The sequence below is a fragment of the Streptomyces glaucosporus genome, assembly GCF_039533345.1.
Taxonomy (GTDB): Bacteria; Actinomycetota; Actinomycetes; order Streptomycetales; family Streptomycetaceae; genus Streptomyces; species Streptomyces glaucosporus.
Map to the genome: position 1 here is coordinate 1 of NZ_BAAATJ010000040.1, position 46468 is coordinate 46468.

Annotated in this window: 33 protein-coding genes and 3 pseudogenes; 18 read left to right on the plus strand and 18 right to left on the minus strand. The window is 73.0% G+C overall.

Going from position 1 to position 46468, the window contains the following annotated elements:
- Positions 1–112 precede the first annotated feature (112 nt).
- The 4 genes from ABD358_RS27250 to ABD358_RS27265 all read left to right on the plus strand — a co-directional run bounded on the left by ABD358_RS27250 (position 113) and on the right by ABD358_RS27265 (position 6021).
- Positions 113–1177, plus strand: a complete 1065-nt coding sequence (locus tag ABD358_RS27250; protein ID WP_344633826.1) for an NAD-dependent epimerase/dehydratase family protein — start codon at positions 113–115, stop codon at positions 1175–1177.
- Positions 1174–2010: a UbiA family prenyltransferase gene (locus ABD358_RS27255; RefSeq protein ID WP_344633827.1), complete on the plus strand. Its 837-nt coding sequence runs from the start codon at positions 1174–1176 to the stop codon at positions 2008–2010. Before ABD358_RS27250 ends, ABD358_RS27255 begins: the two co-directional genes overlap by 4 nt.
- Entirely contained in the window at positions 2010–3176 is a 1167-nt protein-coding gene (locus ABD358_RS27260) for an NAD(P)/FAD-dependent oxidoreductase (protein WP_344633828.1), read from the plus strand. The genes ABD358_RS27255 and ABD358_RS27260 overlap by 1 nt, the downstream gene beginning before the upstream one ends.
- A 742-nt stretch (positions 3177–3918) precedes the next feature.
- Complete coding sequence (locus ABD358_RS27265) at positions 3919–6021, plus strand: transglycosylase domain-containing protein (protein ID WP_344633829.1); 2103 nt, start codon at positions 3919–3921, stop codon at positions 6019–6021.
- Positions 6022–6073: 52 nt separating this feature from the next.
- Here the strand turns inward: ABD358_RS27265 and ABD358_RS27270 are convergent, their stop codons facing one another.
- The gene (locus ABD358_RS27270) at positions 6074–7384 is read right to left on the minus strand and encodes a polysaccharide deacetylase family protein (protein ID WP_344633830.1); all 1311 of its coding nucleotides are present in this window, start codon (positions 7382–7384) and stop codon (positions 6074–6076) included.
- A 355-nt stretch (positions 7385–7739) separates the two neighbouring features.
- On the opposite strand from ABD358_RS27270, the gene ABD358_RS27275 reads away from it, so the two are divergent.
- A complete protein-coding gene (locus ABD358_RS27275) occupies positions 7740–8678 on the plus strand; it encodes a permease (protein ID WP_425576439.1) in 939 nt (312 codons plus the stop codon).
- Entirely contained in the window at positions 8675–9457 is a 783-nt protein-coding gene (locus ABD358_RS27280) for a TIGR03943 family putative permease subunit (RefSeq protein WP_344633832.1), read from the plus strand. The genes ABD358_RS27275 and ABD358_RS27280 overlap by 4 nt, the downstream gene beginning before the upstream one ends.
- A gap of 142 nt (positions 9458–9599) precedes the next feature.
- Here ABD358_RS27280 and ABD358_RS27285 read toward each other — a convergent pair whose 3' ends face one another.
- The gene (locus tag ABD358_RS27285) at positions 9600–9929 is read right to left on the minus strand and encodes an SCO4225 family membrane protein (RefSeq protein WP_344633833.1); all 330 of its coding nucleotides are present in this window, start codon (positions 9927–9929) and stop codon (positions 9600–9602) included.
- Between the two features lie 313 nt (positions 9930–10242).
- Between ABD358_RS27285 and ABD358_RS27290 the strand changes: the two genes are divergently transcribed.
- Positions 10243–10977: an SCO4225 family membrane protein gene (locus ABD358_RS27290; protein WP_344633834.1), complete on the plus strand. Its 735-nt coding sequence runs from the start codon at positions 10243–10245 to the stop codon at positions 10975–10977.
- A gap of 21 nt (positions 10978–10998) precedes the next feature.
- Here the strand turns inward: ABD358_RS27290 and ABD358_RS27295 are convergent, their stop codons facing one another.
- Positions 10999–13197 (minus strand): sensor histidine kinase, encoded by a 2199-nt coding sequence (locus ABD358_RS27295; protein WP_344633835.1) that lies wholly within the window; start codon positions 13195–13197, stop codon positions 10999–11001.
- A 375-nt stretch (positions 13198–13572) separates the two neighbouring features.
- Between ABD358_RS27295 and ABD358_RS27300 the strand changes: the two genes are divergently transcribed.
- Positions 13573–14757 (plus strand): DUF418 domain-containing protein, encoded by a 1185-nt coding sequence (locus ABD358_RS27300; protein ID WP_344633836.1) that lies wholly within the window; start codon positions 13573–13575, stop codon positions 14755–14757.
- 46 nt (positions 14758–14803) lie between these two features.
- Here ABD358_RS27300 and ABD358_RS27305 read toward each other — a convergent pair whose 3' ends face one another.
- The 4 genes from ABD358_RS27305 to ABD358_RS27320 are packed head-to-tail and all read right to left on the minus strand — an operon-like array spanning position 14804 to position 18630.
- Positions 14804–16237 carry an NAD(P)/FAD-dependent oxidoreductase gene (locus ABD358_RS27305; RefSeq protein ID WP_344633837.1) on the minus strand — a complete coding sequence of 478 codons (1434 nt, stop codon included), beginning with the start codon at positions 16235–16237 and terminating at the stop codon, positions 14804–14806.
- Positions 16237–17442, minus strand: coding sequence for a DUF6545 domain-containing protein (locus tag ABD358_RS27310; protein WP_344633838.1), 1206 nt, complete (start codon positions 17440–17442; stop codon positions 16237–16239). Before ABD358_RS27310 ends, ABD358_RS27305 begins: the two co-directional genes overlap by 1 nt.
- A 1-nt stretch (position 17443) precedes the next feature.
- A complete protein-coding gene (locus tag ABD358_RS27315) occupies positions 17444–18001 on the minus strand; it encodes a toxin-antitoxin system, toxin component (RefSeq protein WP_344633839.1) in 558 nt (185 codons plus the stop codon).
- Positions 17998–18630, minus strand: coding sequence for a helix-turn-helix domain-containing protein (locus ABD358_RS27320; RefSeq protein WP_344633840.1), 633 nt, complete (start codon positions 18628–18630; stop codon positions 17998–18000). Before ABD358_RS27320 ends, ABD358_RS27315 begins: the two co-directional genes overlap by 4 nt.
- A gap of 372 nt (positions 18631–19002) precedes the next feature.
- On the opposite strand from ABD358_RS27320, the pseudogene fdh reads away from it, so the two are divergent.
- The 3 genes and pseudogenes from fdh to nrfD form a co-directional block, all read left to right on the plus strand.
- A pseudogene (gene fdh / locus ABD358_RS27325) lies at positions 19003–22242 on the plus strand (formate dehydrogenase); the annotation flags it as partial.
- 83 nt (positions 22243–22325) lie between these two features.
- Positions 22326–23345 carry a 4Fe-4S dicluster domain-containing protein gene (locus ABD358_RS27330; RefSeq protein WP_344633842.1) on the plus strand — a complete coding sequence of 340 codons (1020 nt, stop codon included), beginning with the start codon at positions 22326–22328 and terminating at the stop codon, positions 23343–23345.
- Positions 23342–24439 (plus strand): NrfD/PsrC family molybdoenzyme membrane anchor subunit, encoded by a 1098-nt coding sequence (gene nrfD / locus ABD358_RS27335; RefSeq protein WP_344633843.1) that lies wholly within the window; start codon positions 23342–23344, stop codon positions 24437–24439. Before ABD358_RS27330 ends, nrfD begins: the two co-directional genes overlap by 4 nt.
- A gap of 295 nt (positions 24440–24734) precedes the next feature.
- On the opposite strand, the gene ABD358_RS27340 is transcribed toward nrfD, so the two are convergent.
- The 5 genes from ABD358_RS27340 to ABD358_RS27360 all read right to left on the minus strand — a co-directional run bounded on the left by ABD358_RS27340 (position 24735) and on the right by ABD358_RS27360 (position 31178).
- Entirely contained in the window at positions 24735–25835 is a 1101-nt protein-coding gene (locus ABD358_RS27340; RefSeq protein ID WP_344633844.1) for a PP2C family protein-serine/threonine phosphatase, read from the minus strand.
- Positions 25836–26079: 244 nt separating this feature from the next.
- The gene (locus ABD358_RS27345; protein WP_344633845.1) at positions 26080–28509 is read right to left on the minus strand and encodes an ATP-binding cassette domain-containing protein; all 2430 of its coding nucleotides are present in this window, start codon (positions 28507–28509) and stop codon (positions 26080–26082) included.
- A 295-nt stretch (positions 28510–28804) separates the two neighbouring features.
- Complete coding sequence (locus tag ABD358_RS27350; RefSeq protein ID WP_344633846.1) at positions 28805–29221, minus strand: VOC family protein; 417 nt, start codon at positions 29219–29221, stop codon at positions 28805–28807.
- A gap of 5 nt (positions 29222–29226) precedes the next feature.
- The gene (locus ABD358_RS27355; RefSeq protein ID WP_344633847.1) at positions 29227–29652 is read right to left on the minus strand and encodes a helix-turn-helix domain-containing protein; all 426 of its coding nucleotides are present in this window, start codon (positions 29650–29652) and stop codon (positions 29227–29229) included.
- A gap of 368 nt (positions 29653–30020) precedes the next feature.
- Positions 30021–31178, minus strand: coding sequence for an AI-2E family transporter (locus ABD358_RS27360; RefSeq protein ID WP_344633848.1), 1158 nt, complete (start codon positions 31176–31178; stop codon positions 30021–30023).
- Between the two features lie 466 nt (positions 31179–31644).
- On the opposite strand from ABD358_RS27360, the gene ABD358_RS27365 reads away from it, so the two are divergent.
- Positions 31645–33129 carry a hypothetical protein gene (locus ABD358_RS27365; protein WP_344633849.1) on the plus strand — a complete coding sequence of 495 codons (1485 nt, stop codon included), beginning with the start codon at positions 31645–31647 and terminating at the stop codon, positions 33127–33129.
- A 232-nt stretch (positions 33130–33361) separates the two neighbouring features.
- Here ABD358_RS27365 and ABD358_RS27370 read toward each other — a convergent pair whose 3' ends face one another.
- Positions 33362–33634 carry a hypothetical protein gene (locus ABD358_RS27370; protein WP_344633850.1) on the minus strand — a complete coding sequence of 91 codons (273 nt, stop codon included), beginning with the start codon at positions 33632–33634 and terminating at the stop codon, positions 33362–33364.
- Positions 33635–34441: 807 nt separating this feature from the next.
- Between ABD358_RS27370 and ABD358_RS27375 the strand changes: the two genes are divergently transcribed.
- The 5 genes from ABD358_RS27375 (at position 34442) to ABD358_RS27395 (ending at position 37733) form a co-directional block, all read left to right on the plus strand.
- Positions 34442–34723: a helix-turn-helix domain-containing protein gene (locus ABD358_RS27375; protein WP_344633858.1), complete on the plus strand. Its 282-nt coding sequence runs from the start codon at positions 34442–34444 to the stop codon at positions 34721–34723.
- Between the two features lie 362 nt (positions 34724–35085).
- The gene (locus ABD358_RS27380; RefSeq protein ID WP_205037810.1) at positions 35086–35289 is read left to right on the plus strand and encodes a cold-shock protein; all 204 of its coding nucleotides are present in this window, start codon (positions 35086–35088) and stop codon (positions 35287–35289) included.
- Positions 35290–35518: 229 nt separating this feature from the next.
- On the plus strand, positions 35519–36994 hold the full coding sequence (locus ABD358_RS27385; RefSeq protein WP_344633851.1) for a DEAD/DEAH box helicase: 1476 nt from the start codon (positions 35519–35521) through the stop codon (positions 36992–36994).
- A gap of 110 nt (positions 36995–37104) precedes the next feature.
- Entirely contained in the window at positions 37105–37377 is a 273-nt protein-coding gene (locus ABD358_RS27390; RefSeq protein WP_344633852.1) for a CBS domain-containing protein, read from the plus strand.
- 41 nt (positions 37378–37418) lie between these two features.
- Entirely contained in the window at positions 37419–37733 is a 315-nt protein-coding gene (locus ABD358_RS27395) for an SCO5918 family protein (protein ID WP_344633853.1), read from the plus strand.
- Between the two features lie 890 nt (positions 37734–38623).
- Here the strand turns inward: ABD358_RS27395 and ABD358_RS28530 are convergent.
- Positions 38624–39643, minus strand: a pseudogene (locus tag ABD358_RS28530) (IS630 family transposase).
- A 226-nt stretch (positions 39644–39869) separates the two neighbouring features.
- Between ABD358_RS28530 and ABD358_RS27410 the strand changes: the two are divergent.
- Positions 39870–40517, plus strand: a complete 648-nt coding sequence (locus ABD358_RS27410) for a dihydrofolate reductase family protein (protein ID WP_344633854.1) — start codon at positions 39870–39872, stop codon at positions 40515–40517.
- Between the two features lie 83 nt (positions 40518–40600).
- On the opposite strand, the pseudogene ABD358_RS27415 reads toward ABD358_RS27410, so the two are convergent.
- The 4 genes and pseudogenes from ABD358_RS27415 to ABD358_RS27430 form a co-directional block, all read right to left on the minus strand.
- A pseudogene (locus ABD358_RS27415) lies at positions 40601–41072 on the minus strand (ATP-binding protein); the annotation flags it as partial.
- Between the two features lie 218 nt (positions 41073–41290).
- Positions 41291–41701, minus strand: a complete 411-nt coding sequence (locus tag ABD358_RS27420; RefSeq protein WP_344633855.1) for a hypothetical protein — start codon at positions 41699–41701, stop codon at positions 41291–41293.
- 41 nt (positions 41702–41742) lie between these two features.
- Positions 41743–41949 (minus strand): hypothetical protein, encoded by a 207-nt coding sequence (locus ABD358_RS27425; RefSeq protein ID WP_344633856.1) that lies wholly within the window; start codon positions 41947–41949, stop codon positions 41743–41745.
- A 361-nt stretch (positions 41950–42310) separates the two neighbouring features.
- The gene (locus tag ABD358_RS27430) at positions 42311–45358 is read right to left on the minus strand and encodes a helicase associated domain-containing protein (RefSeq protein WP_425576438.1); all 3048 of its coding nucleotides are present in this window, start codon (positions 45356–45358) and stop codon (positions 42311–42313) included.
- Positions 45359–46468 lie beyond the last annotated feature (1110 nt).

Consider the following 46468-nt stretch of genomic DNA (forward strand, 5'->3'; position numbering starts at 1 on the left):
TCCGGTCGGCGTACCGCGCGGCCGCGCGGTACGCCGACCGGACGCCCGCGGCGTCCACCGGATGCCGGAGCGCCCCGTGTGAGCGCGCGGGCGACGGGGCACCGATCCCCGCATGCGCATCGTGGTCACCGGGGCGACCGGGAACATCGGCTCCGCCCTCGTACGACGCCTGCGGGCCGAGGGCACGCACGACCTCGTCGGCCTGGCCCGGCGTCCGCCGAGCGGCCCCGAGAGCCGCGGCGTCGACTGGCGCCCGGCCGACCTCAGCACCGGGGCCTGCCACGAGACGCTCATCGAGGCGTTCGACGGCGCGGACGCGGTCGTCCACCTGGCGTGGGGCTTCCAGCCCTCCCACAACCTCGCCTACCTCGCCGAACTCGGCATCGGCGGCACCCGCCGCGTGCTCCGGGCCGTCACCGTCACCGGCGTCCCGCACCTGGTCCACATGTCCTCGGTCGGCGCCTACGCGCCGAAGAAGGACGACCGCCCGGTGGACGAGTCCTGGCCCACCCGGGGCGTCCCCAGCTCGCGGTACAGCAGGCACAAGGCGGCGGCCGAGCGCCTCCTCGACAGCCACGAGGCCTCCGGAGCCGGCACGCTCGTCACCCGCCTCCGGCCGGGGATCGTCGGCCGGCGCGCCGCCGGCAGCTCCCTGCTCCGGTACGGCGTGCCCGCCCTCGTCCCCGCCAGGGCGCTCGGCCTGCTGCCCGTCCTGCCGATGGACCGGAGGCTGACCATCCCGATGGTCCACACCGACGACGTCGCCGAGGCGATCGTCGCGGTACTCCGCCGCCGCGCGGGCGGCCCGTTCAACCTCGCCGCCGACACGCCCGTGACCGCGGCGGTCATCGCGGACACGCTCGGCGCCCGCCTGGTGCACGTGCCCTCCGCGGTGGTCCGCGCCGCCATGTCGGCCGCCTGGCACGCACACCTCCAGCAGGTCGACACCGGGTGGCTCGACATGGGCCTCGCGCTCCCGACGCTGGACACGACCCGAGCCCGCGCCGAACTCGGCTGGGCCCCCACCAAGGACGGCCCGGAGGTGCTCGCCGAGGTGATCGAGGGCATGAGGGAGGCCGCGTCCGACGGGACACCCGTGCTGCGCCCCCGCACGGTGACCGGCGCGCTCGGCGACGCGGTCCGCCGCGGACCGGTCGCGGTGCGGCGACTCCCATGACCACCGGCACGGCCCCGGCGCGCCCCGGCCCGTCCCCCGTGCTCGCGCTGCTCGCCGCCGCCCACGGCGGCCCCGCCCTGGCGGTCACCGCCGTCGCGAGCCTGCTCGCGCTCCGCGGCGGCCTCCGCCCGCCCGACGCCGCCGTCGTCACCGCGGCGGTGCTCACCGGCCAGCTCACGATCGGCTGGGGCAACGACCTGCGCGACCTGCCCCGCGACCGTGCCGCCGACCGCACCGACAAGCCGCTGGCCACCGGGGCCCTTCCGGCCGGCCGGGTGGTGGGCGCCCTGACCGTGGCCGCGCTCGCCTGCCTGGTGCTGTCCGCGCTCGCGGGCGCGCGCAGCGCCCTGGTCAACGTCGTCCTCGTCACCGGCGCGGGCCACGCCTACAACCTCGGCCTCAAGGCGACCCGCTGGTCCTGGGCGCCGTACGCCGCCGCCTTCGGCGCGCTGCCCTCGGCCGTCACCCTCGCCGGCCCCGACCCGGCCTGGGCGCCCCTGTGGACGACCGGCGCCGGGGCCGCCCTCGGGGTCGGGGCGCACCTGCTCAACGCGCTGCCCGACCTCGCCGACGACGAACGCACCGGCGTCCGCGGCCTGCCGCACCGGATCGGCGAGCGCCGCTCACGCGTCCTGGCCTCCGTGCTGCTGTCCGCCGCCTCGCTGCTCGCCGTGCTCGGTCCCGCCGGGGACCCCCCGGCGTGGGCGTGGGCGGCCCTCGTGCCGGTGGCCGTTCTCGCGGTGCTCACACCGGCCGCCCGCGGCCGTACGCCGTTCCGGGCCGCCATGGCCGTCGCCCTGCTCGACGTCGTACTGCTCGTGGCGGTCGGCTGATGGCGGCCACCCCCTGGGACCTGGCGGTCGTCGGGGCCGGACCGGCCGGCGCCGCCACCGCCCTGGGCGCGCTGCGCGCCGACCCGGGTCTGCGCGTCGTCCTCCTGGACCGGGCGGACTTCCCGCGGGACAAGGCCTGCGGCGACGGGGTGGCCCCCCACGTCCTCGACCTCCTCGCCGGGGTGGGCGTCACCGGCCTCGTCGACGACCGGGTCCCGGTCGGCCGGCTCCGCCTCGGCCGCGGCGGTCTGACCGCCGAGCGGCGGACGGCCCGCCCGTCGTGGGTGGTGCCGCGCCGGATCCTCGACGCCCGGCTGGTCGACGCGGCGGTCGCCGCCGGCGCCCGGCTCCTCCGGCACCGGGTCCGCGGCCTGCGGCAGCACGCCGGCGCGGTGGTCCTGGACGACGAGATCCCCGCCGCGGTCGTCGTCGGCGCCGACGGCGCCCACTCGGCCGTCCGGCGCGCGCTCGGCCGGCCCCGCGGCCCGGCGGCCCTGGCGCTGCGCGGCTACGCCCCGGTCGCACCCGGGCGGCGCGGCGCGCAGGTCATCGAGTTCGGCACCCGGCACCAGCCGTCGTACGCCTGGTCCTTCGACTGCGGCGACGGCCGTGCGAACGTCGGGTACGGCGAAACCCTCCGCGAGGGCCGTCCGGCGCCGAACCGCGCCCGGCTCCTGGAACGCCTCGACGCGCTCCTGCCCGGCGCGGCCGAGGGCGGGGAGGACTGGGTCGGGCACCACCTGCCGCTCTCGACGGCGCGGTGGCGTCCTCCGGCCGGCCGTGTGCTGCTGGCGGGCGACGCCGCCGGCCTGGTGAATCCGCTGAGCGGCGAGGGCATCCACTACGCCGTGGCCACCGGCATCGCGGCCGGCCGGGCCGCCGCCGCGGCCCTGCGGGAGGGACGGCCCGAGCGGGCGGGGGAGCGGTACGCCCGCGCCACCCGCCGGATCCTGCTGCCCCACCTGCGCCACACCGCCCTGGCCGCCCGGCTCGCCCGCAGCCCCCGCGCCGTCGGGGCGGCGCTGCGCGCGTCGGCCGCCGACCAGCGCGTCTTCGACGATTTCGTGGAGCTCGGCCTCGCCCGGGGCCGGCTCACCCCCGCCGTCGTGCTCGGCCTGGGCCGGGCCCTCGTCGCGCCCGCCCGCCCGAGCCGGCCGACCCCATGAGCCCTGCGGCATCCATGCGCCCTGCGCCGCAACCGGTCCGGCCGCACGGTCGTGCGCTCCCGCCTCCCGCCCCCGGAGCCCGGAGCGGGGCCCGCGCACAGCCGCCCCCGGCACCGTCGGCGGGAACGCCTCGCGGCGGAACGGCACGCTGCCGGCGGTGACCTCCGGGGGAAGGGCGGAGGAGAACCGGGAAGGCAACGGGGAAGGGGGCTGCCCTTGGACGGCCGCCCGTCCGGGGAGGACCTCCGCGAGCAGTGCCCGGGGGCCCCGGCAGTCCACACCCTCGAGTGCCCGGCCGTCCGGGAGGGCGCGCACCGGCGGCGCGGTCGGCGATCCGCCCACCGGTCCGGTGCGCACGCCGGACGGGACGGCACCGGCGCGGTGGCGGGCGGAGCGGAGAGGACCCGGACGGACCCCGCGGGGACACCGGACGCAGCGGGCCGGGCCGTTCCCGTCCCGTTCGCTCCCTGTTTCCGTCCCGTTCCCGGTGATCGCCCGGACAACCGCTCCACGGCCCCGCGAACCTCCGCCCGGCACCCGCCCGATCACCAACACCCCACCCGGGCAGGCGGAATGCAGGGGCCATGGACTTCCGCCGCACACTTTAGGCTGGGAGGCCGCCGGGGGGTCCGGGAGCGACGGCCCCCGGTTTCGTGTGCCTCTTGGGGAGGGGAGCCGATGCCGCAGACAGCGGTTCAGCACGCCGTGACGCCCGCGATATCCGCGTCCGGGGCGGTCCTCCATGGGTAAGCGCGGCAAGCCCGCGGCCCATGGCAGGCGGCCGGTCCACGCCACCGGGGCCCGGCGCGCCCGGCGCCGCCGTTCCCGGGGCTCCCTGCCGTCCTGGCCGCCGCTGCGGCGGGCGCTGGAGCGCGCGACGCCCCTGCTGCGGCGCGCGAGGCCCGCCTATCCGCGGCCGGACCGGACCGGATACCGGCGCTGGATCCCCTCCCGGCGGCAGACCCTGGGCGGTTTCCTGGGATGTGCCGGACTGCTCGCCCTCCTGGTCGCGGTGGCGTACTGGCAGACGGACATCCCCGAGAACCCCAACTCCTTCGCCACCCAGCAGGACAACGTCTTCTACTGGGCCGACGGCACCAAGATGGCCAGGACCGGATGGGTCAGCCGGCAGGAGATGCCGCTGGAGAAGGTCCCGGAGGACGTCCGCTGGGCCGTGCTCGCCGCCGAGAACGCCGGCTTCTACTCCGACCCCGGCATCTCGCCCTCCGGCATCCTGCGCGCGCTGTCGCGGATGGTCGGCGGCGGCGACACCCAGGGCGGCTCCACCATCACCCAGCAGTACGTCAAGAACGTCTACCTGAGCCAGGACCAGACGGTCTCCCGGAAGTTCCAGGAGATGCTGCTGGCCCTGAAGATGGACAACACCCTCAGCAAGGACGAGATCCTCGAGGGGTACCTCAACACCAGCTGGTTCGGCCGCGGCACCTACGGCATCCAGCGGGCCGCCCAGGCGTACTACGGCAAGGAGGTCTCCGAACTCGACGTGAGCGAGGCCGCCTTCCTGGCGTCCCTGCTGAAGGGCGCGGGACTGTACGACCCGACGCTCGGCCCGGAGAACCGCGAGCGCGCCGTCGAGCGCTGGGAGTGGGTCCTCGACCGCATGGTCGAGATCGGGAAACTCACCCCGGCCGAACGGGCGAAGTACACCGAGTTCCCCGACCCCCTGGAGGCCACCGGCGGCCGCATCGACCTCGGCGGCCAGCGGGGCTACCTCGCCGAACTCGCCAAGTCGTACGTCATCCGCTACGGCAAGGTCTCCGAGAAGGACTTCGACCTCGGCGGCTACCAGATCTACACGACCTTCGACAGGGAGAAGACCGAGGCCCTGGACAGGGCGGTGCGCGAGGCCCGCCGGAAGCTCGACCCCGAGAGGCGGAAGGCGGACCGGTACGTGCGGACGGGCGCCGCCACCGTGGCCGCCGACGGGCGCATCCTCGCCCTCTACGGCGGACCGGGCTTCCTCAAACAGGGGTTCAACGAGTCCAACGCGGTCACCGTGCCCGCGGGGTCCGCTTTCGCGCCCCTGGTGTACGCCTCCGCCCTCACCGACGGCGTCGTGCGCGAACGGGACGCCCCCCGCACCCCGGTCACCCCCCTCACCCGGTACAACGGGCAGCACAACGCTCCCGTGATGACCCCCGAGGGCCCCTACTGGGACCGCAACGGCAAGGTGGTGAGGGGCAGGAACGACGGCGGACGGGACTGGGGGACGAGCATCTCCCTGCGCGACGCCATGGTGAACTCCGTCAACTCCACGTTCCTCCAGCTCGGCATGGACGTGGGCCTGGACCGGGTGCGCAGGCACGCCGCGGCCGCCGGCCTGCTGCCGTCCAGCCTCGGGCCGCAGGTGCCGGCCCTCGCCCTCGGCAACTCGACCCCCAGCGCCATCCGGATGGCGACGGCGTACGGCACGTTCGCCGCGGGGGGCGTGCGCTCGGAGCCGTACTCGGTGATCCGCGCCACCCGCAACGGATCGGAGGTCGAACTGCCCCGGCACCGCCCCCGGCGCGCCTTCTCCGCCGAGGTGTCCGCCCAGGTGACCGATGCCCTCCGGGGAGTGATGGAGGAGGGGACCGGCCGGGAGGCGCGGGTGCCCGGGATCCGGCCTGCAGGGAAGACCGGGACCACCGAGGACAACAAGGCCGCCTGGTTCGTCGGGTACACCGGGAAGGAGGCCACGGCGGTCGTGCTGTACCGGATGGACCTGCGGAAGCTGGACCTGCTGCCCCTGGACGGCGTCGCCGGACACAGGGACGAGGCGCCCGGCAGTCCCCTTCCGGGGATGATCTGGAAGGACTACATGACGGCGGCGGCACGTCCCTGAGGGAGCCCTCGGGGGGCGCGCCGCCGCGGCCCTCACACCGGCGCGTGCCCCGTCACTTGACGACGGCCTTCCAGTCCGGGGCCTGTCCGGGGTCGAGGGAGCGGAGCTGCTCCAGCACTTCCGGGTCCTGTGCGTCCAGCCAGTCGGCCAGCTCCCGGAAGGACACGCACTCCACGTCCTCGCGCGGGCAGACCTCCCGCATGACGTCCTCTACGGCCTCCATGTAGATGCCGCCGTTCCACTGCTCGAAGTGGTTGCCGATGAACAGCGGCGCCCGGCTGCCGTGGTAGACGCGGTTGAAACCGTTCATGTACGCCTTGCGGGTGATCTCCCGCCACTCGGGGTAGCGCGCGGGGTCGCCCTCGGTCTCCCCGCCGGACTGGTTGTAGAGGAAGTTGAAGTCCATGGAGAGGACCTGTATCTCCTTGCCCGGGTAGGGCAGCATCTGGAGCGGGAAGTCCCAGACGCCGTTCCTCTTCGTCGGCCATATCTGGAAGTCCCCCGGGGAACTGGCGTCGTAGCGCCACCCGAAGTACTCGATGGCCCGCATGAGGTTCTCCTGCCCTTCCAGGCACGGCGCGCGCCCGCCGACGAACTCGCGGTCCGGATCGAAGGGAAGTGGAGGCAGGTCCGTGAACCCGGTGTTGGTCTTCCACTTCTTGACCATGTCGTAGGTCTGCCGGATCTCGCTCTTCCACTCCTCGACGCTCCAGGAGCCGCCGCCCTTCTCGCCGCAGAAGTGCCCGTTGAAGTGGGAGCCGATCTCGTGGCCCTCCTTCCACGCCTTGCCGAGCTGCTCCAGGGTCGTCCTGATGTGCTCGTCGGTCGGGTAGGAGATGGCGGCGGCCCCCCGCTCGTGCCGCGGCGGGTCGTACAGGCCCTTCTTGGCCGAGGGAAGCAGGTAGATGCCCGTCAGGAAGAACGTCATACGGGCGTCGCTCTCCTTCGCCACCTGACGGAAGTGCGAGAAGAGGCGGTCGTCGCCCTCCAGCGCGCCGTCCCAGGAGAACACCACGAACTGCGGCGGTTTCTCACCCGGCTTGAGGCGCTTCGGTTCGAGCAGCCCCCGCTGGGGGCCGGTGTACGAGGTGGAGCCGTCGCCCAGGACCCTCACCCTGCCGTCCCACGGCTCGTCCTCCTTCCAACGGCCCGTTCCCGCGTGCCGGTTCGCCCGCTCCCCGGCCGCCCGGTCGTTGTTCGAACCGTCGTCGTTCGCCACCGAGCTCTCCTCCCCGATCAGGATCCTGCCGAGCGAGAAGAGGATCGACGCGAGGACCAGCGCGGACACGGTCAGCAGAGCGGTGCGTGTACGGGCTTGACGGCGTGCGCGTCGTCGAGCACGTCTCCGGGAGCTTCGAGGCATCGGCGTGCGCTTCTTTCACAAAACCATCACGTATGGAGGATCGAATATAGAACGAGGATCTGTCGTCCGGGTCTTCAAGGGATGAAGACGCGCCATATGCGATCCGACGGATCCCGCGTCCGCCGCCGTCCCCGACCGGGGCCGCGCGCCGCGTCGTTCAACCCCGTCCGGCCGTCGCCCGGAGCCGCCGGAGCGGGCGGTGGGACAGGGGCCCGGCATCCGCTATGTTCGGTCCGGCCCCCGACACCCGACGCCCGGAGCCGACATGCAGACGACGGAAGAGCCGGCCGAGGAGGCGGAGGCGGTCGCCGAGGAGACCGGCGACGCTCCCGTACGCGACCGGTTCTGGCTGTGGATGCTCCTGCTGTGGGGAGCGATCGCCGTCTCCGGTACGGCGCTCCTCGTCGCAGGCGGATGGGTGGACGGGCAGGCCGTGCAGGCCTGGCGGACCGTCTGCCTCGCCATCACCGTCCAGGCGATGCCGTTCCTGCTGATCGGAACGGCCCTTTCCGGCGCGATCAACGCGTTCGTGCCGGAGAGGACGTTCAGCCGGCTGCTGCCGAAGCGGCCCGCGCTCGCCGTTCCGGTCGCCGGAGCCGCCGGCGTGGTCCTGCCGGGCTGCGAGTGCGCGTCGGTGCCGGTCGCCGACAGCCTGATCCGCCGGGGAGTCACCCCGGCCGCCGCCTTCGCGTTCCTGCTGTCGGCCCCGGCGGTCAACCCGGTGGTGCTGACCGCCACGGCCATCGCCTTCCCCGGAAACCCCGCCATGGTGCTGGCCCGGCTCCTCGCCTCGCTCGCCACCGCCGCCGTGATGGGCTGGCTGTGGCTGTTCCTGGGCCGGGCGGAGTGGCTCCGTCCGGCCGTACGGCACACCGGGCACCGGCCGGGACGCAGCCGCTGGACGGAGTTCCGGCTCGGCTTCCGGCACGACTTCCTGCACGCCGGCGGCTTCCTGGTCCTCGGGGCCATGGCGGCGGCCACCTTCAACGTGGCGGTTCCGCGCGGCGTTCTCGAGGCGTTCTCCGACTCGCCCTGGCTGTCGGTGCTCTTCCTGGCCGCCCTCGCGATCGTGCTCGCGGTGTGCTCCGAGGCCGACGCGTTCGTCGCGGCCTCGCTCACCGGCTTCTCGCCCCTGGCGAGGCTGACGTTCATGGTGGTCGGACCGATGGTCGACCTGAAGCTGTTCGCCCTCCAGGCGGGCACGTTCGGCCGGGCCTTCGCGATCCGCTTCTCCGCCGCCACGGTGGTCGTGGCGGTCCTGTGCAGCGTGCTGATCGGAGGAGTACTGCTGTGAGACGACCCTTCCCGGCGATCCTGCTCCTCCTCAGCGGCCTCGGACTGCTGCACGCCTCGCTCCTCACCGACCTGTACCTCAGGTACGTCAAGGAGGGGATGCGCCCGGCGCTGATCGCGTCGGGAGCGCTCCTGCTCCTGCTGGGAGCGGCGGAGGCGCTGTCGTACCGGAGAAGGCCGGGGAGGCCGGAGGAAAGCACCGGACAGGGCGGACACGAGGACCACGACGGCCACGGCCACGACCACTCCACCGTGCCCCGCGTCGCCTGGCTGCTCCTCCTCCCCGCGCTGAGCCTGCTCCTCCACGCCCCGCCGGCGCTCGGCTCGTACACCGCCTCCCGCGAGACCCCCGAGACCTCCGGCGACTCCGGGACCGCGGCGGAAGGAATGGACTTCGGTCCGCTGCCCGCGGCCTCGCCGGTCCCGATGACCCTCACCGAATTCACCCTCCGCGTCCGGCAGGACCGCGGACAGGCCGTCAGGGGACGCAGTGTCCGGATGACCGGCTTCGTCACGCCCGACGAGGGCGGCGGGGGCTGGCACCTGACGCGGATCGTCTTCACGTGCTGCGCGGCGGACGCCCGGTCCGTCAAGGTGCGGATCCACGGCGCTCCGGCCCCGCCCGCCAACACCTGGGTGTCCGTGACGGGGACCTGGCACCCCGGAGGGATCCTGGGCACGCGGTCCGCGGCGGTCGCGCTCGACGCCCGGACCGTCGAGGAGGTCCCCCGGCCGGCGAACGCCCACACGGACGCCCTCCCGCCGCCGTCCACGAGGTGAGACGCCGCCGCGGCACGCGCCCACCCGGGGCGCGCGTGCCGCGGACCGCCACGGAGCCGTCCCCCTCGGGGATCCGGGGTTCCCCGGAGACCCTTTCCCGGGCACCGGGCCGGACCGGATCCGGCCCGCCGGCGAGGAGGGGTCAGGCGTGGACGGTCCGGCCGCGCCACCGGCGCAGCACCGCGCTCAGCAGCCAGGCGTTGACCACCGCGGCCGCCGGGACCAGTACGAAGTAGGACGCCACCGCGGCCGCCCCTTCCTCGGGGCCGGCGAGGACGGCCAACCCGGCCGGGAAGGTGGCCACCACCGGCCAGACCCCCGCGAGCGAGGCGTCCTCGTGCTGGACGAAGGCCGTGTCGAAGGCCACCCACAGCAGCAGGGCGGCGCACAGCGCCAGATACCCCCGGGCGATCCAGTTGTCCGCGACGCCGTCGGCGATCCGCCGCAGGGATCCGGGCTTGTTGTCGTTCATGTCCGTCTGCCTCTCGTGTTCCCGTGTCGTTCCGCTGCCGCACCGCTGTGCGGCCGTGCTCTCGTGCCGATGTGCCGATGTGCCGATGTGTCGGTTCGTCGTCTTCCGGAGTCGCCGTGCCGCTCCGGACCCGGGACGCCGGGCGGCGCCGGCGGTGTGGGGATGCCCCGGTGGGCCGCGGAAACGTCATGCCCCAAGCATCACGTCTGCCCCCGCCCCTTTCCTCGGCCGACGGCACGAAAGACCTCTCCACCCAGGGTTAGAGGCCTCCCGTACCGGCGGAGGGCCAGCCGCCCCGCCCCCCCATGGGCTCGTGGCCGGCACCGGAGAGAACACCCCCGCCGCGCGGCGGACGCTGCGGGCCGCGTACGGACGGCTGGTCGGGGAGTGGTGCGACCTGTACGCCCACCGGCTCGTCGCGGTCGTCGCGGCCGTGGTGAGCGCCGACACAGCGGGGCGGACGGGCGGGGACGGGCCGGAGCCGGCGGAGGGCGCCCGGAGACTCGCGGCGCACACCGCCCGCGGGCCGCTGACCGCGCTGCGGCGGCCCGCCTGCGGGGCGTCCCGCGCGGGACCGGGGCCTCCCGCGGGACCGGGGCCTTCCGCGGAACCGAGCCGTCCCGCACGGCCGCCTCCCGCCCGCCTCCCGGCGCGGCGGGAGGGGCCGTACGGCCCCGGTAGCCTGTACGGCACCGCGACGAGCGGGGGAGCGGGCGGTGCGGGAGGGCGCATGAACGTCGTACGGCGGATCACGACGGCGGTGGCCGGGACGTGGACGGCACGCGGCTACCTCGCGCTGTGCGCCGCCCTGCTGCTGTGGGTGGCCTTCGACACGGCCTTCGTCCAGCACGAGGACGCCTCGTTCGCCGGGGTCCTCCCCGTCCTGGCCACGGCCCCGGCGAGCATGCTGCTCATGCTCGTGCTGCCGCTGGAGGGCATGGCCTTCCACCTGTCGGCCTGCGCGGTCTCCGCGCTGGTCAACGCCGCCGTGCTCAACTGGTGCGTGCGGGCGGCGGGGCGGTCCCGGAGCACCATCGGGGCCCGATGACGCCGCGCCGCCGTCCGCCGTTCACCGCCGTGCGGCCCGCGCCTCCCGCGCCGCGGCCCCGGCGTCCCGGTCCGCACCGCCCCCGTCCGGCTCGTGCAGGGTGGCCAGCAGCTCCCGCATGGCGGCCAGCGCCGCGCGGGCCTCGGCCGCCACGTCCTCCAGCCGTCCCTCCTCGGCGTGGCGCACCACCCGGTCCGCCCGCTCCATGACGGCCTCGCGCAACCCGGTGGCGATGTGCTCCCGCTGGGCCCGCGCCGCCCGGGCCGCATCCCGCAGCGCCGCCGCGGTCTCCGCCCGCTCCCGGGCCGCGGTACGGGACCGGCGGCGGCGCGCGGCGCCCCCCGTCCACCAGACCGATGCGAACACCGCGGTGGCGCCCGCCGCCGCCACCGCGGTCAGCAGCAGGTACGCCACCGGCCCGGACCGGTCCGGCAGCATTTCCCCGGCGGCCGCGGTCGCGCCGACCACCGGGCCCAGGACGCAGCCGGCCGCCGGTACGGCCCACCGCGCCCGCCGGCCGTGCCGCCCGTGGGCCGCCACGGTGTACACCAGCACGGCCTCCACCGCCGCGCCCGCCCACAGCGCGGGCAGCAGCGGCGCGGGCAGCGTCCCGTGGAGGGCGGCGGCCGGCCACAGCAGCGCCGACGCCAGGGCGGCCGCCAGCGCGGCCAGCGGAGCGCGCCGCCGCCACAGCAGCGGCAGGGCGTGCACGGACAGCAGCAGCAGGTACAGCGTGTCGGCCTGCGGACCGTAGGGGTCCCCCTCCACCGGATCGCTCGTCATCGCGGGCACCAGCGGGTTGAAGAAGACCATCAGCGCGACGGCCACCTGCGCCACCCGCCGGCCGGCGGGGGGACGCAGACGCCGGCGGCCCGGCGCGGGCGCACCGGGGGCGGGCAGCTCGGCACGCACCCGCCACCCGCCGCCGGGCCGCGGCCCGGCCTCCAGGCGGCCGCCGACCGCCTCCGCACGCCGGCGCATCCCCGCCAGACCGCGTCCGGACCCCAGACCGCGCACCGCGCCGCCGTCGCCCCCCTCGGGAGCGCTGTTGTCGACGACCACCTCCAGCACGCCCCGGCGGTGACGCACCCCGACCCGGACATCGCTGCCGGGCGCGTGGCGCAGCGTGTTCGTCAGCGCCTCGCGCACGACACCGAAGACCGTCTCGCCCAACGGCCCCGGCAGGTCCGCCGACAGCTCCACCCGCACCGGCCTGCCCAGCCTGGCGAAACCGGCGGCCAGCTCCTCGATCCTGCGCTGCCACACCCGCGACGGCTCCCGCCGGAGGGTGTCCATCACCGCCACCAGCTCGCGCAGCGCCGACAGCGTCGCACGGCCGTCGTCGGCCGCGCTCCGCAGCGCCTCGGCGGCCAGTTCGGGCCGGGAGCCGCCGAGCCGCCGCGCCGCCTCCGCCGAGACCACCACCGAGGTCAGGTGGTGGGCGCCGACGTCGTGCAGCTCGCGGGCCAGCCGGTGGCGCTCGTCGTCGGCCGCCCGCAGCCGGGCCTGCTCGGCCTCGGCCAGCCGCGCCGCGGCGGCGCGCCGCGCCACCAGATGACGGCGCCGGCTCAGCCCGGCGCCGAGAGCGGCCAGCTGCGGCACCACGATCAGCAGGAAGCCGTGGCCCCCGCCGGTGCCGTGCAGACCGGCGATCCACGCCAGTTGCCAGCACAGCTGGGTCAGCCCGGTGATCACGGTGGTGGTCGCGTCGTGCCGCACCGCCACCGCGTACAGGGCGACGGCCGTCCCGGCGCCGGCGAACACGTCCAGCGCGCCGGGAAAGGACACGGTCGGCGCGACGGCCGCCACGGCGGTGACCCCGGCCAGCACGTGGACCGGCGCCCGCCGCCGCCAGGCCAGCAGGACCACCGCCAGCGCCATGGCCAGCAGCCCCGCGCCCACCGGAACGGGACCGGCCGCCCCGGGGTGCCGCAGCGCGTCCAGCGGCCACCACAGCAGCTGCGCGGCGGCCAGCGCCGCCGGCGGCAGCCAGTCGCGGGCGGCCGGGGACCGCACGGCGGCCCCCGGCCGCACCGGCCGCGGCCCCCCGGCCCGTGCGGTGTGCGGCTCCTCCGCCCCCTCCACCCTGGAGGCGCTGTCGAGGCGGAAGCGCCTGGCGGCGGTGGCGGCCGGGAGCGGTTCGTCGCAGGGGATCTCGGCCGGTTCGCCGGGTGCGGACGGCGCCGCCGTCCGCACCCGCCTGGTGTCACGTTCGCTCATGTCCGTCCGGGGTGTGGCCTGTCGAATGCACAGGGAGTGTGGGGAGGGTGGGGATTTCCCCGGCTTGTACGACGGCGGCGGGGAGCCGCGGGTTCACCTTTGCACCGGCGGATGCCGATCGGCCCGGGCCTCGCGCCGCGGACACCGGGCATGTCCGCGCGGCAGGCACCCGCGCGGCAGGACAGGGCTTCGACGTCGCCGGTCCGATCCTACGGCGGGTGACGCGGGGCCCCGGGACGGGGCCCGGCCGCCGGGCGGCCCGCGGTGTCCGCCGCAGGAGGGAAGTGGCCGCACCGGCCGCTGCATCCTTCGGCGTACGGCGATCTCGCTCCCGCTCACGAGGATTCCGCCCGGCGCCGACGTGACGATGGGAGCATGACGCAGACAGGCACACAGACCCCGCGGGCACCGGTGTCCCCGCCCACCGGACGACGACTCGTCCTGCTCGACGTACTGCGCGGGACGGCCATCCTCGGCACGCTCATGACCAACGTGTGGATCTTCACCGCCCCGGGCGCCGAGTGGGGAGTCCTGGAGTCCGGCAAGGCCGGGGCCTCCTTCGGATCGGTCCCCGAGGCCGCCGAGAGCGTGTTCGTCCTGCTCGCCAACGGCAAGTTCCTGGCACTGCTGACGATCCTGTTCGGAGTCGGGCTGGCCATCCAGTACGGCTCGGCGGCGCGGCGCGGGCAGCCGTGGCCGGGCCGCTACCGGTGGCGGGCGCTGTTCCTGTTCGGCGAGGGCACGCTGCACTTCGTGCTGGTCTTCGCCTGGGACGTGCTGATGGGGTACGCGGTCACCGCGCTGCTCGTGGCCTGGCTGCTGACCCGCTCCGAGCGGGCGCGGCGCCGGGTGATGTGGTGGGCCGCGGGAGCGCACCTGACGGTGATCGGCCTGCTGACGGCGGCGCTGGTCCTGGACGACGGGAAGGGCGGCGGAACGGTCTCCCCGGAGGTCGTCGACCTGTACGCGCACGGCGGCTACACGGACCAGATCGCCTTCCGGCTGGAGAACGCGGTCGCGCTGCGGATGGAGCCGGTGCTGACCTTCTTCCTGCTGGTGTTCCTCTTCCTGCTGGGCGTACGGATGTTCCGGGCGGGGGCGTTCGGCGCGGACGCCACGGGACGCCGGCTGCGGTCCCGCATGCTGGTCTGGGGGCTGGGCCTGGGGCTGCCGCTCAACGTGGCGGCGGAACTGGGCGGTCAGGACCTCTTCCTGCTGAGCCGGTACGGCGCCGCTCCGCTGCTGGCGGTCGGGTACATCGGGCTCGTCGGCGCGCTGGTGGACCGGGTACGGCGGCCGGGCCCGCTGATGACGGGGCTCACCTCCGTCGGCCGGACGGCGCTGTCCGGGTACGTCCTCCAGAACGTGCTGTGCATGCTCGCCGCGTACGGCATCGGACTGGGCCTGGCGGAACGGCTCGGCGACACGTGGCGGCCGTGGTGGGTGATGGGGCTGTGGGCGGCGGTGTGCGCGGTCCTGATGGCGGGCTCCACGCAGTGGCTGCGGAGGTTCCCGGCAGGGCCGCTGGAGGCGTTCCAGAAGTGGGCACTGCGCCGCTGAGGCGCCGCACCGGCCCGGTCGCCGGGAGCGCCGGGCCGGTGCGGCGTCACCGCCGGTCCGCTGCTCCGGCCGCCGCCCGGGACACCCCGGCGGCGGCCAGTTCCTCGACCGTGAGGGGCGGGCCGCCGAGCTGGGGCAGCCGGGGGCCGCGCAGCGCGGCGAGGAGGACACGGGGGGCGAGGAGGGTGTGGGAGCCCCGCAGGAGAGAGGTGACGCGGGTGACCGCGTGGGCCACCTCGACGGTGCCGGTGGAGGCGAACATGAGCCGGTCGACATAGGCGGCCACCGCCCTGTCCCGCAGGGTGGGCCCCTCCGGCACCGCTCCCGGGTAGAAGACGTCCTGCCCGACGGCCAGGTCCCAGGCCGGACGCACGCACCGGGCCACGGACCGCTGGACGCGCCGGGCCAGACCGGGCCCCCAGCCGTGGCGCGCCACCGTGTCGCGGAGGGCCACGGCGCTCTGGGCCGCGACGGACATGCCGTGTCCGTACACGGGGTTGTAGGTGGCCAGGGCGTCGCCCAGGACGGCGAACCCGTCGGGCCGGCGCCGGGCCCGCTCGTGGTAGACGCGGCGGCTGGCGGTGGTGCGGGTGAGGACCACGTCGCCCAGGGGCCTCGCGCCGGCGATCAGCTCGCCGATGACGGGGTGCCGCAGGCGCAGGGCGAACGGCCGGAACGCCTCGTTGTCGGCGGTGGGGTTCCCGCCCCGGGTCCCGGAGAGGGTGACCATCCAGCGTCCGCCCTCCACGGGGACGAGCGTGCCGCCCCGGCCGGGACCCCCCTGCCGCGGGTCGGCCTGGACGTTGACCACCGGAAACCCCTCCCCGGCGCCCTCGGGGGCCTCGAACATCCGGGTGGCGTAGACGAGCCCGGTGTCGATCTCCCGCCGGGGCGGCTCCGGAAAGCCCAGCTCCCGGAGCCAGACGGTGGCGCGCGAACCGCGCCCGGTGGCGTCGACGACCAGGTCCGCCCGGTGCTCCTCCTCGACCCCGTCCCTGACGGTGCGGACGCCGGTGACGCCGGCGCCGCCGCCGAGCAGACCGAGGGCCGTGGTGCCCTCCAGGACGGTGACGGAATCCCCGTACGCGGTGAGGACCTGCCGCCGGACCGTGGCGTCCAGCAGATCGCGGCTGCACAGCATCATGTGGTGCAGGGGCGGCCAGCGGCGGAACCACCCCCGCGGACTGAGGGCGACCATGTCCCGGGGGAGCGGCAGGTAGTGGCCCCCCTGGGCCCTCAGCGCGCCGAGGGTCCCCGGAAGCAGTTCCTCGATGGCGAGGGCGCCGCCGGCCCACAGGAGGTGGACGTGCCGCGCCTGCGGCAGCCCCTTGCGGGGCTCGGGACCCTCGGGCAGGAGGTCCCTCTCGACGATCGTGACGTCCGCGTGCCTCGCCAGGGCGCCGGCCGCGAGGAAACCGGCCAGGCCGCCGCCGAGGACTATCGCGGATCTCGGATGCCGGGAGACGGGGGAGTGCTGCATCAGGCGTCGGTGCTTCCTGTCCTGGCCGCGTTCCGGTGGACCGTCGCGGTGAGGGGGTGGTCGAGGGCCGCCGAGATGGCGTGGATGTCGCCGAGCAGGTCCACGGGGGACGAGTCGGTGTCGCGGCCGGGGAGGGCCGTACGGGTGCCGAGGGCCGCGGTGATGGTCACCGCGCCGGCGATGCCGGCGGCCTCCCCGGCCGCGGCGCCCCGGCGCAGGGCCTCCTCGTGGGCCCTGTCCCACAGGCCCTGGTCGAGATAGGGCTCCAGCCTCAGGATGCCGTCGCGGATGCTGGTGTCCCGGTCGGCCAGGGCGAGGTAGGCGCTCGCCCGGCGCGTGGCGGAGAAGCCGGTGAGCGCGCCGGCCCCGTCCAGCAGCCGGTACAGCGGCTCCAGCCGCCGGCAGGCGGTTCTGGCCGCCCAGCGGCCCTGGAGGTCCTCGCCCACGTGGGGGAGGAGGAAACCCAGGCCGACGAGGATGGCGCTGAGCGCGCCGGAGACCGGGGCGGCCTCGGTGCTGAGCCGGTCCAGGTCGTGCCCGGTCCAGCGGGCCACGACCGCGGCCAGCTTGAGCCCGTCGAAGACCAGGTTGGCCACGTAGCCGGTGCCCAGCAGGAGCAGCCCGCTCAGGAGCCAGCCCCTCACCTCGTACTTCCGGGAGGCCAGCCAGCCCCAGATCAGGCAGGAGGTCACCGTGCCGGCCGCCGCGTGGGCCAGCAGGTACAGGACGATCAGCTCGCGGGCGTACGGGGTGGTGGCGTAGTAGGTGTCGAAGTCCCGCACCCGCTCCACGGGGGTGTCCGCGGCCGCGAACAGCACCCACAGCGCGACGGTGACCGCCGCGTAGGCGGCGGTCGTCCACCACAGCGCGCGCCGGGCCTTCTCCATGCCGCGCTGCCACGCGATGATCAGCAGCAGGCAGGAGAAGGAGAACAGGGCGAGAAGGGTGTAGACCCACGGCGCCGCCAGGTTCGGCACACCGGTGACGGCATTGACCCGGACGATCATCTCCGGCGTCACGAACACGCACACCGCGACGGCCAGCACCAGCAGGCCGACGACCGCCCGCAGCAGAGGGTCGGTCCACAGCCTCGTCCGCAGTGGGTTCGTCCACAGCCCCGCCCTGGCGAGGAGCCTCGCGGCCAGGGCGACGGCCAGGAAGACGGCCGGTACGCGGTAGTCGATGAGGTCCTCGTGGGAGTCCATCTCACCTCGGCCCGAGGGAGGTCCGTATCCGTTCCAGGAGCCCGTCGCGCGGGCCGGAACCGGAGCGCCGGACGGCGTCGGCCACGTACGGCAGGAGCAGGCCGCCCACGGTCCTGCCGAAGAGCTCGGCATCGTCCTCGAGGGCGTTGGGGGCATGGTCGCGCGCCATCGCGCGCAGCACCTCGTCCAGGACGTCCGCCACGTCGCCGGCCTCGCCCAGCAGCCGGGCGGAGACGGCGGCGCCGTCCGCGCAGCGGCCGTGGCCGTCCTGCGTCAGGTGCCGCAGCTCGTGCCCCACGGCGACCACCTGCTGCACGCCGGTCGTGCGGCGCTCCACGAGAACCAGATCGCCCTCCTCGCGGACCAGCGCCAGTCCGGTGATCGTGCCGGGAGGGAAGTCGACGAACCTCAGGTCGACGGGCCGCCCGCCGCGCATCCGGCTCATGGCGCGGCACATCTCCTCGCACAGCCGCCGGGAGGGCACCGGCCCGCCGAGCTGGGCGGTGACGGCGCCGGCGAGTCGCCTCGCCGCCCGCCTCGTGCTCCAGGACGCGTTCACGGCCGCGGCCCCTCCCCGTCGAGAGCGAGATGGAAACGGATGATGGCGGCGAGACGCTCCCTCTGACGCCGGGTGAGGAGGGACCCGCCGGCGCGGGCGTGGACCTCCCGGATGCCGAACTCCTCCATGAGCTCGGCCAGGGGGTCGCTCTCCAGCTCGCCGAGGACCGGGCCGAGCTCCCGCGCCAGGGCGTCGGCGGCGGAATCGGTGAAGAACGCCACCGGAACCCCGAAGTACGTCGACAGCGCCTTGAGGTGCCGCACGTTGGGACACTTCTCGCCGTGCAGCAACTGGCGGGCCCAGACCCTGGACACGCCCAGCCGGGCCGCCACCTCACCGGTGATCGAGGCCTTCTTCCCGTCCTCGCCCCCATGGCGCCTGGCGTACAGGAACGCCACCCGGTTGCGGATGCTCTCCTCCGTCTCGGGCTCCCGCGGCCTCCTGCCCCCGAGGAGGGCGCGGACCTCGCGCGCGGTCAGACCGGTGGCGGCCGACAGCTCGTCCGGTTTCAGGACGTCCTCACGGGCGAGCCCCCTGTCCTCCAGAAGCTCGTCCAGGCGTCCGAGGAGGACGCGCAGGGAGTCATGGGGGTCGGTCCCGGTCACCGGTGCGCTCCAGCCTGTCGTCATGGACTACCGGCCGAGACTACTTCCTGACACACGGTCAGGGCCACCCGGGTGAAACGATCGTTTCCCGGATCGCAACGATCGTTGGCCCTGGGGAGCCCCCGGCCCGCGATGGCGCCGCCGGCGGCCTCCGCCCGCCGCCGGACCCGGAACCTCTCGAGACGCGCCGGCCCCCGGCGGCACCCGACCGGACGAACGCGCCGCACCGCGGATCCCGCCGGCCGCGCCCCGCTCCCCCGCGGAACCGCCGACCGCGACCGCGCCCCCGACGCCTTCGTCCCGATGTATTCATTTTCATGAGGGTTTGCCGGAAACATCGGCAGGGAAGAGCACAGAGCAGCCCCAGGAGGACGACGAGGCGACTGGGAGAGACACATGGGCATTCGGACGTGGATCACGTCGTGGCCGGTCTACCGGCAACTGACCGGTGACGACCCGCTGGGCCGGGGCACGGCCGCGCAGTCCCCCCGTTCGGCGGCCCTGGGCGCCCGCACGACATCCGCCGACCGCACGGCGCACTCGGTCTGCCCGTACTGCGCCGTCGGCTGCGCGCAGAAGGTGTACGTCAAGGACGGGCGGGTCCTCCAGATCGAGGGCAACCCCGACAGCCCCGTCTCGCGCGGCCGGCTCTGCCCCAAGGGCTCGGCGAGCAAGCAGCTGGTCACCGGGCCGCAGCGCGAGCGGAAGGTGCTCTACCGGGCGCCGTACGCCACCGAGTGGCGCGAACTGGACCTCGACACGGCCATGGACATGGTCACCGACCGGGTGCTCCGGGCCCGCCGCAAGGGCTGGCAGGAGACCGACGCCCACGGCAACCGCCTGCGCCGGACCATGGGAATCGCCGGACTGGGCGGGGCCACCCTCGACAACGAGGAGAACTACCTGATCAAAAAACTCTTCACCGCTCTCGGCGCGGTGCAGCTCGAGAACCAGGCCCGTATTTGACACTCCGCCACCGTTCCCGGTCTGGGAACCTCATTCGGCCGCGGCGGAGCGACGGACTTCCAGCAGGACCTCGTCAACTCCGACTGCATCGTCATCATGGGCTCGAACATGGCCGAGTGCCATCCGGTCGGCTTCCAGTGGGTCACCGAGGCCAAGGCCCGCGGAGCGAAGGTGCTCCACATCGACCCGCGGTTCACCCGCACCAGCGCCCTGGCCGACCGGCACGTGCCGCTGCGCGCCGGCAGCGACATCGCCTTCCTCGGCGGCGTGATCAACTACATCCTCTCCCGTGAACTGGACTTCCGGGAGTACGTGCTCGCCTACACCAACGCCTCCTTCCTCGTCAGCGAGGACTACCGGGACACCGAGGACCTCGACGGCCTGTTCAGCGGCTACGACCCCGAGACGGCCTCGTACGACCCGGCGACCTGGCAGTACGAGAGCACCCGGTCGGCCGCCCGCGACAGCGCCCGGCCCGGCGAGCGCAAGGAGCAGGCGTCGGCCTACGAGCACGGCGCCCGCGGGCCGGAACTGAACGGGGCGGCCGGGGACATCGCCGCGGACCCGACACTGCGGCACCCGCGATGCGTCTACCAGATCCTCAAACGGCACTACGCCCGCTACACCCCGGAAATGGTGGAGGCGGTCTGCGGCACACCGAAGGAGCACTTCCTGCGCGTGTGCGAGGCGTGGACGGCCAACTCCGGCCGCGAGCGCACCACGGCACTGGTCTACAGCGTGGGCTGGACCCAGCACAGCACCGGAGCCCAGTACATCCGCGCCGCCTCCATCATCCAGCTGCTGCTGGGCAACATCGGCCGCCCCGGCGGCGGCGTCTTCGCCCTGCGCGGCCACGCCAGCATCCAGGGGTCGACCGACATCCCGACCCTTTTCAACCTGCTGCCGGGATACCTGCCGATGCCCTCGGCCCCCACCACCCCGGACCTCGCGAGCTACATCGAGCACATCCGCGCCGACCGGCAGAAGGGGTTCTGGCACAAGGCCGACGCCTACATCGTCTCCCTGCTCAAGGAGTACTGGGGCGACGCGGCGACACCGGAGAACGACTTCTGCTTCGATCACCTGCCGCGCATCGACGGCGACCACGGCACCTACCGCACCGTGATGGACATGATCGACGGAAAGGTGTTCGGCTACTTCCTGCTCGGCCAGAACCCGGCCGTCGGATCGGCGCACGGAAAGCTGCAGCGCCTGGGCATGGCCAACCTGGACTGGATGGTCGTACGCGACCTGGTGATGATCGAGAGCGCCACCTTCTGGAAGGACTCCCCCGAGGTCGAGACCGGCGAGATCGTCCCCGAGCGGTGCCGCACCGAGGTGTTCTTCTTCCCCGCCGCCTCGCACGTCGAGAAGGAGGGCACCTTCACCCAGACCCAGCGGATGCTGCAATGGCGCGAGAAAGCCGTCGAACCGGCCGGCGACCAGCGCTCGGACCTGTGGTTCTTCTACCACCTGGGACGCCGGATCAAGGAGCGGCTGGCGGACTCCACCGACGAGCGCGACCGCCCCCTGCTGGACCTCGCCTGGGACTACGAGACCCTGGACGGCGACGAGCCGTCCGCCGACCACGTGCTGCGGCGCATCAACGGCCACGACCTGACCACCGGCCGCGTCGTCGACAGCTACCTCGACCTCAAGGCCGACGGAACGACCTCGTGCGGCTGCTGGATCTACAGCGGCGTGTACGCGGGCGGGGTCAACCAGGCGGCGCGCCGCAAACCACGGCAGGAGCAGAACCTGTACGCCCTGGAGTGGGGCTGGGTCTGGCCGCTCAACCGGCGCGTCCTGTACAACCGGGCCTCGGCCGACCCCCAGGGCCGCCCCTGGAGCGAACGCAAGGCCCTGGTGTGGTGGGACGAGGAGCGCGGGGAGTGGACCGGACACGACGTGCCGGACTTCGAACTGCGCAAACCCCCCTCCTACGTCCCCCCGCCGGGCGCGGTCGGACCCGAGGCCCTCCACGGCGACGACCCGTTCATCATGCAGGCGGACGGCAAGGGCTGGCTGTTCGCCCCCTCCGGCCTGGTGGACGGCCCGCTGCCGACCCACTACGAACCCCACGAGTCGCCGGTGCGCAACCCGCTCCACAAACAGCAGGGCAACCCGACACGGAAGGTCTACGGCCGCCCGGACAACCCCTCCAACCCGGCACCGCCCGAGACCCACGGCGAGGTCTTCCCCTACGTCCTCACCACCGCCCGGCTCACCGAGCACCACACCGCCGGCGGCATGAGCCGCTGGGTGCCGTACCTGTCGGAACTGCAGCCGTACCTGTTCGTCGAGGTCTCCCCGGAACTGGCACGCGACCGTGGCCTGGAGCACCTGGGCTGGGCGCACGTCGTCACCGGCCGGACCGCGGTCGACGCCCGCGTCGTGGTCACCGACCGGATGAAACCGCTGCGGCTGGGAGACCGGGTGATCCACCAGGTGTGGCTGCCCTACCACTGGGGCGGTTCGGGACTGGTCACCGGAGACGTGGTGAACGACCTGTTCGGCGTCGTACTGGAACCCAACGTGCTCATCCAGGAGACCAAGGCCACCACCTGCGACGTCAGGCCCGGACGCCGCCCCCGGGGCCGGGAACTGCTCGACTACGTCGAGGACTTCCGGCGACGCGCCGGGATCACCGTCGAGACCGGCACACGCGTGGCCACCGCGGGCGGCCCCGGCGGGATCGCCCACACCGAACCGGCGGAAGGGCCGGCCGACCCGCGACGACCGCAGGAGGACACGTGACGTCCCGCCACAGCCTGTTCGGGCCCCTGGAGGACGTGGCGGCCGACGCCGGCCACACCGGACACCCCCCGCGCGTGGGGTTCTTCACCGACACCTCGGTCTGCATCGGCTGCAAGGCGTGCGAGGTGGCGTGCAAGGAGTGGAACCTCGTCCCCGACGACGGCCTCAACGTGCTGGGGATGTCGTTCGACAACACCGGCATGCTCGGCGCCGACAGCTGGCGGCACGTCGCCTTCGTCGAGCAGGACCTCCCGCTCGGAGGCCAGGACGCGGGCCTCTCCGGACTGCCCACCGGCCCCTCGGGGAGCGGAGAGCAGGCGGAGGCGGCGGCAGCGGGGGTACGCGGCACCGAACGCGGCGGAGGCGAACTGGGCACCGGCCCGGTGGACCTCGGCATGCCCGCGCTCCAGCGGCCCGGCGACGCCACCGGCGCGGAGACCCGGACGGACTTCCGCTGGCTGATGATGTCGGACGTGTGCAAGCACTGCACCCACGCCGGCTGCCTGGACGTCTGCCCCACGGGCGCGCTGTTCCGCACCGAGTTCGGCACCGTCGTCGTCCAGCAGGACATCTGCAACGGATGCGGCTACTGCGTCTCGGGATGCCCCTTCGGGGTCATCGACCGCCGCCACGGCGACGGCCGCGCACAGAAGTGCACACTGTGCTACGACCGCCTGCGCGACGGTATGGAACCGGCCTGCGCGAAGGCCTGCCCCACCGACTCCATCCAGTTCGGCCCGCTGGACGAACTCCGCGAGCGGGCCCGGCTCCGGGTGGAGCGGCTGCGCGCGGACGGCGTCACCGAGGCGCGCCTGTACGGCGACGACCCCGACGACGGAATCGGCGGCGCCGGAGCGTTCTTCCTGCTGCTGGACGACCCGGAGGTGTACGGCCTGCCGCCCGACCCGGTGGTGCCCACACGCGACCTGGGCGCGATGTGGAAGTACGCCGCGATCGCGGCCGGGGCACTGGCCGCCGCGGCCGTCTCGGCCTTCACGGGAGGACGCGAGCGATGACCGGAACCCCCGGGGACCGCGACCGGCGGCAGGAACCGCTGCCGCGCGAACCGCTCAGCGACAGCGGCGCGCGCGACCGCCTGGCACGGATGTTCACCGGCGAACGCGACGACGGCCGAAGAGGGAACGGCGGACACCGCGAGCAGCCGGCCGTGCCCGAGGCGCGGTTCCGTTCCTACTACGGCCGCGCCGTGCTCAAGACGCCCGTGTGGGACTGGAAGATCCCCGCGTACTTCTTCACCGGCGGCCTGTCCGCCGGTTCGGCCCTGCTCGCCGCGGGCGCGGACCTGACCGCGCGGCCCGCCCTGCGCCGGGCCTGCCGGATCGGCGCCCTGGCGACGGTGGGAGCCAGCACCTACCTCCTCGTCGCCGACCTCGGGCGGCCCGAGCGGTTCCACCACATGCTGCGGGTGGCCAAGCCCACGTCACCCATGAGCGTGGGCACCTGGATCCTGTCCGCCTACGGCTCGGCGGCCGCGCTCGCCGCCGCGGGCGACCTGATGCCGCGGCGGCTGCGCCGCACGCCCGCCGGCCGGCTGGCCGCCGCGGCCGGCCGCCCCGCGACCCTGGCGTCGGCGGCCCTGGCGCCCCCGCTCGCCTCCTACACCGCGGTACTGCTGTCGCAGACGGCGGTGCCGGCATGGCACGAGGCGCACCCGTACCTGCCCTTCGTCTTCACCGGTTCGGCGGCAGCGGCCGCGGGCGGCCTGGGGATGGCACTCGCCCCGGTCCACCAGGCGGCGCCCGCACGCCGGTTCGCGGTGTGCGGAGCCGCTCTGGAACTCCTCTCCTCCCGGCGAATGGAGGCACGGCTGGGCCTGGCCGGCGAAGCGTACGGCACGGGCCGGGCACACCGGCTCCGGAAGGCGTCGGAGTACCTCACCGCCGCCGGCCTGGCCGGCACCGTCCTGCTGGCGGCACGCGGCCGCGCCGCCGCGGCGGCCTGCGGTCTCGCCCTGATGGCGGGCGGCCTGCTGCAGCGCCTCGGCGTCTTCGAGGCCGGTGTCGCCTCGGCCCGCGACCCGAAGTACGTCACCGTCCCCCAGCGGCAGCGCCTCGAGGAGGGACAGCCGGTCCGCCACGACGGCCGGTGACACCGCTTCCTCCGCTCCGGCGGAGGAAGCCCGGCGGCCCGCCGACGGCGAACCTCCTCGTCCCGCGTCACCCGACTGCTCACGGTCTCGTCCACCGACGCGCGGGCCGGCTCCGTCGCGGCAGCCGCGACGTTCTCGGCCCCCGCTCGCCATGCCTCGCCGAACTCCCTCATGCGCCGTCGCTCCTCCGCCACGCGCCCCGGTGCCGTGACCGCATTCCCGGGCATACGACGCCGCCCCGCGACCGCCGTCCAACGCGTCGCCGCGGGGGGCCGGGGCCCGGGACCGGCCACGCTCAGCCACCCTCGGAGGCGCCCCGCCGACGGGTGACGGCCAGGAGCGCGGCATCGTCCTCCAGCGCTCCTCCGGTGTGCCGGACCAGGTCGGCGAGGAGGACGTCCAGGACCGCGCCGGGCTCCGCGGGGAGAGGACGGGACAGGAACGGCACGGGATCGTAGAAGACGCCCCGGCGGTCGCGGGCCTCCACCACACCGTCGGTGAACAGCAGCAGGACCGCGCCGGGCGGCAGGGGATACCGGTCGACCGGCGCCTGCGCGCCCCCCAGGTCGCCCAGCCCCAGAGGCAGGGACGGAACGGACGGGTCCAGCGGACGGACCCGCCCCCGGTGGAGGAGGAGCGGCGCGGGATGCCCCAGATTGACCACGCTCAGCTCGCCGCCGTCGGCGGGAACGTCGACGACGACGGCGGTGGCGAAGGACTCCGCTCCCCCCTCCTCCTCGGCGTTGAGCCGCTGCATGCGCTCCTCCAGACGGCCGACCACCTCGGGCAGACCGGGCAGATGGACGGCGACCTCGTGGAAGGTCCCCAGCAGCCCGTTGACGGTCCGGACCGCGTTCAGCCCCTTGCCCCGCACGTCGGCGATCATCAGCCGGACGCTGTGGGGAGCGGAGAGGATGGCGTAGAGGTCCCCGCCGATCGCGGCCTCCCTGGCGGCGGCCCGGTACCGGACGGCCACGTCCAGCGGCCCGACCCGCTCCGGGGGCGTGGGGAGCACGGCACGCTGGACGGCCTCGGCGACCTCGCGGGCGTCCTTCAGCCGCTGCCGGTCGCGGGCCATCACCCGGTTGAGGAGCGCGGCCAGGACGGTCAGGACGGTGATGCTCGTGAAAGGCACGGCGTGGGCGGACGAGAACAGGTCCCCGCCGCTCGCGTGGCGCAGGACCACCCCGACCGCCAGGGCCGCCGCACCGGTGGCGATCGTGCCGGCCAGGGAGTGGACGGGAACGGCCAGCACGGGTGCGGCCGCCAGCAGCGGGAACACATTGGTCCCCAACGGGATGAGGACGTCGATGACGACCGCGGCGAGGACGACCGCGGCGGGCAGGAAGGAGGGCCAGGACCTCTGGCCGCCCGGGTGCGTGCGGTCGCGTGTCATTCCCTGCTTCCCCTGCTCCTGGTCCGGTCGTGGAGGGCGCCGGGTTCCAGTCTCCGCCGCATCCCGTCCCGCGGCGACCGGAGCACCCGCCGTGCGCGTCCCCCCCGTGCCGGCACGGGGAGACGCCGCAGGGCGGAGCGGCGGCGGCCGTGAGCCCGGCCTCGCCCGCCGCTCCGCCCGCGGACCCGTCCGGCCCCCGCCGTCCCGGGCCGCCTCCCGCCCGGAGAGCCCGCCAGGGCCTCGGTCAGGCGCCCACGTAGGCCGCGAGATGCTCGCCGGTGAGCGTGGAGCGGGCGGCGACGAGATCGGCGGGGGTGCCCTCGAAGACGATCCGGCCCCCGTCGTGGCCGGCGCCGGGACCGAGGTCGATGATCCAGTCGGCGTGCGCCATGACCGCCTGGTGGTGCTCGACGACGATGACCGACCCGCCGGAGTCGACCAGCCGGTCCAGGAGACCGAGCAACTGCTCCACATCGGCGAGGTGGAGGCCGGCGGTCGGCTCGTCGAGCACGTAGACGAGCCGGTCGCCGCCCTTCTCGGCCATGTGCGCGGCCAGCTTCAGCCGCTGCCGCTCGCCGCCGGAGAGCGTGGTCAGCGGCTGGCCGAGAGTCAGGTAGCCGAGCCCGGCGTCGGCGAGCCGGCCGAGGATGCGGTGCGCGGCCGGGATGCGCGCCTCGCCGGCACCGAAGAACTCCCCGGCCTCGGCCACCGACATCGCCAGCACCTCGCCGATGTCCTTGCCACCGAGCCGGTACTCCAGCACCGATGCCTGGAACCGCCTCCCCTCGCAGTCCTCGCAAGTGGTGGCGGTACCGGCCATCATCCCCAGGTCGGTGTAGACGACACCGGCCCCGTTGCAGGCGGGGCAGGCGCCCTCGGAGTTGGAGCTGAACAGCGCCGGCTTCACACCGTTGGCCTTGGCGAACGCCTTGCGGATCGGGTCGAGCAGCCCGGTGTAGGTCGCCGGGTTGCTCCGCCTGGAGCCGCGGATGGGCGCCTGGTCCACCGACACCACCCCGGCCGAGGCCGGAATGGAGCCGTGGACGAGGGAACTCTTGCCGGAGCCGGCGACACCGGTGACGGCGACGAGCACCCCGAGCGGGATGTCGACGTCGACGCCCCGCAGGTTGTGCGCCGTGGCGCCGCGGATCGGAAGCGTTCCGGTGGGCCTCCGCACCGTCTCCTTGAGCGCGGCCCGGTCGTCGAGGTGGCGGCCGGTGACGGTGCCGCTGGCCCGCAGCCCCTCGACGGTGCCCTCGAAGCAGACGGCGCCCCCCGCCGTGCCGGCACCGGGACCGAGGTCGACGACGTGGTCGGCGATCTCGATCGTCTGCGGCTTGTGCTCCACGACCAGCACCGTGTTGCCCTTGTCCCGCAGCCGCAGCAGCAGACCGTTCATCCGCTGGATGTCATGGGGGTGCAGGCCGACGGTCGGCTCGTCGAAGACGTAGGTCACGTCGGTGAGCGAGGAACCGAGGTGGCGGACCATCTTGACGCGCTGCGCCTCACCGCCCGAGAGAGTGCCCGCCGGCCGGTCGAGCGAGAGGTAGCCCAGACCGATCTCCTCGAACGAGTCGAGGGTCCGCCGCAGTGCGGCGAGCAGCGGCGCCACCCCGGAGAACTCCCCGCCCGCAGAGCCCTGGGAGGACTTCCCGAGGCCGCGGACCCATGCGGCCAGGTCGCGGATCTCCATCGCGCAGGCGTCGGCTATGGAGATCCCCTCGATCTTCGACGACCGGGCCGCCTCGCTGAGCCGGGTGCCCTCGCACTCGGGACAGGCGGTGAAGGTGACGGCCCGCTCCACGAACGCCCGGACGTGCGGCTGCATCGCCTCCTTGTCCTTGGACAGGAACGACTTCCGGATCTTGGGGATCAGTCCCTCGTAGGTGAGGTTCACGCCCTCGACCTTCACCTTGGTCGGCTCCCGGTGGAGGAAGTCGTGCATCTCCTCCTCGGTGAACTCGCGGATCGGCTTGTCCGGGTCGAGGAAGCCCGACTCGGCGTAGAGCCGCACGGTCCAGAAGCTGTCCGACTTCCAGCCGGGGATGGTGAACGCGCCCTCGGCGATCGACTTGGAGTCGTCGTAGAGCTGGGTGGGGTCGATGTCGGAGACCGTGCCCCGGCCCTCGCAGCGCGTGCACATGCCACCGGTGCGGCTGTAGGTCGCCTTCACCGCCTTCTGGGCGCCGCGCTCGACGGTGATCGCACCGCTCGCCCGGACCGAGGGAACGTTGAAGGCGAACGCGCTGGGCGGTCCGATGTGCGGCTGCCCGAGCCGGCTGAAGAGGATGCGCAGCATGGCATTGGCATCGGTGGCGGTGCCGACGGTGGACCGCGGATCGGCCCCCAACCGCTGCTGGTCGACGACGATGGCGGTCGTCAGCCCTTCGAGTACGTCGACTTCGGGACGCGTCTGCGTCGGCATGAAACCCTGGACGAAGGCGCTGTAGGTCTCGTTGATCAGCCGCTGGGACTCCGCGGCGATCGTGTCGAACACCAGCGAGCTCTTGCCCGAACCGGAGACACCCGTGAAGACCGTCAGCCGGCGCTTGGGAATCTCGACGCTGACGTCCTTGAGGTTGTTCTCGCGTGCGCCGTGCACACGGATCAGGTCGTGGCTGTCGGCCGCGTGCGGCGCGGATGTCCGCGCGTCCGTGCTCATGCCCGTGCTCATGGTGTCTCCAAAAACCGAAAGAGTGGTTCCGATGTGTTCAACAGCCGTACATGGCCGGTGACCTGGCGGACGGTACGCGGACGCGGTGCCCGTGCCGTCCTGCGCCGCCCCTCGGGGCTCCCGCCCGAGGGCCGGCCGCGGCAACGTGACACCGCGCGAGGCGCGAAGGACCCCGGACACCCGGGCCCGGCTCCGTCCCCGTGATCGGCAGCGGCCCGGGCCGTCCGGGCCGGATGCGGCCCGCCGAGGCGCGAAACGCGCCGACAGGACAACGCCCACCGCACCGCACCGGACATCACCGCCGACGGGACTGGACGAAGCGCAGCATGTTGCCGGAAGGATCACGAAAGGCGCAGTCGCGCACGCCGTAGGGCTGGTCGACCGGCTCCTGCAAGACCCCGCCCCCGGCGGCGAGGACACGCTCGAAGGTGGCGTCGCAGTCGTCGGTCGAGAAGATGACGCCACGCAACAGGCCCTTCGCCAGCAGCTCGGCCATGGCCTGCTTGTCGGCGGGGGAGGCGTTCGGGTCCGCGACGGGAGGCTCGAGGACGATGTCCACGTCGGGCTGTGACGGTGCGCCGACGGTCACCCAGCGCATCCCCTCGAACTCGACGTCGTTGCGCACCTCCAGCCCCAGAGCGTCCCGGTAGAAGGCGAGTGCCTGGTCGTGGTCGTCGACGGCGATGAAGCACTGCGAAAGCTTGATGCCCATGTGCTTCACGCTACGGGCGGGGACACCGGTTTCGCTTCTCCGTTCCTGACCGGTCGCGTGTGGATCTTGGCGACGCAGGCCGGGACGGCGGCACCCTCCTCATGGCGGCGGGCCCGGTACGCACTCGGGCTCTCGCCGACCAGCTCGGTGAACCGAGAGCTGAACGACCCCAGAGATGTACAGCCGACCGCGAAGCAGACCTCCGTCACCGTCAGATCGCCTTTTCGCAGCAGCGCCTTGGCCCGCTCGATCCGGCGTGTCATCAAGTAGCTGTACGGCGTCTCCCCGAAGGCGGCGCGGAAGCTGCGGGAGAAATGGCCGGGCGACATGAGGGCGAAGCGCGCCAGCGCCGGAACGTCGAGCGGCTTCGCGTAATCGCGGTCCATCAGGTCACGGGCCCGGCGCAGCCGGACAAGATCCTCCAACGTCACGTGGCCACCATCCCACAGCACCGGGCACCGCCGCCGCGATTCGGACCCTCTCCAGCCCCTGAACGCTTCCCGGGGAGCCTGGGCGCACCGGGGCGGTCCCACCCGCCCGGGGACGCCGAAGAGGACCCCGGACGGTGCCGAGGCGATCTTCCCCGTCCCGGCGGCGGAGGACACCGGCCCCGGCACCGGCTTCCCCGCCGACCGGCACCCCGGAACCGGAGTGGGCGCACGCGCCCCTCTGCGAGTTCGCCGTGGACAAGTCGGCTGGCCGCCCCCCGCACCGGGCCGGGGGAGCGGCGGCCCCTTGCGGTACCGCGAGGAACACGACGGCGCGGCACCCCGGGGAACACGAAGGGACGGAGCGGTGGCTACGGCGTCTCGCCCGGCCGGGCCACGGTCGGGGCGGCCTGCCGCGGCAGAGTGTCGGCACCGGTGCGGGACTCGCCGGTTTCGGGATTCCGGCGCGGGTCGGAGAGCTGTTCACGCACGTAGTTCCAGGTCACCGCGATCAGCGCGGCAGCCGGTACGGCGAGCAGGCTGCCCACGATGCCGGCCAGGCTGCCGCCCAGCGTCACCGCCAGCAGGACCACCGCCGCGTGCAGTCCAAGCCCGCGGCTCTGGATCATGGGCTGCAGCACATTGCCCTCGACCTGCTGCACCACGACGATGATCACCAGCACGATCAGCGCGTCCGTCAGACCGTTCGACACCAGCGCGATGAGCACCGCGACCAGACCGGCGAACAGCGCACCCACGATCGGCACGAACGCGGACACGAAGGTCAGCACCGCCAGGGGAAGCACCAGCGGCACCCCCAGAACCCACAGGCCGAGGCCGATGAGGACGGCGTCGAGCAGACCGATGAGCGCCTGGGAACGCACGAAAGCACCCAGGGTCTCCCAGCCGCGCGCCGCCACGGCCGGGACGTCGGCGGCGAGCCGACCGGGCAGCTGACGGGCGAGCCACGGCAGGAACCGCGGGCCGTCCTTGAGGAAGAAGAACATCAGGAAGAGAGCCAGGACGGCGGTGACCACGCCGTTGACCACGGTACTCACCCCGGTGAAGACAGCGGTGACCATGCTGCCCATGCTGTCCTGGATGCGGGCGACCGCGGTGTCGAAGGCACCCGCGATCTGCTCGTCGTCGATGTTCAGCGGCGGCCCGGCGGCCCACTCGCGCAACCTCTGAATGCCTTCTACCACACCGGCGGTCAGCTCACCGGACTGGGACGCCACCGGCACCGCGATCAGCGCCACGGTGCCCGCGGCGGCCAGCAGGAACAGCACGGTCACGGCTGACGCGGCCAGGGTGGGCCCCCACCCGTGCCGACGTAGAAAACGGGCCGGAGGCCAGGTCAGCGTCGTGAGGAACAGGGCGACTACGAGCGGCCAGACGACCGACCACATCCGGCCCAGGACCCACAGAGTCACCCCCACCATCACGAACACCAACAGCAACTCGGCGGAGGTACGTGCCGATGCGCGGAGCGCGGCGCGGGTTCTCGTGGAACTCAACGTGGCAGACATGGGGTCACCCTATGAGAACTCGCCGCCAAAGATCATCGGAAGGCTGTTCATGATGTGATCACACGTCACCACGTCACGAGCCGGGCGGGAGCGGGCGAGCGACCACACCCCGAACAGGCCGTCAGACGCTTGCCCGGCCGGTGCCCGTCCGTCCGCGCGGCCGCACTGTCCGAGGAGCCGTACGGCTCGGCCGGCGGGGGAGATCCGCCGACGCCGTGGCGCTCGCCGGAACCCGGCGGGGGAAGCATGACCACCGGAGCCCGGACCGTGACGCCCACACGGTCCTCCTCGTCCTCCGTGCGATCGTGCAGGGCACTTCCCGACGGCTGCGACGCGGACCCGACGTGACATGAAATGACGGAGCCGTACCGGAGCACCAGGAGGCCGCCGCGGTCCGTCCGGAACCGGACCACCGGGCCCGACGGGACGCGGGGCGGTTCGCCTCGCGGTGTGCGACCATCGCCGAATGACCGACCAGCATTCCCCGCCGCCCGGCATCCTGCCCGCAGGCGTGAACCGCGGATCGGCCATGGCGGCGCTGGCCGCGCTCCTGGACCGCTCGGTCGAGCAGATCGCGGAGGCCGCGGCGGACGCCCGCCGCTACGACCGGGAAGCGATCCGTGCGGCATCGGACGTGTGGGACAACAACCTCTTCCCGCTGTTCTGGGCCGCGAGCACGGCCAGCGCGGGCAAGCGCGAGCGCCGGGCGCTGACCGCGCTGGAGTGGATGGCCGGTCTCGGCGAGCGGCGGCGCAGGTGGATGATCGAGCAGGCCGCGATCGCGGGATACGAGCTGGAGCCGCTCCTGCCGCCGGCCGAACCGTACAGGCCGGGCCGTGACTACCTCGGACACGTCATGCCGCCGGTGTACCGGCTCACGCGGCAGACCGTGGACGAGCTGGCCCTCGACTACGACCTGGCGACGGCGGCCGTCCGCCACCTTCGAGCAGAGCGCGCCGGTACTCGCCTGACCGCCTTTCTCCAGCTGGCCGTTCCCCGCAGGTACGCCGCCGGAGAGGACACGCCCGCGCAACCCGCCCTGCTGAACGTGACGCTGGAGGGGGTCACCGACACCGTCTTCGACCACTCCGACACGCGGGGAGCCGACCTGGACCCCGGAGCGGACGGGATCGGGATATCCCTGGGAACGGGCGGCCGACTCCGCGCCGCACGCGGCGCATGCCATCCCGACGACAGCTCGTGGCACCTGTCGGCCGCCGGCCGGCGCGCCGACGCGGTCACCCCGCCTCGCACCGACCGGTCGGACCGCCGGCCGCCCGGCGGCGACCTGGGCGCCGACGCGCGGGCCGCCGCCGTCCTCCTGCGCTACGCCATGTGGGAGCTCCGCTCGGTGCGGTACGCCGCCCGCGCCGATCGTGTTCCGGTGCTCGACCTGTGCCGGGCCTTCTCAGGAGCGGGCGGAGCGATCCTGGCCGCGGGAGCACGGCGCGGGGCCCGCCGCCGTGAGGCGGCCTTCCGTGACGTGATCCAGACCTGGGCCGCCCGGGGCGGCCCGGAACTCACCCGCTGGTTCGCCACCGTCCTCAGGGAACACGCGGGCCGCCCGGACATCATCGAGGCGCCCGAGAGCCCCGGGCGAACGCCCCCCTCCCGCACCGACAGCCCGCCCGTGCCCGGCGCGCCCGAGCAGGCAGCCCTCGTCATGGCCGCCTGGACGGCAACGCACACCGGCTACCGGACACACCACCCGGCCGCCGCGCAACTCCACCTCGCCCTGCCGCCCCGCCCCGACGAGCCCCCCTCGGCGCGCTGGCGGCTGCGTACCGTCAGCTGCACCGAGCCCGACGTCTTCCGCCTTCACACCGACGCCTTCCATGGCCCCGGCCCCCTCACCCGGACAGGAAGGCCCACCGCTGCCCGCAGCCTCGACCTGCACCGCGGAGCCCTGCTCGTCACAGCCCGGGACGGCTGGAGCGCCTCGGCCAACTGATGCCCGGCGCGGTGCCCTCACCTGTGCAAGCGGTTTCGCACCGTGCCAGGCGCCCGCGGCAAGGAGCGCGAGCGCCGGAGAGCCGAAGCCCAAGCGGCCGCCGAAACCGCAGCCGCCCCGGCGCGGGCCGCTGCGCCACCTGCTCGGGTGGACCGCGCCGGCCGGGGGATCCAGGCGCTGCTGCCGCCGCACCCGCGACCTCGCCCTGAACGAGCACCCGGCACCGACCGGGTCAGGGGAAGCGGCGGCGAGCCGTGTCGAGTCGTGCCTGAGCCGCCTCCAGGAGTTTGTGGCAGGCGTCCTGCGGGTCCGGGTCCAGGAGGGTGCGCACGGCACGGACGGTGTTCCTCATGTCCTGCGGCAGCTGTTCTCCCATGTGCTCTTCCCTGGCCAGGACCGACAGTTCGGTCTCCCGGCCGTGGTCGTCGGTGCCGCCGGCGAACCGCCGCAGCACGGCCCGCCGGTGGGCGGGTTGGTGTTCGCCGCAGAGCCAGGCGGCCCGCACCCCGCACTACGGCCACCGTGCGGGGTCGTTCTGGTGGAGTCGGGCCGCGGTGCCGGGCAGGGCGCGGGCGGGGGCTTCGATGGTGCGGTGGTGGAAGGCGGTCAGTGATCGCATGCCGGTGGCGGCGTGCTGGGTCAGCGTGGTCTGCGGGGCGGTCCACGGGCTTCCGGCCCGCGTGTGTGGGTGCCGGCGTCCGTCCGGGGTGAGCCCATGAGGGTGGTGTGCGTCATACCGTCGATGCTCGGTCCTTGCCCTGCGGGCGGTCTCGCAGTCACCGCGGGTGAAGGCTCCTCGGGGTGCCCGGTGCGATCCTGCTCTCTCAAAGCACGAAAATCTACTGTTGTCGCGGTAGACATTCGGGGGCGGCGGGGCTATGATTTCTGTCATAGCCGACGGAGTCCGAAAGTGCGCGGCGGAGCAGACACGAACCGCCGCGAGGAGTACCCGACAGAAAAAACCAGCAGAAACCAGCAGAAACCAGCAGAAACCGGCAGAGAGGAGCAGGCGCCATCAGGATCGCCCGGGCGGCCGTCTGGACCGTTCGGATACCGCGGACCCCGGAAATTGGCAGGTGGTCCCCGGTCCCACATCCGCGATCCCCGTTCCCCCGCCCTTCCGGTGGCCGGGCGGACAACAGGAAGCCGGCCCACGACGCCGGCAGATGGTGTTGAAACTCTCGGGGCCCTGGTGCCGTACGGCACCAGGGCCCCTGCGACGCGTCCGACAAGACAAGAGGTGCAGGTGCCCCAGAAGAACCGGCCGAACGCCACCGACAGACTCGACGACGACGACTTCCCCGCCTACACCATGGGCCGCGCCGCGGAGATGATCGGCGCCACCCCCGCTTTCCTGCGCGCCATCGGCGAGGCCGGGCTCATCACCCCTCTACGGTCCGCGGGCGGGCACCGCCGCTACTCCCGCTACCAGCTGCGCATCGCCGCACGGGCCCGCGAACTCGTCGACGCCGGCAACTCGATCGAGGCCGCCTGCCGCATCGTGATTCTCGAGGACCAGCTTGAGGAGGCCCTGCGGATCAACGAGGAGCTGCGCCGGTCGGGGGCCGGCCCCAGCCGGCCCGCCGGCTCCTGACCGAAACGCCCGGGCGGGACCCGCCCGGGCACGGGGGGCCGTCCTGCCCGCGCAGGAACGCTCCGGCCCGCGGAAGCGAATATCTGCTCTCGCGGGCGGAGAAAAACCCCGTCGCTTCATGAGATCTCCGCAGCGCCGTGGAGGAGGCCGAAAAATCCTCGGCCCGCCGCCGCGTTTCCCGTGTTACTGTCGATCTCAGTTGCAGTTGTGGTTCCCAAAGACTTACAAGTGCCCCCACCGGCCTCCTGTGCCGTGGGCGCACTTTCTTGTTTCCGGATGTTTTTCCGGACGGGGCAATCATCGCGGCGACTCGGGGGCCGCGCAGCGCGGTCTCGGACACTGCCCCGTTTAAGGAGACGAACATGGCTACCGGTACCGTGAAGTGGTTCAACGCCGAAAAGGGCTTCGGTTTCATCGAGCAGGACGGCGGCGGCGCCGACGTCTTCGCCCACTACTCGAACATCGCCACCCAGGGCTTCCGCGAGCTTCTGGAGGGCCAGAAGGTGACCTTCGACGTCACCCAGGGCCAGAAGGGCCCGCAGGCGGAGAACATCGTTCCCGCCTGACATCGGCGCTGACGCATACTCCGCAGCTGGGGCCCGCACCTTGGGGTGCGGGCCCCGGCTCGCCGCGTTTCAGGGCGCAGGGCGGGAAGGCCCCACCGCATCAGCGATTGGTGACGTCTTCCCCGCCGGGCCGGCTCGGCCCACATCGTTCTTGGCTCGTTCTCGCGATTCTGCGCCGCTCATTTGCTGCGGAATTCCTTGTTACGCGCCGCATCAAGGAAGGCTCCGCATGAATCGCACACGCACAACCCGCGCACACCACCGCTTCGGCGGAGGGGACGGCGCCAACCGCTCCGGGGGGCTGCGCCGTCCCCAAACGCACGGAAATCGACAGACCGTACAGGGCGAGTTCGCGCTGCCGAAGACGATCACGCCCGCGCTGCCCGCCGTCGAGTCGTTCGCCGACCTCGCCCTGCCGACGCGGTTGCTGGCCGCCCTCGGCCACGAAGGCGTGACCGCACCGTTCCCGATCCAGGCGGCGACCCTGCCGAACTCCCTGGCGGGTCGTGACGTACTGGGCCGGGGCCGCACCGGGTCGGGCAAGACCCTCGCCTTCGGTCTCGCCGTTCTGGCCCGTACCGCGGGGCGGCGCGCCGAGCCACGCCGGCCCCTTGCCCTCATCCTCGTCCCCACCCGTGAGCTCGCCCAGCAGGTCACCGACGCGCTCACTCCGTACGCCCGTTCGGTGGGCCTGCGGCTGGCCGCCGTCGTCGGCGGGATGTCCATCGGCCGGCAGGCCGGTGCGCTGCGCGCCGGGGCGGAGGTGGTCGTCGCGACGCCCGGGCGGCTCAGGGACCTCACCGACCGGGGCGACTGCCGACTGGACGACGTCGGCACCACGGTCCTGGACGAGGCCGACCAGATGGCCGACATGGGCTTCATGCCGCAGGTGACCGCCCTGCTCGATCAGGTGCGTTCCGACGGGCAGCGGATGCTCTTCTCGGCCACCCTGGACCGCAACGTCGACCTGCTGGTCCGCCGCTATCTGAGCGACCCGGTGGTCCACTCCGTCGACCCGTCGGCCGGTGCGGTCACCACCATGGAGCACCACCTACTCCACGTGCACGAGGCGGACAAGCACCGCACGACCACCGAGATCGCGGCACGAGACGGCCGAGTGATCATGTTCTTGGACACCAAGCACGCGGTGGACCGGCTCACCCGGCACCTGCTGAACAGCGGCGTCCGTGCCGCGGCCCTGCACGGCGGCAAGTCCCAGCCGCAGCGGACCCGGACCCTGACCCAGTTCAAGAGCGGGCATGTGACGGTACTGGTGGCGACCAACGTCGCCGCGCGCGGTATCCACGTCGACCACCTCGACCTGGTCGTCAACGTGGACCCGCCCGGCGACCACAAGGACTACCTGCACCGCGGCGGCCGTACCGCCCGCGCCGGCGAGTCCGGCAGCGTCGTCACCCTCGTCCTGCCCGAGCAGCGCCGCGGCATGAGCCGGCTGATGGCCTCGGCCGGAATCACCCCGCGGATCACCCAGGTGCGTCCGGGTGAGGCGGAACTGAGCCGCATCACCGGCGCCCAGGCCCCTTCCGGCATCCCGGTGGTCATCGCCGCGCCGGCCGCGGAACGTCCCCGCCGCGCCTCCTCTTCACCGGGAGGCCGCCGGGGCCGCACCGGCCGGGGCCGGCCCGTCGGCGAAGCGCCGCGCCGCACGGCACAGCGGCAGCGCGTCATCGACTCGGCTGCCTAGAGCCACCGTGAAGCACACCCGGCCCACCCCTTCCCGCAGGAGGCACCTTGACACCGGAGCAGATGCGGCATCGCGCAGCGGATCCCGCCCCCCCAACCATGGTCGACGACATGGACGCGTCCGGACCGCGGGTCTGTGACGACATGACCGTCGAGGTGGCCCTGGCCGTCATGGCGGGTGCCAGCGTCGAGTATCTGACCCTGTGCGACGGGGACGACCGGTGCACGGGCCTGATCACCCGGGCCCGGCTCGCCGTTCTCCGCGACAGTTCCACGTACACGGACCGGATCCGTCTACGGGAAGTCCTCGACGGACCGCTCACCTCGCCCGGCGTCGTCGAGGAGCACGACCGGGCCGCGGACCTCCTCACCCCCGCCCTCTGATCCGCCCCGTCGGCCCGTTCTCCTTCTCTCTGTGAGGCATCATGCGCTGCATCATCGCCCGGTACCCGTTCGACCTGAGCAGGAGCGGGGTGCTGGCCTCGATGAAGGGCGTCAAGCCCGAGCTCATCACGGGTGAGTCCGTCACCATCGGCGGCCGCCGTTACCCCGTCAAGCAAGTGGGCCACGTCATCACCGGACAGGACCGCCGTGACTTCACCAGCGACGAAGTCACCCGGGCCATGGCCCGTCTCGGCTTCACCTGCCACGCCGGCCCCGAGGCCGCGCCCCCGAGCGTCCCCACTGCGCTCCAGACCGCGTCGGCCCTGCTCGGCGGCACCGGCTCCGTGGAGGGCTGAGGCCGGGCGGAAACCGCCATCAGGACGGCAGAGAGGGCCCTGCCCCTGTCGGCAGGGCCCTCTCTGCCACGTCGTCCGCTTCGAAAGTTCCCGGAGAAGCACAGGGGCACGAACGGCGTCACCGGTCGCAGCGGCCCAGTCCGGGGGCGCCCCCTTTTCGTGGGACGGCCCGTGACGGGAACACCGCCGGCGACCCCGTTTCCCTTCAGCGGCCTGGCCTGGACCCGCCCCCGAACGTGCGGGGCGGCACGGGGCGGCTGCCCACCGAGCGGTGAGGGCACGATGCCGCAGTGTCGCCGCCGACGACGGCTCGGGGCAGACGCCATCAGGACCGCCCGGCCCGAGGAATAATCGGCCGGGGTACCGCAAGGCCCCGGAATGAATAATGGTCCCCCCAACTCGCACCGGCGACGGCGCTGGTGCACTGCTCCCCGCACCCGCGGGGATGGTCCCGAGGTGGCGACTGGCAGCGGCGTGATGAGGTACTGCTCCCTGCACCCGCGGGGATGGTTCCTGTCATCGACTCCATCCGGATGCCGACTTCTCTATCCGCTGTTCCTGACCCGGCCCCGAGGGGGGACGGGACGGGGGAGGGCGGGAGGGCGCGGATGGAGGGACCGGGCGGTGCTGTGCTGGGCCCGGAGTCGGCCGGGACCGGGGTGCCGCACCCGTGCAACGCTGGCTGCCGCGTGGCGGCCGGAGAGCGATGACACACGGGGGCAACAGCACGGTGGAGAGGTGGGGCCGTCGTGCTCCCAGGATCATCGGGTAAAGATCATTTCAGCTGCTGCGTGGCTTCGTTCGCTTTGAGGGGCAGCGTTTGTCCGTCGGTTCGGGCGCCGGTCGGCGGTCGGCGGTCGGCGGTACTGAACTTGAATTCGTGATGTTGGTCAGTCGTTGAGAGCCAGGCCGGTGCCGGCGAGGCAGCCGTCGACCACGTCGGGCCGGTACTGGATCTGCTTGAGCCTGCGCTTGACGGCTCGGGTGACCTGGGAGAGGTCGGCGGCCGCGAGGTTGCCGATCTCTCGTTTGACCAACGACCAGATGCCCTCCTGCGGGTTGAGATCGGGTGCGTAGGTGGGCAGCTGGAAGACGGTCAGCCAGTCCGTGTTCTTCTCGATGAACTCCCGCATGCCGCGGGTGAGGTGCAGTCGGACGTTGTCCCAGACCAGCACGATCGGGCCGCCGAGCTGGATGCGGGCCCGCACGAGCAGGCGGCAGAAGTCCTTCCAGCCGAAGCCCTTCGGCTCGTCCTTGCGGCCTCGGTACTCCCGCAGCCCGTAGATCAGCCGCGACCTGGTGCCGGGCTTGAAGCAGCACATGCCCATCATGGACAGGCGGCCACTTCCCCGGCTGCGGACCCTGACCACCGGCGTGCGGCCGATCCGGCCCCAGGTCCGGGCCCGGGGCGGTGTCATCGACTGCCCGGCCTCGTCCTCGAAGGCGATCCACGCGCCCCGGGCCGCCGCCTGTCTTTTACCTGCGGCCAGACCTCCTTCTTCCACAGTTCGACCGCGTCGTCGTCCCGCTCGACCGACCGCCGGGCGGGCTGCTGCCAGGACCAGCCGTGCCGCTTCAGCAGCAACCACGTGCCCTCGATGGTGTACGAGACGTGGAACAGCCGGCCGATCAGCGTCTTGATCCTGGCCAGGGTCCACCGCTGGTCCGGCCACCCGTGCGCGAGCGGACCACGCTCCAGCTCCCGCTCCAGCCGCTCCATCTGGGCCGGCCTCGCCCCGCTCGCGCCAGGACTTGCGCCAGCGCTCCACCGACCGCTCCGACACCCGTAACGCGGTGGCGATCTCCTTGTTCTTCTCCCCGCGCTCGAAGCGTTCCACGGCCTGAAGCCGGACCCGCTCCCGCGCGGCCCTCCCGGCGTCGGTCAGCCCGCCGCCCTGCGCGTATCTCACCCCGCCAGATCTATCGGACCCGACACTCAACTGTCAGGCCGATGGCCCGACATCACCCAATCAAGTTCAGTAGCCTGAATGTTCGCGGGGGAATGACGTCACTGCTCGGGATCGCTAGCCGTCTGTGACAGCAGGTGGCCCAGTTTCCGACCGGTCACGGACGCAGCGATGAGTTTTTCCGGCCCGGAGAGTCTCACCACCGTTGTCGACAGCACGGGAGGAACACGTGGCTCAGCTGCTGAGAGTCCAGAACTTCAACGTCTCGAGCGACGGAATCGGCGCCGGTGAGGACCAGAGCCTCGAGCGGCCGTTCGGCCACGTCGACCGCCCCGAGAGGCTGTTCGCCTGGGCCGGTGCCACGGCGAGCTGGCCCGGGCGCACCGATCCCGGGGGGAGCCGGGGCCTCGACGACTACTTCACGCGGGACTACGCATGCAACATCGGCGCCGAGATCATGGGCCGCAACAAGTTCGGGCCCCAGCGCGGGCCCTGGCAGGACCATGAGTGGCGCGGCTGGTGGGGTGACGAGCCCCCGTTCCGCACCCCGGTGTTCGTCATGACTCACCACAAGCGTCCGTCGTTCACGCTCTCCGACACCACGTTCCACTTCGTCGGCGGCGACCCGGCCACGGTCCTGGAGCAGGCGCGGGAGGCGGCGCAGGGCAAGGACGTCCGACTGGGCGGCGGGGTCACCACCATCCGGCAGTTCCTGGAGGCCGATCTCGTCGACACCCTGCATGTGGCGGTCTCGCCGGTGAAGCTCGGGTCCGGACTGCGACTGTGGGAGTCCCCCGAGGAACTGCTCGACCGGTTCCACCTGGAGGTCGTGCCCAGCCCGAGCGGGGTGACACACCACCTGTTCTGGCGAAGGTGACCGGTCCTCAGGGCCGGCCCCGGCCGGCTGTTTCGCCTCCCGGGGCCGCCCTGAGGCGGGCCGTCGAGTCGCGCCTTGGGCGGTCAGCCCACCTTGGCAGGCTCTTCGGCGCGGGCTCGGGTGGAGGCGAGTCGGTAGGAGTCGGTGCCGGTCTTAATGGTGGTGCCGTTGAAGGTGAGGCGGTCGACGATGGCCGCGCAGAGGCGGGGGTCGGTGAAGGTCTTGGTCCCAGCCGCCGAAGGACTCGTTTGAGGCGATGGCGACGCTGTTCTTCTCCTTGCGTTCGGTCAGGACCTGGAAGAGGAGTTCGGCGCCGTGCCGGTCGAGTTCCATGTAGCCGAGTTCGTCGATGCAGAGGAGATCGACGAGGCCGTAGCGGGCGATGGTCTTGTTCAGTTGCTTCTCGTCTGCGGCCTCGACCAGCTCGTTGACCAGCTTCGTGGCGAGGGTGTAGCGGACCCGGTAGCCCTTCATCGCGGCCTCGGTGCCCAGAGCGATCAGCATGTGGGACTTGCCGGTGCCGGAGTCGCCGATCAGGCAGAGCGGCTGGCCCTTCTCGGTGAGAGAAGGAAACGACCTGTGGTGTTCCGGGAAATCCCGGTGCTCTACCGGAGCCGTCCGGTGATCGTCCCCTTGTCCAGGGGCAGAGGAACCTTCATCTGCCGCGTTTGCCCGCCCGTTCAGACCGGCCAAAGACTGCGCAGGGGCCCGGGCGGGTCCACCCGGGCCGCCTCGCTGCGGGCCTCCCCGGTCACTGCCGGCGGGTCGGGGGGCTATGGCCGGTGTTTGTTCCTGGGGATGTCGGAGCAGGCCAGTTCCGTGGGCGTGGCGAGCTGTGTGGCGTACGGGGAGGCTTCATCGGCCGTGCTCCACCGCGGGGCGATGTAGAGCAGTGGGCCGCTCGCCTCGTCGATCAGCGGTCCGCTGCACCACGGCGAGCTGTCGTCCTCGTCCTCGTCTTCGTCCATGTCGGGCCACCGCCGCAGCAGAGCCGCCGCATACGCCGCTGTCCGCTCGGTCGGCGGGTGGCCCGCCCCCCCGGGGGGGGCCTCACCGCCCGGCGCTGGCATGGTCGGTGTGATGCCGAGGGCGGTGAGGCGTTCGCGCTGCCTGTCGGCGGGCTGCTGCCACCCGGTGCGCTGCCGGGCGAGCCACAGTCCGATCTCCTCCCCGCCGACGGTCACGCCGGGCCGGATCTCGTCCAGTGTCGCCCCGCCCCTGCCTCTCAGTTCCTGGCCCAGCTCGGCGCCTCAGCCGTCGATTCGACCCAGGCCAGCATCTGCCCGACGATCACATCGAGTACGGCCTGGGACTGGGGGCGAATGTCCGCCTGCCAAACCACCTCGGTCACGTCATCGATCCCCATGAGATGGCCCCAGCCTTCGGCATACACGGCAGCGTTGCCCCACCGGCTCCCCTTCTCGGCGGTCACCTTCGCATCGGCAGTCGGTTTCCGCCCCGGGCGGTCAGGGGGTCCATCGGGAGGCCGGCGCCACAACACGATCTTGGTTCCTCGGGCTCGGCTCACGGCCTCATGCTCCGCAAACCACACCTCAAGCCACCGCGGCAACTCGCCCATGTCTCCCTCTCGCTCCAGGGTCCGGCAGCGGTCCATCCTGGCACCCCCTGACAACGCCGGCTTGAATATTGGGATCGTCGCAAGATCAGAGACAGAGCCCGTTCGTCCGTGCGTGACTGGGCGCATTCACGTGTACGCCGACAGCAGTCTCCTGGGAACCGCAGGTGGGCGGACCGTCTGGTGCTTGCCTGGGTGTTCGGCGTCTTCCTTGCTCCTACGCTCCCAGTTCTTCCAGTGCCTTCACCCGCTCGGCCGGCAGCTTGGCCCGGCGGCTCTTCTGGTTGCTGATCCATACCCCGAGCCGGATGGGGTGCTGGTGCCCGGCTTCGTCGTGGACGGTCTCGATCCACTTCCTCGGCACCCGGGTGTGTCCTTCCCGGGCCTGGTATTGGCGGAGTGCGGCCAGGGCGCGGTCCCAGGGTGTGGTGGTGGCGGGGATGGTGACCGCCCATGGTGTCTGCCCGGTCTGGCTGTCGTTTCCTGCCGTGCCGTCTCCTGCTGGCGTGGTGGGTTGGATGCCGAGGGTGGTCAGGCGTTCGCGCTGCCTGTCGGTCAGCTGGGGCCATTTGGCGCGTTGTCGGGCGAGCCACAGTCCGATGTCTTCTCCGCCGATGGTGATGCCGGGGCGGATCTGGTCGGGGGTGGCGCCGCCTTCGAGGCAGGTGCGTAGCTTGGTGTAGTGGCGTTGCCAGTCGACGGTCCAGCCTTTTTCTGCGGGGTTCCAGTCGGGGTCGATGGCGGCGAGTCGGGCGGCTCGTTCGGCCGCGCGCTGGGGGTTTTTGCCGAGTCCGCCGGGGCGGCGGCAGTTGGTGAGCCACTGCCCCACCGGCCGACCCTCGGCCACCGCCGTTCGGGGTGCGCACAGCGTGCCGTGCAGGGCGTGGTAGGTGCGTGCGGCGGCGAGGTTTTCCTCGAAGGCGGCGTCGGGCACGGACCAGACCATGCCGGCTTCTTCCAGCAGTTCGATGCGCCAGGCTGGGAGGGTGCCGGCGCGGTAGGCGCGGCGCTGTTCGCTGACCCACTGGCCGAGGGGGAAGGGGCCGACGCGGGCGTCGAGCGGCACCGCCACCGGCCCCCGCGCCGGGCTGGTGGTGCCGCTTGTTCTGACTTTGCCGTCTTTCCTGTGGTGGCGGTGTTCCCGGTTGCTGTTGTCGTGGTTGTGCCCCTGTGGCTCGGTCTGGTGGTTGTTGTGCTGGTGGCGCTCGCGCAGGCCGCCCCGCCCCTGGTCCTGGTTCTTGTCGTCGTCGTGTTCCTGGTTCTGGTTCTTGTTGTCGTCGTGTTCCTGGTTCTGGTTCTTGTTGTCGTCGTGTTCCTGGTCCTGGTTCTTGTCGCCGTGCTTGTGCTTGTCGCTGTCGTGCTCCTGGCCTTGGCCCTCGATCCCGCCGACGTGCTTGTCGCCTTGCCCTTGGTCCTGCTCGTGGGCCTGGTTCTCGTGATCGTCCTGGTGCTCGTTGTGGTGTTGGTGGTGCCATTTCCGGAGGGCGGTGAGTCCGGTGAGCCAGATCTGGGATTCGGGTTGGATGACGCGGGTGCGGATGAACTGGGCGATCAATTGCGGGTCGCGGGGGGTGGCAAAGCGCAGCAGCGGCACCGCCACCGGCGGCGACCCCTCGCCCCCACCACCGCCGTCGTGGTCGTGGGCGGGGTCCAGGCCGAGCACCGACACAGGTTGGGTGCGGCTGGGTGCGGATGCGGCCGCGAGCTGTTCGACGAGTTGTTCCGAGTGGCTGCGCAGCCCCTGCAGGACGGCGATGAGGGGTTTGTAGGAGGCGGAGGCGAGCATGTCGTCCGGCGCCTCCCCTGGCTCCAGAAACACCGGCACCACCAGCCGCGCGACCTTCCCCTGGCCGGGTTTTTGCCGCAGGGCCCGGCCGACGGCCTGGACGATGTCGACGGCCGAGCCGCGCACGTCCGCGAACACCACGCCGTCGACGCCGCGTCGGCCGGTGATGTCGACGCCTTCGCCCAGGACGCGGACGTTCGCCAGCACGCTCAGTTCGGTCTCCCAGCCGTGGTCGTCGATGCCGTCGGCGAACCGGTCCAGCACCCGGCGCCGATGCTGCGGCTCGTGTTCGCCGCAGAGCCAGTCGGCCCACACCCGCCGCGGATACCGTGCGGGGTCCTTCTGGTGGAGTCGGGCCGCGGTGCCGGGCAGGGCCCGCGCGAACGCCATGGCTTCCACGGTGCGGTGGTGGAAGGTGATCAGTGACCGCACCCCGGTGGCGGCCGCGTGCTGGACCAGCGCGGCCTGCAAGGCGGCCAGCCGCCGACCCCGCTGCTTCTCCTCTGGGAGGGCGGCCGGGCGCCGGCTCCGTTTCTCCTTCTCGTTCCCACCCTGCCTGGCTGTTCCGGTCACGTCTCCCGTCCCGTCCGTTCCGGTCACTCCTTCCGTCCCGGGGTCGGGTGGGTGGATTTCGAGGACGTCGATTTCGAATCGGGCGAGGATGCCGCGGTCGATGGCTTCGGTGAGGGAGAAGGTGAACACCTGTGGGCCGTAGAGGCGGGTGTCGTCCATGCTCGCCACCACCTGCCCGGACTGCCCGGCATCGGCCGGAACGGCCTCCGAGCGGCCGTCTGCGGCCTCCTGAGCCCCGCTCCTGCCCCCTGCTGTCCCTGCCTCGCCTTCTTCACCCGGGCGTCCCGGGTGTCTGGTGGTGGGTTGCCAGATCCGTGGGGTGGCGGTCAGGTACAGCCGCCGCGCCGCCGGGATCCGGGTCTGGTCGTGGATGGCGGCCCAGGGTTTGGCCGCGTCTCCGGTGGTGCGGTGGGCCTCGTCCACCACCGCGAGTCCGAACGGCTGAAGCTTCTGCCCGTAGGCACCCCGGAGGGCGGCCTCCAGCGGCCCGGGCACCTCCACCAGGTCCCCGTCCGGATCGGCCGGATCTACCTCCTGGCGCGGCGCCAGAGACGCATACGTAGCGAACACCGTCACCGGCCCCGACCCCGCCCACAACGCGAGCCGGATCGGGTTCGTGGTGCACCGCACCCCGAGTGCGGCCAGCACCTCGTCCCCTGCCAGGGAACACACCGCCACCGCCGGACCACTATGGCCGGCCTCGCGCCACGCCTGAACCGTCTGGGTGAGCAGGTCCAGGGTGGGCACCATCACCAGCACCCGCCCCCGCGGCTCCAGCCTCCGCGCCGCCTCGGCCGCGATCAGCGTCTTCCCGGCCCCGGTGGCGGCCACCGCCGTGGCCCGCAGCCCGCCCTCCGGCACCTGGTGTCCTGCGCGGTGTTCCAGCGCCCGGACGATCGCGTCCACCGCCTCCACCTGGTGCGGCCGAAGCCTGATCCCCGCCATGAAGCCTCTCCCGTTCCCTGTTTTTGTTTTCCGGGCTCTTTCGCACGTGGACCGGAATTCACCTCCGGATTCTCACGCGGAGGCGAATTCCCGCCCGGTTACCTCTCGGTGTCTGCGGTGCCTTCGACGGCAAAGGGGGGCCACGTCCACAAGCCCCTCGGGTGTGGTGCGGACCCGCTCGGCCGGCAGGCCCGGCAGATGCCGCGGAGTAATGCCGTGGGCGGCGGCACAGGCACACAGCCGCCGGTAGGCCTCCCCGTCCACAGGAACGGTCAGCACCAGCCTGGCCGCATGGCCCTGCCGGTCCTGCGCCTGGCGCTCCCGCTTGGCCTCTTGCGGTTCGGCCCTCCACCGCCTGGCCTGTTTTTTGCGCGTCCGCCGCACCGCCATCGGATCATGCTCGGGGCCGTAGACCTCCAGCCTCCTCCCCCTCCCCCTCCATCACGTATCCGATACGGCGCCACTCGGTGTGCTCGGCCACCGCGATCCCGAGCGCGCGGATATCGTCCTCGGTTTCACACCCGCGAGCGATTCCGCTCGTGTATCCGCACCTCGTCCGTGGCCTTTCCGACCTGCTCCGCCGTCATGCCCGTCGCCGCGCGCCGCACCGCAGCGCGGACACGAACCCTCGCCTGCTCCCAACCGTCCTGCACGGACTATCCCTCGCTCCCCGGGGATGGTGTGTTTTCCCCGACTCTACACAGCAATGCATCCTCGCCTAAGGGAACCCGCCAACTCCCCCGATCCAGCGACCCTGCGACTGCCTGTCACCGGCGCTCACCACCCCGACCCCTTCCTGCCATAACCGGCCCGGCCCGCGCAGCGGGCCAACCCCCGCCCCCACTCACGTGCTGACGGCCATTCACCCGCACCGCCCCCGGGCCCGGTTCCGGGGGTGGAGCGCAGCGGAACCCCTCCCGGCCCGCACCGCGGGCCGCCCCTCAGGCAGAGCAAGCGCAGCGAGGCGTTCAGACCTTCCAGCTTGCGGAGGGCCTTCGGTTCCCGGTGGCTCCCGGAGCGAAGCGGAGGGAGCCGCCCGCGCTTCGCGCGGGCGCGGCGAGCGAAGCGAGC

Excerpts from the sequence above, each read along its gene's own strand:
- ABD358_RS27305 (WP_344633837.1), bottom strand. The coding sequence starts at position 16,237 with ATGCAGCACTCCCCCGTCTCCCGGCATCCGAGATCCGCGATAGTCCTC.
- ABD358_RS27360 (WP_344633848.1), bottom strand. The coding sequence starts at position 31,178 with ATGTCTGCCACGTTGAGTTCCACGAGAACCCGCGCCGCGCTCCGCGCA.
- ABD358_RS27255 (WP_344633827.1), top strand. The coding sequence starts at position 1,174 with ATGACCACCGGCACGGCCCCGGCGCGCCCCGGCCCGTCCCCCGTGCTC.
- ABD358_RS27260 (WP_344633828.1), top strand. The coding sequence starts at position 2,010 with ATGGCGGCCACCCCCTGGGACCTGGCGGTCGTCGGGGCCGGACCGGCC.
- ABD358_RS27340 (WP_344633844.1), bottom strand. The coding sequence starts at position 25,835 with ATGACACGCGACCGCACGCACCCGGGCGGCCAGAGGTCCTGGCCCTCC.
- ABD358_RS27380 (WP_205037810.1), top strand. The coding sequence starts at position 35,086 with ATGGCTACCGGTACCGTGAAGTGGTTCAACGCCGAAAAGGGCTTCGGT.
- nrfD (WP_344633843.1), top strand. The coding sequence starts at position 23,342 with ATGACCGGAACCCCCGGGGACCGCGACCGGCGGCAGGAACCGCTGCCG.
- ABD358_RS27285 (WP_344633833.1), bottom strand. The coding sequence starts at position 9,929 with ATGAACGACAACAAGCCCGGATCCCTGCGGCGGATCGCCGACGGCGTC.
- ABD358_RS27385 (WP_344633851.1), top strand. The coding sequence starts at position 35,519 with ATGAATCGCACACGCACAACCCGCGCACACCACCGCTTCGGCGGAGGG.
- ABD358_RS27390 (WP_344633852.1), top strand. The coding sequence starts at position 37,105 with ATGGACGCGTCCGGACCGCGGGTCTGTGACGACATGACCGTCGAGGTG.
- ABD358_RS27375 (WP_344633858.1), top strand. The coding sequence starts at position 34,442 with ATGGGCCGCGCCGCGGAGATGATCGGCGCCACCCCCGCTTTCCTGCGC.
- ABD358_RS27265 (WP_344633829.1), top strand. The coding sequence starts at position 3,919 with ATGGGTAAGCGCGGCAAGCCCGCGGCCCATGGCAGGCGGCCGGTCCAC.
- ABD358_RS27320 (WP_344633840.1), bottom strand. The coding sequence starts at position 18,630 with ATGACGACAGGCTGGAGCGCACCGGTGACCGGGACCGACCCCCATGAC.
- ABD358_RS27395 (WP_344633853.1), top strand. The coding sequence starts at position 37,419 with ATGCGCTGCATCATCGCCCGGTACCCGTTCGACCTGAGCAGGAGCGGG.
- ABD358_RS27250 (WP_344633826.1), top strand. The coding sequence starts at position 113 with ATGCGCATCGTGGTCACCGGGGCGACCGGGAACATCGGCTCCGCCCTC.
- ABD358_RS27270 (WP_344633830.1), bottom strand. The coding sequence starts at position 7,384 with ATGCCTCGAAGCTCCCGGAGACGTGCTCGACGACGCGCACGCCGTCAA.
- ABD358_RS27295 (WP_344633835.1), bottom strand. The coding sequence starts at position 13,197 with ATGAGCGAACGTGACACCAGGCGGGTGCGGACGGCGGCGCCGTCCGCA.
- ABD358_RS27275 (WP_425576439.1), top strand. The coding sequence starts at position 7,740 with ATGCTCCTGCTGTGGGGAGCGATCGCCGTCTCCGGTACGGCGCTCCTC.
- ABD358_RS27310 (WP_344633838.1), bottom strand. The coding sequence starts at position 17,442 with ATGGACTCCCACGAGGACCTCATCGACTACCGCGTACCGGCCGTCTTC.
- ABD358_RS27365 (WP_344633849.1), top strand. The coding sequence starts at position 31,645 with ATGACCGACCAGCATTCCCCGCCGCCCGGCATCCTGCCCGCAGGCGTG.
- ABD358_RS27300 (WP_344633836.1), top strand. The coding sequence starts at position 13,573 with ATGACGCAGACAGGCACACAGACCCCGCGGGCACCGGTGTCCCCGCCC.
- ABD358_RS27345 (WP_344633845.1), bottom strand. The coding sequence starts at position 28,509 with ATGAGCACGGGCATGAGCACGGACGCGCGGACATCCGCGCCGCACGCG.
- ABD358_RS27350 (WP_344633846.1), bottom strand. The coding sequence starts at position 29,221 with ATGGGCATCAAGCTTTCGCAGTGCTTCATCGCCGTCGACGACCACGAC.